At 49.8% G+C, this 57,671-nt stretch carries 46 protein-coding genes, 2 tRNA genes and 2 pseudogenes (1 of these 50 running past the window's edge); 32 read left to right on the forward strand and 18 right to left on the reverse strand.

What is annotated here, in order from left to right:
• Positions 1-61, forward strand: a 61-nt coding sequence (locus tag FC814_RS23450; RefSeq protein WP_071528444.1) for an IS1 family transposase, incomplete at its 5' end; no start/stop codon positions are given.
• A gap of 16 nt (positions 62-77) precedes the next feature.
• A pseudogene (locus FC814_RS06940) lies at positions 78-1,574 on the forward strand (sigma-54 interaction domain-containing protein); the annotation flags it as partial.
• A gap of 39 nt (positions 1,575-1,613) precedes the next feature.
• Here FC814_RS06940 and xdhC read toward each other — a convergent pair.
• Genes xdhC through xdhA form a run of 3 tightly spaced genes read right to left on the reverse strand, consistent with a single transcriptional unit; the run spans position 1,614 to position 5,276 of the window.
• On the reverse strand, positions 1,614-2,093 hold the full coding sequence (xdhC, locus tag FC814_RS06945; protein ID WP_137325707.1) for a xanthine dehydrogenase iron sulfur-binding subunit XdhC: 480 nt from the start codon (positions 2,091-2,093) through the stop codon (positions 1,614-1,616).
• Complete coding sequence (gene xdhB, locus FC814_RS06950; RefSeq protein ID WP_137325708.1) at positions 2,090-2,968, reverse strand: xanthine dehydrogenase FAD-binding subunit XdhB; 879 nt, start codon at positions 2,966-2,968, stop codon at positions 2,090-2,092. Before xdhB ends, xdhC begins: the two co-directional genes overlap by 4 nt.
• Before the next feature lie 10 nt (positions 2,969-2,978).
• Positions 2,979-5,276, reverse strand: coding sequence for a xanthine dehydrogenase molybdenum-binding subunit XdhA (gene xdhA, locus FC814_RS06955; RefSeq protein ID WP_137325709.1), 2,298 nt, complete (start codon positions 5,274-5,276; stop codon positions 2,979-2,981).
• A gap of 389 nt (positions 5,277-5,665) precedes the next feature.
• Between xdhA and actS the strand changes: the two genes are divergently transcribed.
• Together actS and FC814_RS06965 are read left to right on the forward strand one after the other, a co-directional pair.
• Complete coding sequence (gene actS / locus FC814_RS06960) at positions 5,666-6,421, forward strand: amidase activator ActS (RefSeq protein ID WP_137325710.1); 756 nt, start codon at positions 5,666-5,668, stop codon at positions 6,419-6,421.
• A 78-nt stretch (positions 6,422-6,499) separates the two neighbouring features.
• Positions 6,500-6,573, forward strand: a tRNA-Gly gene (locus FC814_RS06965).
• Positions 6,574-6,754: 181 nt separating this feature from the next.
• Here FC814_RS06965 and FC814_RS06970 read toward each other — a convergent pair.
• From FC814_RS06970 to FC814_RS06990, 5 genes and pseudogenes are all read right to left on the reverse strand, one after another.
• Positions 6,755-8,160 (reverse strand): annotated as a pseudogene (locus FC814_RS06970) (winged helix-turn-helix domain-containing protein).
• Between the two features lie 611 nt (positions 8,161-8,771).
• Positions 8,772-9,254, reverse strand: coding sequence for a hypothetical protein (locus FC814_RS06975; protein ID WP_085461117.1), 483 nt, complete (start codon positions 9,252-9,254; stop codon positions 8,772-8,774).
• The gene (locus tag FC814_RS06980) at positions 9,241-10,056 is read right to left on the reverse strand and encodes a transcriptional regulator (protein ID WP_137325711.1); all 816 of its coding nucleotides are present in this window, start codon (positions 10,054-10,056) and stop codon (positions 9,241-9,243) included. The genes FC814_RS06975 and FC814_RS06980 overlap by 14 nt, the downstream gene beginning before the upstream one ends.
• 332 nt (positions 10,057-10,388) lie before the next feature.
• The gene (locus FC814_RS06985; RefSeq protein WP_137325712.1) at positions 10,389-11,021 is read right to left on the reverse strand and encodes a helix-turn-helix transcriptional regulator; all 633 of its coding nucleotides are present in this window, start codon (positions 11,019-11,021) and stop codon (positions 10,389-10,391) included.
• A 458-nt stretch (positions 11,022-11,479) separates the two neighbouring features.
• Positions 11,480-12,709: an amino acid permease gene (locus FC814_RS06990; RefSeq protein WP_137325713.1), complete on the reverse strand. Its 1,230-nt coding sequence runs from the start codon at positions 12,707-12,709 to the stop codon at positions 11,480-11,482.
• Positions 12,710-12,965: 256 nt separating this feature from the next.
• Between FC814_RS06990 and FC814_RS06995 the strand changes: the two genes are divergently transcribed.
• The 5 genes from FC814_RS06995 (at position 12,966) to FC814_RS07020 (ending at position 18,614) form a co-directional block, all read left to right on the forward strand.
• Positions 12,966-14,147, forward strand: coding sequence for an acetyl-CoA C-acetyltransferase (locus FC814_RS06995; protein ID WP_000656049.1), 1,182 nt, complete (start codon positions 12,966-12,968; stop codon positions 14,145-14,147).
• Between the two features lie 284 nt (positions 14,148-14,431).
• On the forward strand, positions 14,432-15,268 hold the full coding sequence (kduI, locus tag FC814_RS07005) for a 5-dehydro-4-deoxy-D-glucuronate isomerase (protein ID WP_000383255.1): 837 nt from the start codon (positions 14,432-14,434) through the stop codon (positions 15,266-15,268).
• Positions 15,269-15,297: 29 nt separating this feature from the next.
• On the forward strand, positions 15,298-16,059 hold the full coding sequence (kduD, locus tag FC814_RS07010) for a 2-dehydro-3-deoxy-D-gluconate 5-dehydrogenase KduD (protein ID WP_000602499.1): 762 nt from the start codon (positions 15,298-15,300) through the stop codon (positions 16,057-16,059).
• A gap of 315 nt (positions 16,060-16,374) precedes the next feature.
• The gene (gene araE / locus FC814_RS07015) at positions 16,375-17,793 is read left to right on the forward strand and encodes an arabinose-proton symporter AraE (protein ID WP_000256430.1); all 1,419 of its coding nucleotides are present in this window, start codon (positions 16,375-16,377) and stop codon (positions 17,791-17,793) included.
• Between the two features lie 128 nt (positions 17,794-17,921).
• Positions 17,922-18,614 (forward strand): aspartate/glutamate racemase, encoded by a 693-nt coding sequence (locus FC814_RS07020; RefSeq protein WP_000848678.1) that lies wholly within the window; start codon positions 17,922-17,924, stop codon positions 18,612-18,614.
• A gap of 4 nt (positions 18,615-18,618) precedes the next feature.
• On the opposite strand, the gene lysR is transcribed toward FC814_RS07020, so the two are convergent.
• Positions 18,619-19,536 (reverse strand): DNA-binding transcriptional regulator LysR, encoded by a 918-nt coding sequence (lysR, locus tag FC814_RS07025; protein ID WP_000741845.1) that lies wholly within the window; start codon positions 19,534-19,536, stop codon positions 18,619-18,621.
• Between the two features lie 121 nt (positions 19,537-19,657).
• On the opposite strand from lysR, the gene lysA reads away from it, so the two are divergent.
• Positions 19,658-20,920, forward strand: coding sequence for a diaminopimelate decarboxylase (lysA, locus tag FC814_RS07030; protein ID WP_137325715.1), 1,263 nt, complete (start codon positions 19,658-19,660; stop codon positions 20,918-20,920).
• 6 nt (positions 20,921-20,926) lie between these two features.
• Here the strand turns inward: lysA and galR are convergent, their stop codons facing one another.
• The gene (galR, locus tag FC814_RS07035) at positions 20,927-21,958 is read right to left on the reverse strand and encodes an HTH-type transcriptional regulator GalR (RefSeq protein WP_137325716.1); all 1,032 of its coding nucleotides are present in this window, start codon (positions 21,956-21,958) and stop codon (positions 20,927-20,929) included.
• Positions 21,959-22,544: 586 nt separating this feature from the next.
• Between galR and aas the strand changes: the two genes are divergently transcribed.
• Positions 22,545-24,704, forward strand: a complete 2,160-nt coding sequence (gene aas, locus FC814_RS07040; protein ID WP_000899017.1) for a bifunctional acyl-ACP--phospholipid O-acyltransferase/long-chain-fatty-acid--ACP ligase — start codon at positions 22,545-22,547, stop codon at positions 24,702-24,704.
• Positions 24,697-25,890 (forward strand): lysophospholipid transporter LplT, encoded by a 1,194-nt coding sequence (lplT, locus tag FC814_RS07045; protein WP_137325743.1) that lies wholly within the window; start codon positions 24,697-24,699, stop codon positions 25,888-25,890. Before aas ends, lplT begins: the two co-directional genes overlap by 8 nt.
• Positions 25,891-25,922: 32 nt before the next feature.
• Here lplT and FC814_RS07050 read toward each other — a convergent pair whose 3' ends face one another.
• From FC814_RS07050 to mutH, 4 genes are all read right to left on the reverse strand, one after another.
• Positions 25,923-26,963, reverse strand: coding sequence for an NADP(H)-dependent aldo-keto reductase (locus FC814_RS07050; protein WP_001199281.1), 1,041 nt, complete (start codon positions 26,961-26,963; stop codon positions 25,923-25,925).
• A 107-nt stretch (positions 26,964-27,070) separates the two neighbouring features.
• The gene (gene ygdR / locus FC814_RS07055; protein WP_000758660.1) at positions 27,071-27,289 is read right to left on the reverse strand and encodes a lipoprotein YgdR; all 219 of its coding nucleotides are present in this window, start codon (positions 27,287-27,289) and stop codon (positions 27,071-27,073) included.
• Positions 27,290-27,426: 137 nt separating this feature from the next.
• Positions 27,427-28,140 (reverse strand): TerC family protein, encoded by a 714-nt coding sequence (locus FC814_RS07060; RefSeq protein ID WP_000895631.1) that lies wholly within the window; start codon positions 28,138-28,140, stop codon positions 27,427-27,429.
• Between the two features lie 68 nt (positions 28,141-28,208).
• Positions 28,209-28,898, reverse strand: coding sequence for a DNA mismatch repair endonuclease MutH (mutH, locus tag FC814_RS07065; protein ID WP_000082203.1), 690 nt, complete (start codon positions 28,896-28,898; stop codon positions 28,209-28,211).
• A 185-nt stretch (positions 28,899-29,083) separates the two neighbouring features.
• On the opposite strand from mutH, the gene FC814_RS23080 reads away from it, so the two are divergent.
• The 13 genes from FC814_RS23080 (at position 29,084) to recD (ending at position 47,927) form a co-directional block, all read left to right on the forward strand.
• Positions 29,084-29,230 (forward strand): hypothetical protein, encoded by a 147-nt coding sequence (locus tag FC814_RS23080; protein WP_274541214.1) that lies wholly within the window; start codon positions 29,084-29,086, stop codon positions 29,228-29,230.
• Positions 29,231-29,582: 352 nt separating this feature from the next.
• A complete protein-coding gene (gene rppH, locus FC814_RS07075; protein ID WP_000564488.1) occupies positions 29,583-30,113 on the forward strand; it encodes an RNA pyrophosphohydrolase in 531 nt (176 codons plus the stop codon).
• Positions 30,114-30,125: 12 nt separating this feature from the next.
• Entirely contained in the window at positions 30,126-32,372 is a 2,247-nt protein-coding gene (gene ptsP, locus FC814_RS07080; RefSeq protein ID WP_137325717.1) for a phosphoenolpyruvate--protein phosphotransferase, read from the forward strand.
• A 150-nt stretch (positions 32,373-32,522) separates the two neighbouring features.
• Positions 32,523-33,398, forward strand: a complete 876-nt coding sequence (gene lgt / locus FC814_RS07085) for a prolipoprotein diacylglyceryl transferase (RefSeq protein WP_000204651.1) — start codon at positions 32,523-32,525, stop codon at positions 33,396-33,398.
• Between the two features lie 6 nt (positions 33,399-33,404).
• The gene (gene thyA, locus FC814_RS07090) at positions 33,405-34,199 is read left to right on the forward strand and encodes a thymidylate synthase (RefSeq protein WP_000816232.1); all 795 of its coding nucleotides are present in this window, start codon (positions 33,405-33,407) and stop codon (positions 34,197-34,199) included.
• Positions 34,200-34,384: 185 nt separating this feature from the next.
• A complete protein-coding gene (locus tag FC814_RS07095; protein WP_000857047.1) occupies positions 34,385-34,855 on the forward strand; it encodes a prepilin peptidase-dependent protein in 471 nt (156 codons plus the stop codon).
• Entirely contained in the window at positions 34,846-35,409 is a 564-nt protein-coding gene (locus tag FC814_RS07100) for a prepilin peptidase-dependent protein (RefSeq protein ID WP_000111602.1), read from the forward strand. Before FC814_RS07095 ends, FC814_RS07100 begins: the two co-directional genes overlap by 10 nt.
• The gene (locus tag FC814_RS07105) at positions 35,406-35,813 is read left to right on the forward strand and encodes a DUF2509 family protein (RefSeq protein WP_001083702.1); all 408 of its coding nucleotides are present in this window, start codon (positions 35,406-35,408) and stop codon (positions 35,811-35,813) included. Before FC814_RS07100 ends, FC814_RS07105 begins: the two co-directional genes overlap by 4 nt.
• Positions 35,798-36,121, forward strand: coding sequence for a prepilin-type N-terminal cleavage/methylation domain-containing protein (locus tag FC814_RS07110; RefSeq protein ID WP_001276466.1), 324 nt, complete (start codon positions 35,798-35,800; stop codon positions 36,119-36,121). Before FC814_RS07105 ends, FC814_RS07110 begins: the two co-directional genes overlap by 16 nt.
• Positions 36,122-36,133: 12 nt before the next feature.
• On the forward strand, positions 36,134-39,502 hold the full coding sequence (recC, locus tag FC814_RS07115; RefSeq protein ID WP_137325718.1) for an exodeoxyribonuclease V subunit gamma: 3,369 nt from the start codon (positions 36,134-36,136) through the stop codon (positions 39,500-39,502).
• Between the two features lie 175 nt (positions 39,503-39,677).
• On the forward strand, positions 39,678-42,566 hold the full coding sequence (ptrA, locus tag FC814_RS07120; RefSeq protein WP_137325719.1) for a pitrilysin: 2,889 nt from the start codon (positions 39,678-39,680) through the stop codon (positions 42,564-42,566).
• Entirely contained in the window at positions 42,559-46,101 is a 3,543-nt protein-coding gene (recB, locus tag FC814_RS07125; RefSeq protein ID WP_137325720.1) for an exodeoxyribonuclease V subunit beta, read from the forward strand. Before ptrA ends, recB begins: the two co-directional genes overlap by 8 nt.
• Positions 46,101-47,927, forward strand: a complete 1,827-nt coding sequence (gene recD, locus FC814_RS07130; RefSeq protein WP_000775944.1) for an exodeoxyribonuclease V subunit alpha — start codon at positions 46,101-46,103, stop codon at positions 47,925-47,927. The genes recB and recD overlap by 1 nt, the downstream gene beginning before the upstream one ends.
• 174 nt (positions 47,928-48,101) lie before the next feature.
• On the opposite strand, the gene argA is transcribed toward recD, so the two are convergent.
• A complete protein-coding gene (gene argA, locus FC814_RS07135) occupies positions 48,102-49,433 on the reverse strand; it encodes an amino-acid N-acetyltransferase (RefSeq protein WP_137325721.1) in 1,332 nt (443 codons plus the stop codon).
• Positions 49,434-49,663: 230 nt separating this feature from the next.
• Between argA and amiC the strand changes: the two genes are divergently transcribed.
• Positions 49,664-50,917 (forward strand): N-acetylmuramoyl-L-alanine amidase AmiC, encoded by a 1,254-nt coding sequence (gene amiC, locus FC814_RS07140; RefSeq protein WP_000016908.1) that lies wholly within the window; start codon positions 49,664-49,666, stop codon positions 50,915-50,917.
• A gap of 74 nt (positions 50,918-50,991) precedes the next feature.
• Here amiC and FC814_RS07145 read toward each other — a convergent pair.
• Positions 50,992-51,068: transfer RNA gene (locus tag FC814_RS07145), tRNA-Met, on the reverse strand.
• 208 nt (positions 51,069-51,276) lie between these two features.
• On the opposite strand from FC814_RS07145, the gene mltA reads away from it, so the two are divergent.
• Both mltA and tcdA read left to right on the forward strand, forming a co-directional pair.
• Positions 51,277-52,374 carry a murein transglycosylase A gene (mltA, locus tag FC814_RS07150; protein WP_000678631.1) on the forward strand — a complete coding sequence of 366 codons (1,098 nt, stop codon included), beginning with the start codon at positions 51,277-51,279 and terminating at the stop codon, positions 52,372-52,374.
• A gap of 238 nt (positions 52,375-52,612) precedes the next feature.
• The gene (tcdA, locus tag FC814_RS07155; protein ID WP_000117715.1) at positions 52,613-53,419 is read left to right on the forward strand and encodes a tRNA cyclic N6-threonylcarbamoyladenosine(37) synthase TcdA; all 807 of its coding nucleotides are present in this window, start codon (positions 52,613-52,615) and stop codon (positions 53,417-53,419) included.
• A 49-nt stretch (positions 53,420-53,468) separates the two neighbouring features.
• Here tcdA and csdE read toward each other — a convergent pair whose 3' ends face one another.
• Positions 53,469-53,912 (reverse strand): cysteine desulfurase sulfur acceptor subunit CsdE, encoded by a 444-nt coding sequence (gene csdE, locus FC814_RS07160; RefSeq protein WP_137325722.1) that lies wholly within the window; start codon positions 53,910-53,912, stop codon positions 53,469-53,471.
• Positions 53,912-55,117, reverse strand: a complete 1,206-nt coding sequence (gene csdA, locus FC814_RS07165; protein ID WP_137325723.1) for a cysteine desulfurase CsdA — start codon at positions 55,115-55,117, stop codon at positions 53,912-53,914. The genes csdE and csdA overlap by 1 nt, the downstream gene beginning before the upstream one ends.
• A 191-nt stretch (positions 55,118-55,308) precedes the next feature.
• Here csdA and FC814_RS07170 point away from each other — a divergent pair, with 191 nt between their 5' ends.
• From FC814_RS07170 to rlmM, 4 genes are all read left to right on the forward strand, one after another.
• Positions 55,309-55,536, forward strand: a complete 228-nt coding sequence (locus tag FC814_RS07170) for a YgdI/YgdR family lipoprotein (RefSeq protein WP_000750399.1) — start codon at positions 55,309-55,311, stop codon at positions 55,534-55,536.
• Positions 55,537-55,886: 350 nt separating this feature from the next.
• Positions 55,887-56,804, forward strand: a complete 918-nt coding sequence (gene gcvA / locus FC814_RS07175) for a glycine cleavage system transcriptional regulator GcvA (protein ID WP_000044401.1) — start codon at positions 55,887-55,889, stop codon at positions 56,802-56,804.
• Positions 56,805-56,822: 18 nt separating this feature from the next.
• Positions 56,823-57,218, forward strand: coding sequence for a DUF423 domain-containing protein (locus tag FC814_RS07180; protein ID WP_000203904.1), 396 nt, complete (start codon positions 56,823-56,825; stop codon positions 57,216-57,218).
• Positions 57,211-57,671 carry the beginning of a 23S rRNA (cytidine(2498)-2'-O)-methyltransferase RlmM gene (rlmM, locus tag FC814_RS07185; RefSeq protein ID WP_001045515.1) on the forward strand. The gene runs 640 nt beyond the window's last position, so the window shows 461 of its 1,101 coding nt (coding positions 1-461); its start codon is at positions 57,211-57,213; its stop codon lies off the right edge, out of view. The genes FC814_RS07180 and rlmM overlap by 8 nt, the downstream gene beginning before the upstream one ends.

The raw sequence follows: 57,671 nt of genomic DNA on the forward strand, positions 1-57,671 counted from the left end.
ATCGGTGGAGCTGCATGACAAAGTCATCGGGCATTATCTGAACATAAAACACTATCAATAAGTTGGAGTCATTACCTGAAAAGGCATTCCTGGGCACGCCCGTTATTCTGCAGGATCGTTGTGTCGGAGTGATAAGTTTGATTGCTGTTACTCATGAGCAACAAGAACATATCAGTGATAATTTACGCGAATTTTCAGATTACGTTCGCCATATATCTACTATTTTTGTCTCGAAACTTCTGGAAGATCAGGGGCCAGGAGATAATATAAGTAAAATATTCGCTACCATGATCGATAATATGGATCAGGGAGTGTTAGTTATTGATGAAGACAATCGTATTCAGTTTGTTAACCAGACTGCATTAAAAACTCTTGGTGTTGCTCAAAATAATATGGTTGGGAAACCTATTCGTTTCAGACCATTAACATTTGAGAGTAATTTTACTCATGGACATATGCAACATATCGTTTCGTGGGATGATAAAAGTGAATTAATCATTGGTCAGTTGCATAACATCCAGGGACGACAGTTATTTTTGATGGCGTTTCACCAGTCACATACCAGTTTTTCTGTGGCGAACGTTTCTGATGAACCGCATATTGAACAATTAGTGGGTGAATGCCGGGTTATGCGGCAATTAAAACGACTCATTAGCCGTATCGCGCCCAGCCCATCCAGCGTAATGGTGGTCGGGGAAAGTGGCACCGGTAAAGAAGTTGTCGCTCGTGCAATCCATAAGTTGAGTGGAAGACGGAATAAACCCTTTATTGCTATCAACTGTGCCGCGATCCCGGAGCAGCTTCTGGAAAGTGAGCTGTTCGGTTATGTCAAAGGCGCTTTTACGGGGGCTTCTGCCAACGGAAAAACAGGGCTGATTCAGGCGGCGAATACGGGCACGCTGTTTCTCGATGAAATTGGCGATATGCCATTAATGTTGCAGGCAAAATTGTTACGAGCTATTGAGGCGCGTGAAATTCTGCCGATTGGTGCCAGCAGCCCAATACAGGTCGACATTCGCATCATTTCTGCAACTAACCAGAATTTGGCTCAGTTTATTGCTGAAGGTAAGTTTCGTGAGGATCTCTTCTATCGCCTGAATGTTATTCCGATAACGTTGCCGCCTTTGCGTGAACGTCAGGAAGATATTGAACTGCTGGTGCATTACTTTTTACATCTGCATACCCGTCGTCTGGGGTCGGTTTATCCTGGCATTGCTCCTGATGTTGTTGAGTTGCTGCGTAAGCATTATTGGCCTGGAAACCTGCGAGAGCTAAGCAATTTGATGGAATATCTGGTCAACGTTGTTCCTTCAGGTGAAGTCATTGACAGCACACTCCTGCCGCCCAATCTGGTAAATAACGGCGTGACAGAGCAAAGTGAGAGCCCAGAAGCCAGCGAAGCACATTTGGCACTTGATGATGCTGGTGGTACGGCGCTGGAGGAGATGGAAAAACAGATGATCCGCGAGGCGCTTTCACGTCATAACAGCAAGAAGCAAGTCGCTGATGAACTGGGCATCGGCATTGCTACGCTCTATCGTAAGATTAAAAAATATGAATTGTTAAGCGCGTAATCGCCGTAAATCCGGCCAGCATTCAGGCCGGATTTCGTTTTACTTCGTTTCCTCGCAGTCCAGCACTGTATTCACAACCATCTGATAACCGGTGCAGCGACAAAGATTTCCCGCCAGGACGCGACGAATTTCCGTAATAGTTAATGGTTTCTCGCGTGGTTTTGCCAGCATTGCCGTGGTGGCCATAATCAACCCGGGCGTACAAAAGCCACACTGTACCGCGCCTGATTTCGCATAAGCCTGTTGTACATGAGAAAGTTTGCCGCCTTTTGCTTCGCCTTCCAGTGTGCGGATCTCTTTTCCTTCAGCCCAGGTGGCAAGGTATAAGCAGCTATCTATCGCGGTGCCATCAACCAGCACAGTACACGCGCCGCATTCTCCAACGCAGCATCCTTGTTTGACGCTAAGTAATCCTTGTTCACGGAGCAGTTCTGAAAGCGGCATACCCGGCGCGGCGCGGAGCTGAAAAGGCATTCCGTTAATGACGCATTCAATGGTAATTGTTTCGCTGTGGTTCATTGCAGTTTTCCCCCTGCCGCAGCGACGGCTTCGCTAATGACTTTTTTGGTCATCGTCTGGATAAGATGCAGACGAAACTCTTTACTCGCACGCCATGAGGAACGCGGGGCGACGTCTTGCAGGACAGACTCGCTGATGGCTTCCAGCGTTTGCAGGTTCAGTGGCGCGTTTTGTGCAGCCTGTTCAGCATGTTGGCAGCGAATCGGCGTTGGAGCGGCAACACCAAATGCCAGGCGTAATTCACTGAAACTTCCATTATCCAGCCGACAATGTGCGGCGCAGCCAATCGTTGAAATATCCATCGCGTCGCGCATGGCATATTTAAAATGCGCGCTACCAGCATGTTCTTTCGGTTGCGGCGGAAAATGAAAGGCGACAAGGATTTCGTCATGCTCAAGAGATACTTTGCCCGGCCCGGTGTGAAAGCCATTTATCGGGACAAAACGAACTCCTCGCGGTGAGTGGATCTCCAGCTTCGCGTCATAAATCAGCGTTGGCGTGGCGGAATCTGCGCTGGTGGCACCGTTGCAAATATTTCCACCGTAGGTAGCGACATTACGGATCTGTGGCCCGGCAATTGACGAAGCCGCAGCACATAACGCCGGAAGATGACGCTGGGTTAACGGATCTTCAATGAGCTGAGTAAATGTCGTCGCGGAGCCGATTCGCAGCGCGCCGTTTTCCTCCAGCGTAATCCCCCGAAGCTCCGCCAGATTGTGGATATCAACAATATGGCGATAACGGTCATTGTGATGGTGGAGCTGAATCAGTACGTCAGTGCCACCGGCGAGCAGTTTTGCCTGCGGATTGTGGGTCAGCAGGTTGATGGCATCGGCAATGGTGGTCGCGCGATGGTAAGAAGCAAAATCAAACATGATGTTATCCTCAAATCAATCCTGCCAGATGGAACTCTTCGTATAACCGTTTTGGCGTCAGCGGCAGTGTATTGATTGCAACACCGGTAGCCATCTTCACCGCGTTACGAATAGCTGCGGCAACAGGAATGATCGGAGGCTCACCCAGTGACTTATGTCCGTATGCGGATTGCGGTTCATTGATTTCGACGAATGCGCTTTCCAGTTGTGGCAGATCTGGCATGGTCGGCATTTTGTAATCCAGCAGATTTGGGTTACGTACCACACCGCTTTTCGCGTCGATGATCATCTCTTCAAATAGCGCCCAGCCAATGCCCATTCCCATCCCGCCGTGTACCTGGCCTTCTGCCAGCAGCGGATTAAGAATATGCCCCGAATCATGAACATTGAGGATGCGGTTGATAGTGACTTTGCACAGCGCGATATCGACCGTCAGATCAACAAAGGTACAGCCAAACGCTGGTGGGTTCGTGGTGGTTTTGATGGAGCTTTCTGCAGAAAGCTGTCCGCCACGCTCGGGATGATAAAACGCATCCATTGCCAGATCTTTTAATGACAACAATGGCTCTTCCGGTCTTTCAACCAGCACGATATGGCCTTTTATCAAGGTTAGATTCATCGCTGACTGATGTAGCATGACTGCGGCGTGAGCGATGATTTTCTCTTTCAACAGCAACGCCGCACTGCGCAACGCTGGCGCGGCAACATAGCTCTGCCGTGACGCAAACGCACCGGGGTCGAAGGGGGTAACGTCGGTGTCTTGTGTCGAAATTACGCGGACATCGCTGACCGGGACACCCACGGTTTCCGCCACCATTTGCGAGAACACGGTGTCGGCACCCTGACCGATTTCCGTCGCACCGCTTTGTACGTTGATGGTTCCATCCTGATTCATCAACAGGCGTGCGCCAGCGATTTCTACACCAACAGGCCAGGTGTTAGAGGTGTAGCTAAAACAGGCAACGCCAACGCCTCGCCGTAAATTGCCTTGCTGGTTCTGGCACTCTGCACGGCGTTTTTCCCATTCAAAGATTTCTCGTCCTTTTTCCAGACACTCTGGTAATCCGGCGCTGTAAATACGCTTGCCCGTGAGTGGATTTGCATCGCCTTCACGAGCGGCATTACGTAAACGAATTTCTACTGGGTCTAGTTCCAGCGCGATAGCGGCGTCATCCAGCATTGATTTGACAGCAAAAACGACTTGCGGTGCACCATAACCGCGCATCGCGCCAGCCGAGGGCAGATTGGTATAGCAGGTCTTTGAACTGTAAGCGTAAGCACAACGAGGATAAAGGTAAGCGACTTTATTACCGCCTGCGGAAGCGATGGAGTGACCGTGAGAGGCGTAAGCGCCGGTGTTGGACAGAACATCCAGACTATAACCTTTCAACGTACCATCACGGTTCACGCCCATTTGCCCATCAATGGTAAAGGCGTGGCGGGTTCGGGTTGCGAGAAAACACTCTTCACGGCTAAGGGAAACTTTCACCGGAATACCACCGAGTTTGCTGGTCAGGAATGCCGCCATTGGCTCTTCCAGCACATCCTGTTTATTACCAAAACCGCCACCGACAAACGGTTTGATGACTCGCACACATGACCAGGGAATATCCAGCGCCTGACCGACAACGCGGCGAACAATGTGCGGGATCTGCGTACTGGAGACGATGGTAATTCGCGAGTCATCCTCCATCCATGCCAGTGAGGTCACACTTTCCATATGGCAATGCTGAATGACCGGTGTCTGATAATGCCCCTCGATCTGGTAATCTGCCGCATCGATTGTTTGCTGGACATTGCCTGTCGACATCATGCTTTGTTTAAGTAAATTGCCGCCGTTATGGATTGGTGCTGCGTCTTCTGCCAGTGCCGCTTCTGGCGTGGTGATAACGGGTAATTCTTGCCACTCAATGCTGACTAGTTGCGCCGCTTTTTCTGCCGTGAGCTCATCGCGGGCTACGACGATGGCAACAGCATCACCATGATGACGAACATGGCGGGTTAACAGTGCGCGATCAGCGGTATCGCGTTTATTTTCGTCAAGCGTCCATGCATGTCCTGCCGTCGCGAATGGGATATTCGGTACATCTTCCCAGGTAAAAATCGCCAGTACGCCCGGCAGGCTTCTGGCTTTTTCATCGTTAATATTTACGGCATAACCATGTGCGATAGGGCTACGTACATATTTTGCGTAACACATGCCTGCCATAACATAATCATCTGTATATCGTGCCCGCCCGGTAACCTTAGCAATGGCATCTACGCGCATACATGATTCACCTGTAGCGGTTGCTTCCCGCGCTTCCATAGAAATCCCCTTGATTTGAACATTTGGTTCTTATGGCAATGATTTAGTCTTTGCAGGCAAGAATTACGCCAGAAACGACTATAAACATGGTGGGAGGAGGGAAGTGTGATGTTGTTAATAAAACGCCAGGGATGATGCGTTTTTATCAGCAAAGAAAGAGAGGGCAGTGTATCAATATGAGTGTGATAAAAATCATTGTGATAAATGAATATTAGGCGACACTCAGGGGGCTCTCTTTTTCGTTATGACGATGTGCAAATGGGGGATCGCTATCCTAATGGATTCATTCACAATTCTTGATTTGTACATCCATTTTCCGAGCAATGGATTGGGTATCTGACAGGTGGCTGCTATGATATAGCGTCTTGTTTTTTGAGCGAGGAAAGATTTTGAGCGCAGGACGCCCGAATAAAAAAACGCTGGGTATCGTGATGCTGTTATCGGCAGGGCTGCTTCTGGCGGGCTGTTCTGGTAGCAAATCATCAGACACAGGAACGTATTCCGGCTCCGTTTACACCGTGAAACGGGGGGATACGCTTTATCGTATTTCACGCACCACGGGAACAAGCGTAAAAGAACTTGCCCGACTCAACGGCATTTCTCCACCCTATACCATCGAAGTTGGTCAAAAGTTGAAGCTTGGTGGGGCGAAAAGTAACCGCAGTTCGCGAAAATATACAGCCAAATCAACGACGAAAACAGCGTCAGTCACTCCACCGCCAGTGGTTCCGAAATCTTCATGGCCACCCGTCGGACAACGCTGCTGGATATGGCCAGCGAGTGGAAAAGTTATCATGCCTTACTCAATGGCGGATGGCGGCAATAAAGGGATTGATATTGCTGCAGTGCGCGGGACACCAATATATGCAGCTGGCGCCGGCAAGGTTGTGTATGTCGGTAACCAATTACGTGGCTACGGTAATCTCATCATGATTAAACACAGTGAAGATTACATCACTGCCTACGCTCATAACGACACGATGCTGGTAAACAATGGGCAAAATGTTAAGGCTGGGCAAAAGATAGCGACGATGGGCAGTACGGATGCTGAATCCGTGCGGTTACATTTCCAGATTCGTTACCGTGCTACGGCGATTGATCCTTTGCGCTACTTGCCGCCACAGGGCAGCAAACCAAAGTGCTGATGGTGAATTAATCAGCAGTCAGTAGCAAGGCACTTGCTAAGAAGAGCGTAAGGTTTATAATGCCTTACGCATCTCAAAGCGGGCGTAGTTCAATGGTAGAACGAGAGCTTCCCAAGCTCTATACGAGGGTTCGATTCCCTTCGCCCGCTCCAGTTTTTATATCCTCATTTATTTTTCTTTTTTATCGAAACGTTCCATTCTTTTAATGTACTCACATCAGGTATGGCTGAATCAAATAACAACAATCAAAGATAAGTAGAACTTGAGTGCTCCTCGACATCGGCAGTCATAAACGAGTTTGCATTCGTTATACCAGTCGAGGATTATCACGACTCAAGCTACTGCATATTGACTGTTAAAATCGATACTATTGTTCGTTTTTGTCAATTGCTTTAACTTTTGGATGTTATTAATAATAACCAAATGACATTCGTTCTCTGTTCCTTGATAAACGTGTGTACATTTTTTATTCTGCGTTGCAGAAATATATGCATTAATACATTTTTTTATTACTACAGCTTTATGTATATTAGGCTCAAGTAACAGTGCTTGATCTATACAAGCAATTGCATCATCAATTCTATCGTTATATATATTTACCAGTGTTCGATAATAGTATAAGGCGGCGATATCTAATATTTGTGTCTGCGCATATTCAAAAAAAATACGTGATGTCGTTGCTTGTCCGGAAAGGCCGGTTATCAATCCCATGATCCCTAAAATCTTTCCATCACAAATAGTTTTATCTGACACCTTATCTATAAATGCTAATGCTTTTTGAGTTGCATCTTTATGCTCGTTCATACCATGAAGAGCCAGGGATATATAGCATTCAGCCAACAGGCAATGACACTCATTTATTAGAGACGGAATATTGTATTTTTTTTCAGGTGTTCAAATATTGTTATTGCTTTGACAATACTTTCAGGTGTGAACTCATTCAGTGCGTTTTTTCCGTTAGACATTTCTTTTGATAAAATATTGTCATTAAAAGAATCGCGTTGACTGATCATTTCCTGCGCGGCTTTAGGTTTCTTCATAGCCAGATTCAAGTTACTGATTATAAATTGTGATACTTTTTGTATATCATCCGCTTGCAGATGTGTGCTGGCAACAAGATAAAAGCTTTTTGCATCGATCACCTCTACATATAAGCTATTTGATGCTCCATGTTGGCTAATTCTTCCAGTTATAAAATAATCTGGTTTGAATCTGGCCAGAAAAGCTGTTTGAGATTTATTATCTATACAATACTGGGTTGCCGCCAGTGGGTATATGTAAAGGGCATCATCTTTTTGGTTTGAAATAAGTTGTACAAGATCCTGATTTAGTTTTAATGGATCATGATGACTGTGGGATGTTATAAATGGAAATAAAGCAACAGCACTACCTGCTTTATTATTTTGGTTCCCTTTTATCTTGAAAACTTGCCCACTGAATCGATACCCTTTTCTGTATATAGTTTCTATACAGCGAGTATAGCCGATGCGTTCAAAAATACATCTTAATGAATATATACACCGTGTAAGGGATTCGTCACTTACAATTACATTTTTCCACACGGACTCGATGATCATATCTTTTGATACAACGTTGCCAGATGATTCAAGCAATACAAATAATACGCCAAGCTCTTTCGGAGGTATGTAAGACTGCTCATTCCCTTTTGTAAGAATACCATCTTCTGTAAGTATTATTCCATCAGAAAAATGATATGAAAACTTAATTTCTAAATCCATTAGCTAACCCCTGTGAAATTTATGGTTATTTGCGTCCTGAATGAGTAATAAATATAACTAATATTCATATATGTTTTATTAAACTGTATATGATTTTGTATATATAAAATTCCATGACTGTTTGAATTAATTTATCCAGGATTGTTTCGAATGTAACCTGAAATATCCTTAATTAATGCTTTTTAATCATGTTTATACATAACTTGTTGAAAGACAACAATAAACTTACACGTCTTTCATTCCTTAACTGAGTGCTAATTTTGATTTAAGATAAGAGAAAATACCCAAGTGATAGCTATGTATCGAGTTCGAACCTTGTTTGTGAACGTTATAGTAACAATAGCTTTCTCTGCAGTTTATTATGTATAAAATATATATTTGTTGCTTTTTACACAATCATGTATATCACTTCTACAATGGAGTATTCTCGCTGAGGATATTTCTTCAAATTAATACCGGCAATGTATTAATTTGAAGAGTGAGCATTATAATGAGAGAAGGGGGATGCATTGCTAATATTTTTAGAGAGTGGAAGGTTGCTGTATAGATGGCATAGTTATAAAATTATAGAAATATTACATGTGTTATTTTTATTTCAACCGTATCAGGGGTTATCTTGCACAGTACATGATGGCTCTGTTACTAATGTTAAAAAGAAAACCGCGATTACCTTGTGTTTGTATATTATAGCTTATCATTTTTCCTGAAAAGACATAGAAGTCAGGAAGAAGTAGTGCCAGTTTATCATCCTCAACTTGATCAATAATATCGAATTTATTTATTTTATTGGAGGTGAGATGCAAGGTGTTATAATTTTCAGTCCATGTGTATTCAATATCACGTCGAATTGCTTTATAAGCCTTTGTATTTTGTTTCCATGTGCCGCTCAGTGCAACAATACCTGTCTTTTTGTTTTGGTTATACATAAAGTCAAGGGTGAGATTGGCTTGTCCCTGGTCATTAAAAATAACCCAGTTAGCTGTACATTTTTCATTGTATGCGATTTTCTCTTTAGAATAATTATAGGTAATAAAAAACACAAATCCACTAATAAAACATAAAATAAGTATCAGGCTTTTTTTATAACGAGTCACGATTAACCCCACGATAAGACAAAGTTAAACAGCCTGTAACTTCGTTATTTCTATGGCTTTTTTTGCAGGCCATAACAATCAAACCCGGAAACGACCTGGCAAGGGGAAAATATAACCATGGATATTTTTTGCAGTCAATTCCTGTCTCTAATATATGGTTTTTATATTTATCGAAATCTTTCAGACCATCGATGCTATCTTCTGTAACATTAAAATGACAACCATTTATTTCTGCAACAGTCCGGTAATCTCTAAAGAATGGTTTGGGTTGGTTATTATTCCATAGTAAAAATGCGGTAAGCAAACCCACACCAAATGCACTTAACATTGGTAAATAAAATTTAGAGCGCGAGAGTCTGTTCCTGACATGATTATCTGGAGCAGCATTTATCTCTTTAACCTCATCTGTAACGTTCAAATTGAGAGGAGAGTTATGCTTTTGAACATCTATTGAAGAGGGTGGGGTATGATTTTCTATGTTGATATCGTTATTGAGCTTGAACCCTTTTCTCGGCACGGTTGCAATAAGCGAATGAGTCGTATCACCAACCGCGCGAAACCCACGCCTGATAATCGATATGTTTTGGTATAACGTGTTGACCGGTACACGCATACCTTCTTCTTCCCAGACTCTGGAGAAAAAGTTCTGCTGGGCGACCACATCTGGAAAAGCTTCGAGTAGCAACGATAAACACCTGCTTGCGGGCGTTGTCAGAACAACGTTCAATTCGGCGTCATGTACCGAAATTAATTTCTTGTGTTCCGGCCAGAACTCAATATTATTGTTAATAATCCAGTACATAGGTCAATAAAACACAGCATTAAGAAAATTGAAATGAGATAGTTTGGTAAGTATATTAGTATTTACCTAATAAATATATATTAATTTTATATTCACTACGACAATTATAATTGCAATATATTAATGCAACTTAAAACACCATGTGTATTAACATATTTAACGCTTATAACGTCTACTTCCCGGGCTTTTTCGCTCATGAATTTTTGAAATGGCACACAAAATTCACATAATTAAACTAAAAATTAACAAGCGGAATTGGAAGCTCATCTTATAAAACACGGGCATCATTATAAATGCCCGTATATATAATTATTATTGTCGATAGTTACGTTTCAATGCTGAACTGAGTTCGAACGTATAAATAATTCGTTTATTTTACCACCCATCCTTTTTTCAATTCTTTGCTTGTAGGCGTAGATGCTACGGATATCCATGTCGAGAGTGTCTGCAATTTGATATGGATTATAGCCAGATACCATATGCCCCATTATGGTGAACTCCATTTGAGTCAATGTATTGCCTCTGGTAAATGACAGGTAACGACCAATAAACAGCTGCCTGATCTTCTCGTTAGCAACATCCAGTCCATCATCATTATATATAATAGCTGATATTGCGGGATTGTGTTTTCTCCAGTAATTAGCAAGAGATTGCATATTCCTGTCGCTTATCAACACAATTCCCATTTCCGTACTTGCAAGATACTCAATCCAGCCTTTATCCAGAAAAAGACGTAAAAAACTTACTGAAAAATCTACAAAAATATATCCACTTAATCGAGCATTGTGATTTTTACTTAATATGCCTTCAACCACACCACGATTAAAATACGAACTATCTTCGGGCCACATACAAAAACAGGCGTTTGCACAATACTGCAAGCGCGGTGACTTTTCTGGCATTATTTGGCAATGCATTGAGCAACTATTGCATGTAAGACTTTTATATCTACTACAAAGTCTCATGTTAATAACCTCCCTATTCATAGATAATCGCATAATTTCATTGGTTATTGATGATGTCAATACGCTCTGATTTAATAAGCTTTTAATGGGGATTTGCGTTTAATCTGTATTTGATATTATTCTCAATAAGATATTTAAGAATACATCATTAAGTTTTAAATATGGCTGGATTTCACTCGGTTAACCATGTTGGGCTTATTGCAAATCAGATAAGTGCCTAACGCATTAGGAATATCTATACTGCAAATTGTTTTCGAATAACCAGACGATATCGTGTAAATCTAAGTGATGCATCTTAAATAGTCTTATTTAAGATGTTCAGATTTTTACTGAGGATAACAGCTTGATATTGTTTGTTTATGCTATAGATGGTCAGGAGGGTGATTAATGGTGGAGAGGCATTGTAAGAACTGGAATGGTTCAAAATAAGGACTATTTTGAACCATTCACATCAGCGATTAACTAAAGAACATTACCGATACGCACAGGATACCCACGATCAACGTAATTAGATTTCCGATGGAACGCCAGGGTTTAAGGGCAGGAATGAGATACGTAGACAGTGTTGGCATGATAAAAAGAATCATGGCAATGAGCGGACCACTGATCGCGTAAATCATCGAAATTGCGTTAGGGTTGATGCAGCAGACAATGAAAGTAATCAGCGATACCAACATAATTGACAGCGCGCGGTTAAATGCTCGGCTTTTTTTAACTCCCGCCTGCTGTAACGTGGTTTTGACTAATTCCGTCGCACCTTCAATAACGCCAAAGTAGGTGCCTAAAAATGATTTAGACATGGCAACTACCGCGACAATAATCCCGGAAATTGACAACCACGCAGGGGCATTTGGCAGCATAGATAGTGCCGATAAAATGGTGACGCCTTCCTCTTTTGCCGCCTCAATATATGAAGGTGGAATTGATAACAGGCAGCTAAAGACGAAGAACAGCACGCTCACGCAGATGATGAGATAAGCGACCTTCATAATTTTTTTGCATTTATCCATAGCGTGTTCGCCGTATTTTTCTCGTCTGTCGATAGCAAACGTAGAAATAATCGGAGTATGGCTAAAGGCGAAAACCATCACGGGAATCGATATCCATATCTGGTGAAGGGTATTCTGATTGAACTCTACCTGGGTTGTTAATAAAGAAGGCTGCCAGCTACCGATCAGGTAGATGGAAAGAAATAAGAAGTAGGCAATCAGCGGGAAAACCAAAAATCCCATTACCCGAATTGTGGCGTGACGCCCCATCAGAAAAATAAGATTCAGGATTAACACAACGCCAAGACTCACCAGCATACGGATGCGTAGATCAATGACCATATGCTTCGCCAGCTGTTCAGTGAGTGAGTTGGTGATTGCCACTGCGTATATCAACACCACGACAAAAAAGGCAATGAAGTACAGAGTGGTAATCAGATTACCGATCTTTTTGCCATAGTAGTGAGTTACCGCGCCAGTGATCCCTTCGCCTGCCGATGTTTTTGAAGAAAGGATGAACTGGCATAAGGCTTTATGTGGCCAATATGTTAAAGGCCAGGCGACCAGTGCAGTAATAAACAGAACCACCGCTCCTGCTGAACCTAATTGAATAGGAAGGAAGAGCGTGCCTGCGCCAACGGCTGTGCCGTAGAGTGCGAAGCTCCAGAGAGTTTCTTCTTTTGACCAAATTTTAGACATTATTTGAACGTATCATCTACAAATTAAACAAAATGGAGGGCAATTTACCATAAACCAGGCCAGTCATGGGAGATTAACGCTATATCAACCTCTGGATTGGTGTGTAAGTAGATGCAAACCTTGCGTGCCAGCCAGATATCACCCTTCCTCCTTCCGGTAAATTTCCTTTGTGATAAAAATCACTTTTTTTAAACATTTTGGATAATTGGAATTAACAATCATTTACTATTGCGCTGTTAATTCGTGCGAGGTTGTGATGAAAGATGTTGTGATTGTCGGTGCGTTACGGACACCTATTGGCTGCTTTCGTGGAGCGTTGGCTGGTCATTCTGCGGTGGAACTAGGCAGCCTGGTCGTGAAAGCATTATTAGAGCGCACCGGCGTTGCTGCACATGCGGTGGATGAAGTGATTCTTGGACAGGTTCTGACTGCCGGGGCAGGGCAGAATCCAGCACGGCAATCGGCTATTAAAGGTGGTCTTCCCAACAGCGTTTCGGCAATTACCATTAATGATGTTTGTGGTTCCGGGCTAAAAGCTCTGCATCTTGCTACTCAGGCGATTCAGTGTGGTGAGGCTGATATTGTTATTGCCGGTGGTCAGGAAAATATGAGTCGTGCGCCACATGTTTTGACTGATAGCCGCACCGGAGCACAGCTTGGCGATAGCCAATTGGTTGATAGCCTGGTGCATGATGGCTTGTGGGATGCATTCAATGATTACCATATTGGTGTCACTGCCGAAAATCTGGCGCGCGAATATGGTATCAGTCGTCAATTACAAGATGCCTACGCACTTAGCTCACAACAGAAAGCGCGGGCGGCCATTGATGCCGGACGATTCAAAGATGAGATCGTCCCGGTCAGAACGCAAAGCAATGGGCAGTTACTGATTGTTGATACCGATGAGCAGCCGCGTACCGATGCCAGTGCCGAAGGGCTGGCTAGTTTAAATCCGTCATTTGATAGTCACGGTTCTGTTACCGCAGGAAATGCCTCATCCATCAATGATGGCGCGGCTGCGGTAATGATGATGAGCGAAGCCAAAGCACATGCGTTGAATTTACCCGTACTGGCACGTATTCGCGCCTTTGCCAGCGTTGGTGTTGATCCTGCGCTGATGGGCATTGCTCCTGTGTATGCGACTCGCCGTTGCCTGGAGCGTGTAGGCTGGCAGTTGGCTGATGTCGATCTTATTGAGGCTAATGAAGCATTTGCCGCGCAGGCGCTTTCTGTTGGCAAGATGCTTGAATGGGATGAACGCCGGGTCAATGTCAATGGCGGCGCGATTGCATTGGGTCATCCGATTGGCGCCTCTGGCTGTCGCATTTTGGTTTCTTTGGTTCATGAAATGGTGAAACGCAACGCTCGTAAAGGATTGGCTACACTCTGTATTGGTGGTGGTCAGGGCGTGGCATTAACTATTGAGCGTGACGATTAGATCTGTATTTCTTCCTTATCCGTTAAACCTCTACCGCCATCAAGCTGCTTTATAATGATGGCTGGCACGTCTATGCATGTCCCATATAGAACCTGACTTTTTCCTTTCCCCTGCTTATTCGTGATCGATACTACACTTTTTACAATCGTCACCTTAAAAATGAAACAATGTTTTATTTTTAATTGAAAAGAGCACATCACGGGCTTATCATCCTTCAATAGAAAAACGAAACGATGTTTCATAATCGTTCTGGTTTCACACTTCAATGATTATCGGAGGTTGATGTGGACGTAAGACAAAGCATCCATAGCGCGCACGCGAAAACACTGGATACCCAAGGGCTGCGCAATGAATTTTTGGTTGAAAAGGTATTCGTCGCGGATGAGTACACCATGGTTTACAGCCACATTGACCGTATTATTGTTGGCGGCATTATGCCGGTAACTAAAACGGTTTCCGTTGGCGGGGAGGTTGGTAAGCAACTGGGCGTAAGCTACTTCCTTGAACGTCGCGAGCTAGGGGTTATCAATATTGGCGGAACCGGTACGATTACCGTCGATGGTCAATGCTACGAAATCGGTCACCGCGACGCCCTCTATGTTGGTAAAGGTGCAAAAGAAGTTGTTTTTGCCAGCATTGATAGTGCCACTCCGGCGAAGTTTTATTACAACTGCGCACCTGCTCACACGACGTATCCCACGAAAAAAGTCACGCCATCTGAAGTGTCTCCGGTTACGCTGGGCGATAATCTCACCAGTAACCGCCGCACGATTAACAAATACTTTGTGCCGGATGTGCTGGAAACCTGCCAGTTGAGTATGGGGCTGACAGAACTGGCACCGGGAAACCTGTGGAATACCATGCCGTGCCACACCCACGAGCGCCGGATGGAAGTTTACTTCTATTTCAACATGGACGATGACGCCTGCGTTTTCCACATGATGGGGCAGCCGCAAGAAACGCGTCACATTGTGATGCATAACGAACAGGCGGTGATTTCCCCAAGCTGGTCTATCCATTCAGGTGTAGGAACCAGGGCTTATACCTTTATCTGGGGCATGGTCGGTGAAAACCAGGTCTTTGATGATATGGACCACGTTGCCATTAAAGATCTGCGCTAGCCGCGGATATAAATTAATAAGGTATTATCATGATTTTAAATGCATTTTCTCTTGAAGGTAAAGTTGCAGTTGTCACCGGTTGTGACACTGGGCTGGGGCAGGGAATGGCGTTGGGTCTGGCGCAAGCGGGCTGTGACATTGTGGGTATCAACATTGTTGAGCCAACTGAGACCATTGAACAGGTCACTGCGCTGGGGCGCCGTTTTTTAAGTCTGACCGCCGATCTGCGTAAGATTGATGGTATTCCAGCACTGCTGGATCGTGCGGTGGCAGAATTTGGGCATATTGATATCCTGGTGAATAACGCCGGATTAATTCGCCGCGAAGATGCTCTCGATTTCAGCGAAAAAGACTGGGACGATGTGATGAATCTGAATATCAAAAGCGTGTTCTTCATGTCCCAGGCGGCGGCGAAGCACTTTATCGCGCAGGGTAATGGCGGCAAGATTATTAATATCGCGTCAATGCTTTCATTCCAGGGCGGGATCCGTGTGCCCTCATATACCGCATCAAAAAGCGGCGTGATGGGTGTGACGCGCCTGATGGCGAACGAATGGGCAAAACACAACATCAACGTTAATGCGATTGCTCCGGGTTATATGGCGACCAACAATACTCAGCAACTGCGGGCTGATGAACAGCGTAGTGCGGAAATTTTGGATCGCATTCCTGCAGGGCGTTGGGGGTTGCCGAGCGATCTGATGGGGCCGGTGGTGTTTCTGGCATCCAGTGCTTCTGACTATGTTAATGGCTACACCATTGCCGTGGATGGCGGCTGGTTAGCACGTTAATTCATCTTGCTTACATTTATGACCCTGTCACATTGGCAGGGTTTTTTATTTCTGATAATCAACATAATCCATATCATGGCTATTAAATAATCCATATTAATTATCAATTGATGAGTTTTGTTAGTTTTAACTGCTTTAAAATTAGTTGCTTAATTATAATGTCATTAATTTTACTTAATTTTAAAAGTGTAATGTCCATCACATAACTGCATGTGGCAGCAATTTAATCCATATTTATGCTATTTCCGACCTGACACCTGAGTTAATTGTTCACGTATTTTTTCACTATGTCTTACTCTGTGCTGGCAGGAAAAAATGGTTACTATCAATACGGAATCTGCTTTAACGCCGCGCCCTCTGCGTGATACGCGGCGTATGAATATGTTTGTTTCGGTAGCTGCTGCGGTCGCGGGATTGTTATTCGGTCTTGATATCGGGGTTATCGCAGGTGCATTACCGTTTATCACCGATCACTTTGTGCTGACCAGTCGTTTGCAGGAATGGGTGGTCAGTAGCATGATGCTTGGCGCAGCAATCGGTGCGCTGTTTAACGGCTGGCTGTCGTTCCGTTTGGGACGTAAATACAGCCTGATGGCTGGTGCTGTGCTGTTCGTATTGGGCTCAATAGGATCAGCGTTTGCCACCAGTGTCGAAATGTTAATCGCGGCCCGTGTGGTTCTGGGGATTGCGGTGGGGATTGCCTCTTACACTGCGCCACTGTATCTCTCTGAAATGGCGAGTGAAAACGTGCGTGGCAAGATGATCAGTATGTACCAGTTAATGGTCACGCTTGGCATCGTTCTGGCGTTTTTATCCGACACGGCATTCAGCTATAGCGGTAACTGGCGTGCGATGTTAGGTGTTCTTGCCTTACCGGCAGTTCTGTTGATTATTCTGGTGGTATTTCTGCCGAATAGCCCGCGCTGGCTGGCGGAAAAGGGGCGTCATATTGAGGCGGAAGAAGTGCTGCGTATGCTGCGCGATACGTCGGAAAAAGCGCGAGAAGAACTCAATGAAATTCGTGAAAGCCTGAAATTAAAACAGGGCGGTTGGGCGCTGTTTAAGATCAACCGTAATGTCCGTCGAGCAGTGTTCCTCGGTATGTTGTTGCAGGCGATGCAGCAGTTTACTGGTATGAACATCATCATGTACTACGCGCCGCGCATCTTCAAAATGGCGGGCTTTACGACCACAGAGCAACAGATGATTGCGACTCTGGTGGTGGGGCTGACATTTATGTTCGCCACCTTTATTGCTGTTTTTACGGTAGATAAAGCGGGGCGTAAACCGGCACTGAAAATTGGTTTTAGCGTGATGGCGCTGGGCACGTTGGTGTTGGGCTATTGCCTGATGCAGTTTGATAACGGTACGGCTTCCAGTGGTTTGTCCTGGCTCTCTGTTGGCATGACGATGATGTGTATTGCCGGTTATGCGATGAGCGCCGCGCCAGTGGTGTGGATCCTGTGCTCCGAAATTCAGCCGCTGAAATGCCGCGATTTTGGTATTACCTGTTCGACCACTACGAACTGGGTGTCGAACATGATTATCGGCGCGACCTTCCTGACTCTGCTCGATAGCATCGGCGCGGCAGGTACGTTCTGGCTCTACACTGCGCTGAACATTGCGTTTGTTGGCATCACCTTCTGGCTTATTCCGGAAACCAAGAATGTCACGCTGGAACATATCGAACGTAGACTGATGGCTGGTGAGAAATTGAGAAATATCGGTGTCTGATTTCACAGGCCGGATGTGCTGTACATCCGGCCTTTTTTTCGCTAATAGAGATCTGGCACCAGGCCGTTGAGGCGTTTGTTTCGTTCCTTAATCAGCTCTGTTGCGGTAACTCACATCAGGAGAGAGGAATGAAAACAATTGGTTTGCTGGGAGGAATGAGCTGGGAATCCACCATTCCTTACTATCGCCTGATAAATGAAGGCATTAAACAGCGACTTGGCGGGCTTCACTCTGCGCAAGTGCTGCTACATAGCGTCGATTTTCATGAAATAGAAGAGTGCCAACGTCGCGGTGAGTGGGACAAAACAGGAGAGATTCTTGCCAGTGCGGCGCTTGGATTACAGCGGGCAGGAGCAGAAGGCATTGTGTTATGTACCAATACGATGCACAAAGTAGCAGATGTCATCGAGTCTCGTTGCTCACTGCCTTTCTTACATATTGCGGATGCCACCGGGCGTGCCATCACCCGTGTTGGAATGACGCGCGTGGCGCTGCTGGGAACGCGCTACACCATGGAACAGGATTTTTATCGTGGACGGCTGGCAGAGCAATTTTCTATCGATTGTCTGGTGCCTGAAGCGGATGAGCGGGCGAAAATTAATCAGATTATTTTTGAAGAGCTGTGTCTGGGGCAATTTACCGAAACGTCACGCGCTTATTATGCGCAAGTCATTACTCGTCTCGCAGAACAGGGGGCGCAGGGCGTCATTTTTGGCTGTACTGAAATTGGTTTACTGGTGCCAGAAGAGCGCAGTGTCCTGCCCGTGTTCGATACCACCGCTCTTCATGCCGAGGATGCCGTCGCTTTTATGCTGTCGTAATTCGCTACAAAATAGCGTTAAGTGAGGCAACCAGATTCGGTAAACCTGCCTGTAAGTGCTCACTAAATGCCTGCACCAGTGCTGATGACGGACGGTGCAGGGGGCGAATCAGGCTAACGGTGAACGGAACTGCAATACTAAATCGCCGCACCACTAAACCGCTTGCCGCATAATCCAGTGCGGTGAGCGGGTTAACCACGGAAACTCCCGCCCCCGCCCGTACCATCGCGCAGACTGACGCGGCGCTATGGGTTTCCACAATCATGCGGCGTTTAACCTGATGTTCATTAAATAGTTGATCCAACAACTGGCGATAGCTATCAGTACGGGAAAGGCTGATGTAATTCTCACCCTGAAAATCTTCCGGCGTTAATACCTCTTTTGCCGCCAGCGAATGCCCCTGTGGTAAAACACAGACTTCATCTAAAGACAGTAATTCAGTACGTTCCGTACCCGCAGGCGTATGCAGCGTCTCGGTGAGGCCTAAATCATGGCGCTGGGCTGAGAGCCACTCTTCAAGTAGCGGCGATTCCTGCGGCACAATGTTTAAGCTGACTTCAGGATAGCGGGCCAGAAACGGTTGCATCAGTGGCGGCAAAAAAGACTGCGAAAAGACCGGCAAGCAGGCAATAGACAGTTCGCCCTGGCGAAATTCGCGCAAACTTTCTGCGGCACTGACAATGCGATCCAGGCCGTACCAGGATCGCTGCACCTCTTCAAACAACCGCAGCCCTTGCACGGTAGGATGTAATCGTCCGCGTACGCGCTCAAACAATTTCATCCCAATTACTTTTTCAAAGCGCGCCAGTTCGCGGCTGACGGTGGGTTGTGAAGTATGTAGCAGTTGTGCTGCTTCAGTCAGGCTTCCGGCGGTCATTACCGCATGAAAAATTTCAATATGACGTAAGTTAACGGCGGCCATCTGCTTAATCTCATTCTCCGGTAATCCATATCATTTTTGCATAGACCTGGCATAAATCGATATTTTTTATTCTTTTTATGATGTGGCGTAATCATAAAAAAGCACTTATTCGGAGTTTGTTATGCCACATTCACTGTTCAGCACCGATACCGATCTCACCGCCGAAAATCTGCTGCGCTTGCCTGCAGAATTTGGCTGCCCGGTTTGGGTCTACGATGCACAAATCATTCGTCGGCAGATTGCGGCTCTGAAGCAGTTTGATGTGGTGCGCTTCGCACAGAAAGCCTGTTCCAATATTCATATTTTGCGCTTAATGCGAGAGCAGGGCGTGAAAGTAGATTCCGTCTCGTTGGGCGAAATCGAGCGCGCGCTGGCGGCGGGTTACAATCCACAAACGCATCCCGATGACATCGTCTTTACCGCTGATGTTATCGACCAGGCGACGCTCGAGCGTGTCAGTGAATTGCAAATTCCGGTGAATGCGGGTTCTGTCGGTATGCTCGACCAACTAGGCCAGGTTTCGCCAGGGCATCGGGTATGGCTGCGCGTTAACCCGGGGTTTGGTCATGGGCATAGCCAAAAAACCAATACCGGCGGCGAAAACAGCAAGCACGGTATCTGGTACACCGATCTTCCCGCCGCACTGGAAGTGATACAGCGGCATCAATTGCAGCTGGTCGGCATTCACATGCACATTGGTTCCGGTGTTGACTATGCACATCTGGAACAGGTGTGTGGTGCGATGGTGCGGCAGGTTATCGACTTTGGTCAGGATTTACAGGCGATTTCTGCTGGCGGTGGGCTTTCTGTGCCTTATCAGCAGGGAGAAGAAGCGGTTGATACCGAACATTATTATGGCCTGTGGAATGCGGCACGTGAGCAGATTGCTCATCATCTGGGTCACCCTGTGAAACTGGAAATTGAACCAGGTCGTTTCCTGGTGGCGCAGTCTGGTGTGTTGATTACCCAGGTGCGAAGCGTCAAACAGATGGGGAGCCGCCACTTTGTGCTGGTTGACGCCGGATTTAACGATCTGATGCGCCCGGCAATGTACGGCAGTTACCATCACATTAGCGCACTGGCGGCTGATGGTCATTCCCTTGAGCACGCACTAATGGTGGAAACCGTTGTCGCCGGGCCGCTATGTGAATCGGGGGATGTTTTTACCCAGCAGGAGGGGGGGAATGTCGAAACCCGTGCTTTGCCGGAAGTGAAGGCGGGGGATTATCTGGTACTGCATGATACTGGCGCATATGGTGCGTCAATGTCATCAAACTACAATAGTCGCCCACTGCTGCCAGAAGTTCTGTTTGATAATGGTCAGGCGCGGTTGATTCGCCGTCGCCAGACCATTGAAGAATTACTGGCGCTTGAGTTGCTTTAATCGCGGCTAGTTGCTGGAGGCGTTATGACTTGCCTCCAGTGACGGTGTTGAAACTGAATGGCGACGTACCAGCGTTGGACTAAAGACGTTGGTAATTTCAGGAAGCGGGTGATTGTTCGCCAGTGCCAAAGCCAGTTCGGCAGCCTGAGTCGCCATCGTTACAATTGGATAGCGTACTGTCGTCAAACGCGGACGAACATAGCGCGATACCAGCACATCATCAAAGCCAATCAATGAAATCTCACCCGGTACATCAATACCATTATCATTGAGTACACCCATCGCGCCCGCCGCCATTGAGTCGTTATAACAGGCCACGGCAGTGAAATTTCGCCCCCTTCCCAGCAGTTCAGTCATTGCCTGTTCGCCGCCGCTTTCATCCGGTTCGCCAAAAGTTACCAGCCGATCATTGGCCGGAATACCGCTTTCGGCAAGGGCATCGTAATAACCCTGCAGACGATCTTCGGCGTCAGAAATAGAGTGGTTAGAGCAGAGATAACCAATGCGAGTATGGCCTTGTTGAATCAAATGACGCGTCGCCAGCGAGGCGCCATAACGATCGTCCAGTGCGATGCAACGATTCTCAAACCCCGGAAGGATCCGGTTGATCAGCACCATGCCGGGCATTTGTTTCATCAATGCTGTCAAATCGGCATCGGGAATCATTTTGGCATGAACGACCAGTGCGGCGCAGCGATGGCGGATCAACTGCTCAATGGCCTGACGTTCTTTTTGCTCGTTGTGGTAACCATTACCAATCAATAAAAAATTACCCGTGTGATAAGCCACCTGTTCAACCGCTTTCACCATTGCGCCGAAAAAAGGATCGGAGACATCACCAACAATCAACCCAACGGTTTCGGTGGCCTGTTGTGCCAGCGCCCGGGCGTTGGCGTTCGGGTGATAGCTAAGAGACTCCATTGCACTATGTACAGCCAGCCGGGAAGCTTCGCTGGCTTTGGGAGAATTATTAATGACGCGGGAAACTGTGGCGACTGAAACGCCTGCCAGTCGGGCTACATCCTTTATGGTCGCCATGAAAATACCTTTGTGGGTAAACGCTTACATTCTGTCAGTGTTACGGAAAACGTCCGTTGGTTCAAGGGGCGTGGTACTTTCAGCGCGGGGATTGTGAGCGAAACGCAAATAAGTAAGACAAAAAAAGAGATTGCAAACCTTTGGTTACACTTTGCGAAACGCTGTTGCGATTGACCGCTGGTGGCGTTTGGCTTCAGATTGATAAAGTGGTGATCCCAGAGGTATTGATAGGTGAAGTCAACTTCGGGTTGATCACATGAATTACACCAACCTGCGCAGATGCGCAGGTTTTTTTTGTCTGTCATCAATCTGTAACAGTAACCGATAATTTACACACCTGGTTGCATTTCCCTTCACTCCTTTGCGTTTTCTCGCTGGCGAACAGTCTGTGTACAGACCACAATCAAGATCCCAGAGGTATTGATTGGTGAGATTATTCGGTACGCTCTTCGTACCCTGTCTCTTGCACCAGCCTGCGCGGATGCGCAGGTTTTTTTTCGCCCCCATTTTACTGTCGCTCGTGTTCTCCTTCTGGTGTAATCTCGCACCATTCGCTTTTACTGAAGATTGAGCAAAGGGAGTTGGAATGCTTTTTAGCTTTTTTCGTAATTTGTGCCGTGTCCTGTACCGTGTTCGCGTGACAGGCGACACCAAGGCACTGAAGGGCGAGCGTGTTCTTATCACGCCCAATCACGTCTCATTTATTGATGGCATATTGCTGGCGCTGTTTTTACCCGTTCGCCCTGTTTTTGCCGTTTACACCTCTATCAGCCAGCAGTGGTATATGCGTTGGCTGAAATCATTTATCGACTTCGTTCCTCTCGACCCGACGCAACCCATGGCAATTAAACATTTGGTACGTCTGGTTGAACAGGGGCGACCGGTGGTTATTTTCCCTGAAGGACGAATTACGACAACCGGCTCGCTGATGAAAATCTACGATGGCGCGGGTTTTGTCGCTGCGAAGTCAGGTGCGACAGTCATTCCAGTGCGTATTGAAGGGGCGGAACTTACGCACTTCAGCCGCCTGAAAGGTCTGGTTAAACGTCGCTTGTTCCCGCAAATTCATCTGCATATTTTGCCACCAACGCAAGTGCAGATGCCGGATGCGCCGCGTGCCCGTGACCGTCGCAAAATCGCTGGCGAAATGCTGCATCAAATTATGATGGAAGCGCGTATGGCTGTGCGCCCGCGTGAAACGCTGTACGAATCCTTTTTGAGTGCAATGTACCGCTTCGGTGCGGGTAAAAAGTGTGTCGAAGATGTCAATTTTACCCCTGATACCTATCGCAAATTACTTACCAAAACGCTGTTTGTTGGTCGCATCCTCGAAAAATACAGTGTTGAAGGAGAGCGCATCGGCTTAATGCTGCCCAATGCGGGCATCAGTGCGGCAGTGATTTTCGGGGCTATCGCTCGTCGTCGTATTCCGGCCATGATGAACTACACCGCCGGGGTAAAAGGGCTGACCAGCGCCATTACGGCGGCTGAAATAAAAACCATCTTCACTTCCCGTCAGTTTCTCGATAAAGGCAAACTCTGGCATCTGCCGGAACAGCTTACTCAGGTGCGTTGGGTTTATCTGGAAGATTTAAAAGCGGACGTCACCACTGCCGACAAAGTGTGGATCTTCGCGCATTTGCTGGTGCCGCGCCTGGCACAGGTAAAACAGCAGCCAGAAGAAGAGGCGCTGATCCTCTTTACCTCCGGTTCTGAAGGCCATCCGAAAGGCGTGGTCCATAGCCATAAAAGTATTCTGGCGAACGTCGAGCAGATTAAAACTATTGCCGACTTCACCACCAATGACCGCTTTATGTCGGCATTGCCACTGTTCCACTCTTTTGGTCTGACTGTTGGCCTGTTTACGCCACTGCTGACGGGGGCGGAAGTGTTCCTTTATCCAAGTCCGCTGCACTACCGCATTGTGCCGGAACTGGTGTACGACCGCAGTTGTACCGTGCTTTTTGGCACCTCGACCTTCCTCGGTCACTACGCGCGCTTTGCCAACCCGTATGACTTCTATCGTCTACGCTATGTGGTGGCAGGTGCGGAGAAATTGCAAGAAAGCACCAAACAGCTTTGGCAGGATAAATTTGGCCTGCGCATTCTTGAAGGTTACGGTGTGACGGAATGTGCGCCGGTGGTGTCCATCAACGTACCGATGGCGGCGAAACCAGGTACGGTAGGGCGTATTTTGCCTGGTATGGATGCTCGACTGCTGGCGGTTCCGGGTATCGAAGACGGTGGTCGCCTGCAACTAAAAGGGCCGAACATTATGAACGGCTACCTGCGCGTGGAGAAACCGGGCGTGCTGGAAGTGCCCACCGCCGAGAATGTTCGCGGCGAGATGGAGCGCGGCTGGTATGACACGGGTGATATCGTGCGTTTCGACGAACAGGGCTTTGTGCAGATTCAGGGGCGCGCGAAACGCTTTGCCAAAATTGCAGGCGAAATGGTGTCGCTGGAAATGGTGGAACAACTGGCCATTGGCGTTTCTCCAGACAAGATGCATGCCACTGCGATTAAGAGCGATGCCAGCAAAGGTGAGGCGCTGGTGCTTTTCACCACGGACAGTGAACTGGCGCGCGATAAACTGCAACAGTATGCCCGCGAGCACGGCGTGCCGGAACTTGCCGTACCGCGCGACATTCGCTATCTGAAACAGATGCCATTACTGGGCAGCGGTAAACCTGACTTTGTCACGTTGAAAAGCTGGGTAGACGAAGCGGAACAACATGATGAGTGAGTCAGTGCACACTAACACTTCGCTGTGGTCGAAGGGGATGAAAGCAGTTATCGTCGCGCAGTTTCTTTCTGCGTTTGGTGATAACGCGCTGCTGTTTGCTACTCTGGCGTTACTGAAAGCGCAGTTCTATCCGGAGTGGAGTCAGCCTGTCCTGCAAATGGTGTTTGTAGGTGCTTACATTCTTTTTGCGCCGTTTGTCGGGCAGGTGGCGGATAGCTTTGCCAAAGGCCGGGTAATGATGTTTGCTAACGGCCTTAAGCTGTTGGGCGCTGCCAGTATCTGCTTTGGCATCAATCCCTTTCTCGGCTATACGCTGGTGGGAATTGGTGCGGCAGCGTATTCACCGGCGAAATACGGGATTCTTGGTGAATTAACCACGGGTAGTAAGTTAGTGAAAGCTAACGGTTTAATGGAAGCATCCACCATTGCGGCGATTTTGCTCGGTTCCGTAGCCGGTGGTGTACTGGCAGACTGGCATATTCTGGTTGCCCTGGCGGCATGTGCGCTGGCCTACGGCGGGGCGGTCGTCGCCAATATCTATATTCCAAAACTGGCGGCGGCGCGTCCGGGGCAGTCGTGGAATCTCATCAACATGACCCGCAGTTTCCTGAATGCCTGCACCTCGCTATGGCGCAATGGTGAAACGCGTTTTTCGCTGGTAGGCACCAGTTTGTTCTGGGGAGCGGGCGTCACGCTGCGTTTCCTGCTGGTGCTATGGGTGCCGGTGGCGCTGGGCATTACCGATAACGCTACGCCGACCTATCTCAACGCCATGGTGGCGATTGGCATCGTGGTTGGCGCAGGTGCGGCAGCGAAGCTGGTCACGCTGGAAACCGTTTCACGCTGTATGCCTGCCGGGATTTTAATTGGCGTGGTAGTGCTGATTTTCTCCCTGCAACACGATCTACTTCCTGCCTATGCCTTGCTGATGTTGATTGGCGTACTTGGCGGCTTTTTTGTCGTTCCGCTCAATGCGTTGTTACAGGAGCGGGGTAAAAAAAGCGTCGGGGCGGGGAATGCGATTGCAGTACAGAACCTGGGCGAAAACAGTGCCATGTTGCTGATGTTGGGGATTTATTCACTGGCGGTCATGGTAGGCATCCCGGTCGTGCCCATTGGCATTGGCTTCGGTACGCTGTTTGCGCTGGCAATAACGGCGCTGTGGGTCTGGCAACGCCGTCATTAATATTTAACGCCGGTTTTAACCGGCGTTAATCCTTAAGGTGCCGGATAAGTATAAACCTGATGCACCGCTTCAATTTCAGCCAATACGTCTTCGCTTAACTCCAGATGCAAACTTTCGATGTTGGTTTTCAACTGTTCCATCGTCGTTGCGCCCAGCAGCGTGCTGGCAACAAACGGTTGGCGGCGTACAAAAGCGAGCGCCATCTGAGCAGGATCCAGGCCATGACGTCTGGCAATATCAACATACGCCGCGACGGCTTTTTGCGTTTGCTCACCACTATAACGGGTGAACCGACTAAAGAGCGTATTACGCGCACCAGCCGGTTTTGCACCATTGAGATATTTACCGGTCAGCGTGCCGAAACCCAGGCACGAATAGGCCAGCAACTCGACGCCTTCATACTGGCTGACTTCCGCCAGACCCACTTCAAAGCTGCGGTTTAACAGACTATAGGGGTTCTGAATAGTGACGATGCGCGGCAGATCGTGTTTGTCCGCCAGATGTAGATAACGCATTACGCCAAATGCGGTTTCATTCGACACGCCGATATAACGAATTTTCCCTGCGCGTTGGTATTCTGCCAGTGCATCCAGCGTATCCAGCAGCGAAACCGCAGGCGCGGAATCCGTCCAACTATAACCGAGTTTGCCGAAGCAGTTGGTCGGGCGCTGCGGCCAGTGTACCTGATAAAGATCGAGGTAATCAGTCTGTAGGCGCTTGAGGCTGTCATGCAGAGCTTCGCGGATATTCTTCCTGTCCAGCGCCTGATCCGGGCGAATTCCCTTGTCATTATTGCGCGACGGTCCGCTCACTTTGGAGGCGATAATTAACTTTTCGCGGTTGCCATGTTTTGCCAGCCAGTTACCGACATAGGTTTCAGTCAATCCCTGCGTTTCGGGGCGCGGCGGTACAGGGTACATCTCGGCAACGTCAATAAGATTAATGCCCTGAGCGACGGCATAGTCGAGTTGTGCGTGGGCGTCGGCTTCGCTGTTCTGTTCACCAAACGTCATCGTGCCAAGCCCCAGCGTGCTGACTTCCAGCGAGCTGTGGGGTATACGGTGATATTGCATAGCCGTTTCCTTTTTATAATCACGACATAAGGAATATAAAAATGGCAGAGGGAAGGGAAAAGGGAAAGCGAAAAATCTTAAGGTCAGCCGGATGCTGACCTTATTTTTTAACGTTCAATAATTTGCGAGACATCATCGCGGTTAATTTGCATCGCGTTACCTTGTTGATCGTGATAACTCACAAGCCCGGTATCATCGTCAATTTCCGGTTTTCCATCAGTCAGGATCATTCGACCATCTTTAGTGGCCATCACATAATCACTACTACAACCGGAAACAGCAAATGCCAGTCCGACTGCGGAAATTAATACTGCCCATTTTTTCATCCGGTTATCCTCATTAAGCCCATCAATGATAATAGTCTGTTTATAATCTGACGTTATACATCTTGAAAGCAGGAAAGTCTTAAACTGTGAGAATAAAGGGAAGACGTTCGCTCTCCCACTGGAGAGCGAACGGAATATCAGAGCGGATTCTTTTTATTGCGAATCAGGTTGAGGCTTTCTACTGCAATGGAGAAGAACATTGCGAAGTAGATGTAACCTTTCGGTACGTGGATATCGAAACTTTCCAGTATCAGGGTAAAGCCCACCAGAATCAGGAAAGAGAGCGCCAGCATTTTTACCGAAGGGTGGCGTTCAACAAAATCACCAATCGAACGCGCGGCGAACATCATCACACCTACTGCAATGACGACGGCCGCCATCATAATAAACAGATGATCCGACAGACCCACGGCGGTAATCACTGAATCGAGGCTGAAAATAATATCCAGCAGCATAATCTGTACGATAGCACCGAGGAATGATGAAACGCGTGTTTTCAGCCCTTCTTCTTCACCTTCGATAGATTCGTGGATCTCCTTACTGGCTTTCCAGATAAGGAACAGACCACCCAGCAGCAGAATCAAATCACGAGCGGAAATTTCCTGACTGAAAATTGTAAAAAGCGGATTCGTCAGGCGCGTAACCCAGGCAATCGACGCCAGCAGCGCCAGACGCATAACCATGGCTCCAGCCAGTCCCAGACGCCGCGCGTGACCACGCTGTGCGGTGGGCAACTTTGCGACCACCAGAGAAAGGAAAATAATATTATCGATCCCAAGAACGATCTCCAGCAGCGTCAGCGTACCGAGCGCAAGCCAGGCGTTAGGATCGGTTATCCATGCAAATAACATCTAAAAAGCCCTGCCAAAAAAATGAAGCGGTAATTATATGCCCGGAATGCAGCAGGTCAAAGCGATGGCTACTGGATCAAAAAATGACGGGCCAGCAGTGCGCTGGTGAACTTCTTCTTCAGATAAAATCCGCGCGGCAATGTCAGAATTCGTTCGCCCCGGGCGCCAATGGCTTCGGTGAGAGCTTTCGCATTCGCCGCTTTCGGTCGTATTTGCAAATATTCCCCGTGACGAGCGGTGATTCGCTCAACCTGACCGAGGACAATCATATCCATCAATTCTTCCCAGTCTTCGCGTAGCTGTCGGTCTTCCTCTTCGTTCGGACTCCACAACAACGGTGCTCCTACGCGACGCTGCGCCAGCGGGATGCTGCGCTCGCCTTCAACCGGTATCCATAACACCCGTTTAAGTTTGTGGCGGACGTGACTGGTTTCCCAGGTCACACCGCTATTGCCGGTTAATGGTGCAACACAAACGAATGTCGTTTCCAGCGGACGACCAAGACTATCCACAGGGATAGTTTTGAGTTCCACGCCTAATGCGGCAAAATCTTGTTCAGGTTTGCTCCCTGCGCTGGCGCCAAGCCAGATCTCCAGTAACACACCGATCCAACCTTTATCGCGTTTTAAATTCTCCGGCGCAACCAACCCGGCAAGTGCTGCCAGTTCACCCAGGGTATAGCCAGAAAGTTGCTGTGCTTGTGCTAATAACTGCGCTTCAGTTTCGGGAGGAGAGGACAATGGGCGAGGTTGAGACATGGTATTACACCTTGGTTAAAAAATAAGCAGCTATTTTGTACCGAATATTCAGAGTGTAACTTTTTCCACAAGCGTTATTCAATTCTATGATTTATCTTGTTTTTTAATCCACAGATGACGGTGTTGCGCAACGTCCTGGTGGGTTTTCCAATTCTGGTCACTGAAAATAAACAGGATCTTACACCATGTTATCCACAGAAAGCTGGGATAACTGTGAAAAACCCTCACTACTGTTTCCATTTACAGCCTTGACGTGCGACGAAACTCTAATTTTTAGTGGTGCGGTGCTTAACTTAGTGGCACATTCTGTGGATAAATACGACGTTGGTTGATCTTTCACCAATGCGAAAATGAGTGGTGTGACATGGGTCACGAATTTCTCTGTTTTATCAATATTTATGTGTTTAATATATTGATTAATAACGAATATTTTAAATTGTATTTTAGCGACTGATTCAGAATGCTCTGGGTTTTCCCGTGGTAATTCCGTAGTTCTTCACAACTCTATCCACAGAAAAGGTGAATAAAAACGGCTATCCACCCCGTCCTCTGTTTATAACTCTGCACTTAACTGTGAGTTATTCAATTGTTATTAGTGTGTAATGCCCTGCAGAGAGTGGTTTACCGTCTTCCTGGAGTATGAAACAATCATTCGTATATAAAGCTTTATTTTGAGGTAGTCCGGTGATTGATGACGATGGCTACCGCCCAAACGTAGGTATCGTGATTTGTAATCGTCAGGGGCAAGTGATGTGGGCCCGGCGATTTGGTCAGCACTCCTGGCAATTTCCGCAAGGCGGAATTAATCCCGGAGAATCCGCAGAACAGGCGATGTACCGTGAATTGTTTGAAGAAGTAGGATTAAGCCGTAAAGACGTTCGAATCCTTGCTTCAACGCGTAACTGGTTGCGCTACAAATTACCGAAACGTTTGGTGCGTTGGGACACGAAGCCGGTTTGTATCGGCCAAAAACAAAAATGGTTTCTCTTGCAGCTGGTGAGCGGCGATGCGGAAATCAATATGCAAACCAGCAGTACACCAGAGTTTGACGGCTGGCGATGGGTAAGTTACTGGTATCCGGTCAGACAGGTGGTGTCATTTAAACGTGATGTCTACCGTAGGGTAATGAAAGAGTTCGCAAGTGTTGTGATGGCGCTGCAAGAAAATACGCCTAAACCACAAAACGTATCTGCTTATCGACGTAAAAGAGGTTAAGTCACGCCCATTATGCTCACTCGCCTGCGCGAAATAGTCGAAAAGGTAGCCAGCGCACCACACCTGAATGAGGCGTTAAATATTCTGGTTACCGACATCTGTCTTGCGATGGATACCGAGGTCTGTTCGGTCTACCTGGCCGATCACGACCGACGTTGTTACTACCTGATGGCGACCCGAGGATTAAAAAAGCCACGTGGTCGCACCGTAACGCTCGCGTTTGATGAAGGGATCGTCGGCCTGGTTGGCAGGCTGGCGGAACCGATAAACCTTGCGGATGCGCAAAAACACCCCAGCTTCAAATATATCCCCTCCGTAAAAGAAGAACGTTTCCGCGCGTTTTTAGGCGTGCCAATTATTCAACGTCGCCAGTTACTTGGTGTACTGGTGGTACAGCAACGAGAGTTGCGGCAGTACAACGAAAGTGAAGAATCTTTCCTGGTGACGCTTGCCACCCAGATGGCAGCTATTCTTTCTCAGTCGCAGTTGACTGCCTTGTTTGGGCAATATCGCCAGACGCGAATCCGCGCATTACCGGCAGCGCCCGGCGTGGCGATTGCTGAAGGCTGGCAGGATGCCACGTTACCTTTAATGGAACAGGTATATCAGGCATCAACGCTGGATCCGGCTCTGGAACGCGAGCGACTGACCGGGGCGCTGGAAGAAGCGGCTAACGAGTTTCGTCGCTACAGCAAACGCTTTGCTGCCGGTGCACAAAAAGAAACAGCGGCTATTTTCGATCTTTACTCACACCTGCTTTCTGACACGCGTCTGCGTCGCGAATTATTTGACGAGGTGGATAAAGGCTCAGTTGCAGAGTGGGCGGTGAAAACGGTCATTGAAAAATTCGCCGAACAGTTTGCTGCGCTAAGTGATAGCTATCTCAAAGAGCGAGCCGGTGATTTACGTGCGCTGGGCCAGCGATTGTTGTTTCACCTTGATGATGCCAACCAGGGGGCGAACGCCTGGCCGGAACGTTTCATTCTGGTGGCAGATGAACTGTCAGCGACAACCCTTGCAGAGCTGCCTCAGGATCGCTTAGTCGGCGTTGTCGTGCGCGATGGCGCAGCCAACTCCCATGCTGCGATTATGGTACGTGCGCTGGGGATCCCTACCGTGATGGGCGCGGACATTCAGCCTTCGGTGCTGCATCGTCGCACACTGATCGTTGATGGTTATCGCGGTGAATTGCTGGTCGACCCGGAGCCGGTACTGCTGCAAGAATATCAGCGGCTGATTAGCGAAGAGATTGAGCTTAGCCGTCTGGCAGAAGATGACGTCAATTTACCTGCGCAGTTAAAAAGCGGCGAGCGCATAAAAGTTATGCTCAATGCGGGATTAAGCCCGGAACATGAAGAAAAACTGGGCAGTCGCATTGATGGTATCGGTCTTTATCGCACCGAAATCCCTTTCATGCTGCAAAGTGGTTTCCCGTCGGAAGAAGAACAGGTGGCGCAGTATCAGGGGATGCTGCAAATGTTCAATGATAAACCTGTCACCCTGCGTACGCTGGATGTCGGTGCTGACAAACAATTGCCCTACATGCCGATCAGCGAAGAGAATCCATGCCTGGGGTGGCGTGGGATTCGCATTACGCTCGATCAGCCGGAGATCTTTTTGATCCAGGTGCGGGCGATGTTGCGCGCCAATGCTGCAACGGGCAACCTGCACATTCTGTTGCCAATGGTCACAAGCCTGGATGAAGTTGACGAAGCACGCCGCCTGATTGAACGTGCCGGACGTGAAGTCGAGGAGATGATCGGTTACGCAATTCCCAAACCACGCATCGGTATCATGCTGGAAGTACCTTCAATGGTATTTATGCTGCCGCATCTGGCAAACCGGATCGATTTTATCTCTGTTGGCACCAACGACCTGACTCAATACATCCTGGCCGTTGATCGCAACAACACCAGAGTAGCGAACATTTATGACAGTCTTCATCCTGGAATGTTACGTGCTCTGGCGATGATCGCCCGTGAGGCGGAAACGCAGGGAATCGATCTGCGTTTATGCGGTGAAATGGCGGGCGATCCCATGTGCGTGGCAATCCTCATTGGGCTGGGGTATCGCCATCTGTCTATGAACGGACGTTCTGTCGCGCGCGTAAAATACCTGCTGCGGCGCATTGATTTTGCCGAAGCAGAAAATCTTGCGCAGCGCAGTCTGGAAGCGCAACTGGCGACCGAAGTTCGTCATCAGGTAGCGGCATTTATGGAGCGTCGCGGTATGGGCGGGCTGATTCGCGGGGGGTTATAGCGCGGATCATATACATATCTTTTAACGGTATCCGGCAACCAGCCAGGTTCCCTTGTGCTATTATTCGCACCTTTGGAGCGCCTGAAACCTGCGGCGCGCATTTCAATCGCTGTTCTCTTTCAGCGAAATAACAAGAACTTGTGGTGACAGATGACCAGTAGCTATCTGCATTTTCCGGAATTTGATCCGGTCATTTTCTCAATAGGACCCGTGGCGCTTCACTGGTACGGCCTGATGTATCTGGTGGGTTTCATTTTTGCAATGTGGCTGGCTGGGCGTCGGGCTAGCCGTCCAGGCAGCGGCTGGACCAAAAATGAAGTTGAAAACTTACTCTATGCGGGCTTCCTCGGCGTCTTCCTTGGCGGACGTATTGGTTATGTTCTGTTCTACAACTTCCCGCAGTTTATGGCCGATCCGCTGTATCTGTTCCGTGTCTGGGACGGCGGCATGTCCTTCCACGGCGGTCTGATTGGCGTCATTGTGGTGATGATTATCTTCGCCCGCCGCACCAAACGTTCCTTCTTCCAGGTCTCTGATTTTATCGCACCGCTCATTCCATTTGGCCTTGGAGCCGGGCGTCTGGGCAACTTTATTAACGGTGAATTATGGGGGCGCGTTGACCCGAACTTCCCGTTTGCCATGCTGTTCCCTGGCTCCCGTACCGAAGACATTCTGTTGCTGCAAAACAACCCACAGTGGCAATCCATTTTCGACACCTACGGCGTACTACCGCGCCACCCGTCGCAACTTTACGAGATGCTGCTGGAAGGTGTGGTGCTGTTTATTATCCTCAACCTGTATATCCGTAAACCGCGCCCGATGGGGGCTGTCTCAGGCTTGTTCCTGATTGGCTATGGCGCGTTTCGCATCATTGTTGAGTTTTTCCGCCAGCCCGATGCGCAGTTCACCGGTGCATGGGTGCAGTACATCAGCATGGGGCAAATTCTTTCCATCCCGATGATTGTCGCGGGTGTTTTCATGATGGTCTGGGCATATCGTCGCAGCCCACAGCAACACGTTTCCTGAGGAACCATGAAACAGTATTTAGAACTGATGCAAAAAGTGCTCGACGAAGGCACACAGAAAAACGACCGTACCGGAACCGGAACGCTTTCCATTTTTGGTCATCAGATGCGTTTTAACCTGCAGGATGGATTCCCGTTAGTGACAACCAAACGTTGCCACCTGCGTTCCATTATCCATGAACTGCTGTGGTTCCTGCAGGGCGACACTAACATTGCTTACCTGCACGAAAACAATGTCACCATTTGGGACGAGTGGGCCGATGAAAACGGCGATCTCGGTCCGGTTTATGGTAAACAGTGGCGCGCCTGGCCAACGCCAGATGGTCGTCATATTGACCAGATCACTACGGTACTGAACCAGCTGAAAAACGATCCGGATTCCCGCCGTATTATTGTTTCGGCGTGGAACGTAGGCGAACTGGATAAAATGGCGCTGGCGCCGTGCCATGCGTTCTTCCAGTTCTATGTGGCAGACGGCAAACTCTCTTGCCAGCTTTATCAGCGTTCCTGTGACGTTTTCCTCGGCCTGCCGTTTAACATTGCCAGCTACGCGTTACTGGTGCATATGATGGCGCAGCAGTGCGATCTGGAAGTGGGTGATTTTGTCTGGACCGGTGGCGATACGCACCTGTACAGCAATCATATGGATCAAACCCATTTGCAATTAAGTCGTGAACCGCGTCCGCTGCCGAAGCTGATTATCAAACGTAAACCTGAATCCATCTTCGACTACCGTTTCGAAGACTTTGAGATTGAAGGCTACGATCCGCATCCGGGCATTAAAGCGCCGGTTGCTATCTAAATTACGCAACATCCTGCCAGAGCCGACGCCAGTGTGCGTCGGTTTTTTTTATCCTTCGCTAAATTCTTCGAGACGCCTTCCCGAAATTTTGCAACGCCCTGCAACAGCGTAAATAGTCCGGAAGACGCGCCGAAGAATGAGAAACTGACCCTCGTCTTTTTTTCTCCTCGTCGCATACTGCCGGCATGAAAACACAACGTGGTTATACGCTGATTGAAACGCTGGTTGCGATGCTGATTTTGGTCATGCTAAGCGCAAGTGGACTTTATGGCTGGCAATACTGGCAGCAGTCGCAACGGCTATGGCAAACCGCCAGCCAGGCGCGGGACTATTTGCTCTATTTACGTGAGGATGCCAACTGGCATAACCGCGACCACAGTATCAGCGTCATCAGGGAGGGGAAGTTATGGTGTCTTGTGAGTTCTGCCGCAGGGGCGAATGCCTGTCATGGCAGTTCACCGCTGCTCTTCGTGCCACGCTGGCCCGACGTAGAAATGAGCGACCTGACGCCTTCGCTCACTTTATTTGGCATGCGCAATACCGCATGGGCAGGGCATATTCGCTTCAAAAACTCAACGGGCGAGTGGTGGCTGGTGGTTTCGCCGTGGGGAAGGCTCCGGCTTTGCCAGCAAGGAGAAACAGAAGGATGTCTGTAAAAGAGCAAGGATTTTCTCTGCTGGAAGTTTTGATTGCTATGGCGATCAGTAGCGTACTGTTGCTGGGGGCTGCACGATTTCTGCCTGCATTACAGCGTGAAAGTTTGACGAGCGCCCGTAAGCTGGCGCTGGAAGATGAAATCTGGCTGCGGATATTTACAGTCGCGAAGCATCTCCAGAGAGCGGGTTATTGTCATGGTAGCTGCACTGGCAAGGGGCTGGTCATTGTCGGGCAGGGTGACTGCATCATTGTTCAGTGGGATGCGAACAGTAACGGTATCTGGGAGAGCGAACCGGTAAAAGAGTCCGACCAGATTGGATTTCGTCTGAAGGAGCATGTGCTGGAAACGCTACGTGGTGCGACATCTTGTGAAGGTAAGGGCTGGGATAAAGTCACTAATCCGGATGCCATCATTATCGACACTTTTCAGGTCGTGCGTCAGGATGTCAGCGGTTTCTCGCCGGTGTTGACGGTTAATATGCGGGGCGCCAGTAAGGCTGAACCACAAACCGTGGTGGATGCCAGCTATAGCGTAACAGGATTCAACCTGTGAATAGTGAACGGGGAGTTTCATCGCTGGCACTGGTTCTGATGTTGCTGGTTTTGGGCAGCTTGCTGCTACAGGGAATGAGCCAACAGGATCGCAGTTTTGCCTCTCGGGTGACTATGGAAAGCCAGTCATTGCGTCGCCAGGCTATCGTACAGTCGGCGCTGGAATGGGGCAGAATGCACTCCTGGCAGACGCAGCCCGCAGTTCAGTGCTCACAGTACGCTGCAACCGGTGCCCGGGTTTGTCTGCGTTTACTGGCAGATAATGAAATCTTGCTGATTGCCGGTTATGAAGGCGTTTTGTTGTGGCGAACAGGCGAAGTCATCGATGGAAACATTGTTTTTTCGCCACGCGGCTGGAGTGATTTCTGCCCGCAGAAAGAGGGAGCGTTATGTCAGCTTCCCTGAAGAATCAACAAGGCTTTAGCCTGCCGGAAGTGATGTTGGCGATGGTGCTGATGGTAATGATTGTCACTGCATTATCGGGGTATCAGAGAACATTAATAAACAGTTTTGCCAGCAGAAACCAGTATCTGCAACTCTGGCGGCATGGCTGGCAGCAAACGCAACTGCGCGCGATTTCGCCACCTGCCAACTGGCAGGTTAACCGAATGCAGACATCGCAGGCGGGATGTGTCAGCATCAGCGTTACGTTAGTTTCACCCGAGGGCAGAGAAGGCGAGATGACCCGCCTGCATTGCCCGAATCGTCAGTAGTCAGGAGCCGCTATGTTAAGGGTCTACCATTCCAATCGTCTGGACGTGCTGGAAGCGTTGATGGAGTTTATCGTCGAACGCGAACGGCTGGACGATCCTTTCGAACCAGAAATGATTCTGGTGCAAAGTACCGGTATGGCGCAGTGGCTGCAAATGACGCTGTCGCAGAAGTTCGGCATTGCGGCAAACATTGATTTCCCGCTGCCGGCGAGCTTTATCTGGGATATGTTCGTCCGCGTATTGCCGGAGATCCCCAAAGAGAGCGCCTTCAACAAACAGAGCATGAGCTGGAAACTGATGACTCTGCTGCCGCAACTGCTGGATCGCGAAGATTTTACCCTGTTGCGTCATTACCTGACTGACGATAGCGACAAGCGCAAGCTGTTTCAGCTTTCCTCAAAAGCGGCGGATCTGTTTGACCAGTATCTGGTCTATCGCCCGGACTGGCTGGCACAGTGGGAAGCGGGGCGCCTGGTTGAAGGGCTGGGAGAAGCGCAGGCCTGGCAAGCTCCTTTGTGGAAGGCGCTGGTGGAATATACCCATGAACTGGGGCAACCGCGCTGGCACCGTGCCAATCTCTATCAACGCTTTATCGAAACGCTGGAGTCCGCGACGACCTGCCCGCCGGGGTTACCTTCGCGTGTCTTTATATGCGGTATTTCCGCGTTACCGCCTGTTTATCTACAGGCGCTACAGGCGCTGGGTAAACATATTGAAATCCATCTTCTGTTTACCAACCCTTGCCGTTATTACTGGGGTGATATTAAAGATCCGGCTTATCTGGCAAAGCTTCTGGCTCGCCAGCGGCGACACAGTTTTGAAGATCGCGAATTGCCGCTATTCCGCGATAGCGAAAACGCCGGACAGTTGTTTAACAACGACGGCGAACAGGATGTTGGTAACCCGCTACTGGCCTCGTGGGGCAAACTGGGGCGCGACTACATCTATCTGCTTGCCGATCTCCAGAGCAGTCAGGAGCTGGACGCATTCGTTGATGTTACGCCAGACAGCCTGTTGCATAACATCCAGTCCGACATTCTCGAACTGGAAAATCGTGCCGTTGCGGGCGTGAATCTGGCAGAGTTTTCCCGTAGCGATAACAAACGTCTGCTTGATCCACAAGATAACAGCGTCACCTTCCACGTATGCCACAGCCCGCAGCGCGAAGTGGAAGTTTTGCACGATCGCCTGCTGGCGATGCTGGAAGAAGATCCGACACTTACTCCACGCGACATCATCGTGATGGTGGCCGACATCGATAGCTACAGTCCGTTTATTCAGGCTGTATTTGGTAGCGCACCTGCGGATCGTTACCTGCCTTATGCCATTTCCGACCGTCGGGCGCGTCAGTCGCATCCGGTGCTGGAAGCGTTTATCAGCCTGTTATCACTGCCAGACAGCCGCTTTGTGTCAGAGGACGTGCTGGCGCTGCTGGACGTGCCGGTACTGGCGGCGCGGTTTGATATCACCGAAGAAGGGCTACGTTATTTACGTCTGTGGGTTAATGAATCCGGCATTCGCTGGGGGATTGATGACGACAACGTTCGCGAGCTGGAACTCCCCGCCACCGGGCAACACACCTGGCGATTTGGCCTGACGCGCATGTTGCTGGGCTATGCAATGGAGAGCGCGCAGGGCGAGTGGCAATCGGTTCTACCTTATGATGAATCGAGCGGCTTAATTGCAGAACTGGTAGGGCATCTGGCGTCACTGCTAATGCAACTGAATATCTGGCGTCGAGGGTTAGCGCAGGAGCGCCCGCTTGAGGAGTGGCTGCCGGTTTGTCGTGATATGCTCAACGCCTTCTTCCTGCCGGATGCGGAAACCGAAGCGGCGATGACGCTTATTGAGCAGCAGTGGCAGGCGATTATCGCCGAAGGTTTAGGTGCGCAGTATGGCGACGCGGTGCCGCTGTCACTGTTACGTGATGAACTGGCACAACGCCTCGATCAAGAACGTATCAGCCAGCGTTTTCTTGCGGGTCCGGTTAACATTTGTACGCTGATGCCAATGCGTTCAATCCCGTTCAAAGTGGTTTGCCTGCTGGGGATGAACGATGGCGTTTACCCACGCCAGCTTGCACCATTGGGCTTTGATTTAATGAGCCAGAAACCGAAGCGTGGCGACCGTAGCCGTCGCGATGACGACCGCTATCTGTTCCTGGAAGCGTTAATTTCCGCGCAGCAAAAACTCTATATCAGCTATATCGGGCGTTCCATCCAGGATAACAGTGAACGTTTCCCGTCGGTGCTGGTGCAGGAACTGATCGACTACATCGGACAAAGTCATTATCTGCCGGGTGATGAAGAGCTTAACTGTGATGAAAGCGAGGCAAGAGTAAAAGAGCATCTTACGTGCCTCCATACCCGGATGCCGTTTGATCCGCAAAACTACCAGCCTGGCGAGTTACAAAGCTATGCGCGTGAGTGGCTACCGGCAGCCAGCCAGGCAGGCAAGGCGCATTCTGAATTTGTCCAGCCTTTACCGTTTACCTTGCCAGAAACCGTGCCGCTGGAAACGCTACAACGATTCTGGGCGCATCCGGTGCGAGCGTTTTTCCAGATGCGTTTACAGGTGCATTTTCGTACCGAAGACAGCGAAATTCCCGATACCGAGCCATTTATTCTCGAAGGGCTTAGCCGTTATCAAATCAATCAGCAGTTATTAAATGCGTTGGTGGATCAGGATGATGCAGAACGTTTGTTCCGCCGCTTCCGGGCGGCAGGGGATTTACCGTACGGTGCTTTTGGTGAAATTTTCTGGGAAACGCAGTGTCAGGAGATGCAGCAGCTTGCCGACAGAGTCATTGCCTGTCGCCAGCCGGGGCAGAGTATGGAAATCGATCTCGCGTGCAACGGTGTGCAGATTACTGGGTGGTTGCCGCAGGTTCAGCCGGATGGCCTGCTGCGCTGGCGTCCCTCTTTGCTCAGTGTGGCACAGGGAATGCAACTTTGGTTAGAACACCTTGTCTACTGTGCCAGTGGTGGTAACGGTGAAAGCCGCCTTTTTCTACGCAAAGACGGCGAGTGGCGTTTCCCGCCGCTTGCAGCCGAACAGGCTTTACATTACCTCTCACAACTGATTGAGGGGTATCGTGAAGGAATGTCCGCGCCGTTGCTGGTGTTACCTGAAAGTGGCGGCGCATGGCTAAAAACCTGTTATGACGCGGCAAACGATGCCATGCTGGATGACGATTCCACGTTGCAAAAAGCTCGAACGAAATTCCTTCAGGCTTACGAGGGCAACATGATGGTGCGTGGTGAAGGTGATGATATCTGGTATCAACGGCTCTGGCGGCAATTAACGCCAGAGACAATGGAAGCCATCGTTGATCAGTCGCAACGTTTCTTGTTACCGCTATTTCGTTTTAATCAATCATGAGTTCTGTATAAAAATTGCGCAATCCATCTGCTTACTTTATGATGCGCACCAGTCACGGACTGATGGTTATATAGACACAGGCTGACTCGTTCAGCACAAGATTATATTCTGCCGGATGATTTTCTTTAAGTTATTGAATCTGGTTGAAAAATAAAGTTGATAATGAGGTTCGTGAATGCCCCGCAGCACCTGGTTCAAAGCATTACTGTTGTTTGTTGCCCTTTGGGCACCCTTAAGTCAGGCAGAAACGGGATGGCAGCCGATTCAGGAAACCATCCGTAAAAGTGATAAAGATAACCGCCAGTATCAGGCTATACGTCTGGATAACGGTATGGTGGTCTTGCTGGTTTCTGATCCGCAGGCGGTTAAATCGCTTTCGGCGCTGGTAGTGCCCGTTGGGTCGCTGGAAGATCCTGAAGCGTATCAGGGGCTGGCACATTACCTTGAACATATGAGTCTGATGGGTTCGAAAAAGTACCCTCAAGCAGATAGCCTCGCTGAATATCTCAAAATGCACGGCGGCAGTCACAATGCCAGCACGGCACCATATCGCACCGCTTTCTATCTGGAAGTTGAGAACGATGCCTTGCCCGGTGCGGTAGATCGCCTGGCTGATGCTATTGCAGAACCCTTGCTCGACAAGAAATATGCCGAACGTGAACGTAATGCAGTGAACGCTGAATTAACCATGGCGCGCACGCGTGACGGGATGCGCATGGCGCAGGTCAGCGCAGAAACCATTAACCCGGCGCACCCAGGTTCAAAGTTTTCTGGCGGTAACCTGGAAACCTTAAGCGACAAACCCGGTAATCCTGTGCAGCAGGCGCTGAAAGATTTCCATGAGAAATATTACTCTGCCAATCTGATGAAGGCGGTTATCTACAGCAACAAGCCATTGCCGGAACTGGCAAAAATGGCGGCGGACACCTTCGGTCGCGTGCCTAACAAAGAGAGCCAGAAACCGGAAATCACCGTGCCGGTAGTCACCGACGCGCAAAAGGGCATTATCATTCATTACGTCCCGGCGCTGCCGCGTAAAGTGCTGCGCGTCGAGTTTCGCATCGATAACAACTCGGAGAAGTTCCGTAGTAAAACGGATGAGTTGATTACCTATCTGATTGGTAATCGCAGCCCAGGTACACTTTCTGACTGGCTGCAAAAGCAGGGATTAGTTGAGGGCATTAGCGCCAACTCCGATCCTATCGTCAACGGTAACAGCGGCGTATTAGCGATTTCTGCGTCCTTAACCGATAAAGGTCTGGCGAATCGCGATCAGGTTGTGGCGGCCATTTTCAGCTACCTCAATCTGTTACGCGAAAAAGGGATTGATAAACAGTATTTCGATGAGCTGGCGAATGTGCTGGATATCGACTTCCGTTATCCGTCAATCACCCGTGATATGGATTACGTCGAATGGCTGGCGGATACCATGATTCGCGTTCCCGTTGAGCATACGCTGGATGCAGTCAATATTGCCGATCGGTACGATGCTAAAGCAGTAAAAGAACGTCTGGCGATGATGACGCCGCAGAACGCGCGTATCTGGTATATCAGCCCGAAAGAGCCGCACAATAAAACGGCTTACTTTGTCGATGCGCCGTATCAGGTCGATAAAATCAGCGCACAAACCTTCGCTGACTGGCAGAAAAAAGCCGCCGACATTGCACTCTCCTTGCCGGAGCTTAACCCCTATATTCCTGACGATTTCTCGCTGATTAAGTCAGAGAAGAAATACGACCATCCAGAGCTGATTGTTGATGAGTCGAATCTGCGTGTGGTGTATGCGCCGAGTCGCTATTTTACCAGCGAACCCAAAGCAGATGTCAGCCTGATTTTGCGTAACCCGAAAGCCATGGACAGCGCCCGTAATCAGGTAATGTTTGCGCTCAATGATTATCTCGCAGGGCTGGCGCTTGATCAGTTAAGCAACCAGGCGTCGGTTGGTGGCATTAGTTTTTCTACTAACGCTAACAACGGTCTTATGGTTAATGCTAATGGTTACACCCAGCGTCTGCCGCAGCTTTTCCAGGCTCTGCTCGATGGGTACTTTAGCTATACCGCTACGAAAGATCAGCTTGAGCAGGCAAAATCCTGGTATACCCAGATGATGGATTCCGCAGAAAAGGGCAAAGCGTTTGAGCAGGCGATTATGCCCGCGCAAATGCTCTCGCAGGTGCCGTACTTCTCGCGAGATGAGCGACGTAAAATTTTGCCCTCCATCACTCTGAAAGAGGTGCTGGCTTACCGCGACGCCTTAAAAACGGGGGCACGACCAGAGTTTATGGTTATCGGCAACATGACCGAAGCCCAGGCAACAACGCTGGCACGCGATGTGCAAAAACAGTTGGGCGCTGATGGTTCAGAGTGGTGTCGTAACAAAGATGTCGTGGTTGAGAAAAAACAGTCCGTCATCTTTGAAAAAGCCGGTAACAGTACCGACTCTGCCCTGGCAGCGGTTTTCGTACCGACTGGCTACGATGAATACACCAGTTCAGCCTACAGTTCTCTGCTGGCGCAGATTGTTCAGCCGTGGTTCTACAATCAGTTGCGTACCGAAGAACAGTTGGGCTATGCCGTGTTCGCGTTTCCTATGAGTGTGGGTCGCCAGTGGGGCATGGGCTTCTTGCTGCAAAGCAATGATAAACAGCCCTCATACCTGTGGGAGCGATACAAAGCCTTTTTCCCAACCGCAGAGGCAAAATTGCGGGCGATGAAGCCAGAAGAGTTCGCGCAAATTCAGCAGGCGGTCATTACCCAGATGCTGCAAGCTCCACAAACGCTCGGCGAAGAAGCATCGAAGTTAAGTAAAGATTTCGATCGCGGCAATATGCGCTTCGATTCGCGTGATAAAATCGTGGCTCAGATAAAACTGCTGACGCCGCAAAAACTGGCCGATTTCTTCCATCAGGCGGTGGTCGAGCCGCAAGGCATGGCTATCCTGTCGCAGATTTCCGGCAGCCAGAACGGGAAAGCCGAATATGTACATCCTGAAGGCTGGAAAGTGTGGGAGAACGTCAGCGCGTTGCAGCAAACAATGCCCCTGATGAGTGAAAAGAATGAGTGATGTCGCCGAGACACTAGATCCTTTGCGCTTGCCCTTACAGGGCGAGCGCCTGATTGAAGCCTCTGCCGGCACAGGCAAAACCTTTACGATTGCGGCGCTCTATTTGCGCCTGTTACTTGGACTAGGCGGTTCCTCCGCCTTTCCCCGCCCATTGACCGTTGAAGAACTGCTGGTAGTAACCTTTACCGAGGCTGCCACTGCAGAATTGCGCGGTCGTATCCGTAGCAATATTCATGAATTACGCATCGCCTGTCTGCGTGAAACCACCGACAATCCGCTGTATGCACGCCTGCTGGAAGAGATCGACGATAAAGCGCAAGCCGCGCAGTGGTTGCTGTTAGCTGAGCGACAGATGGATGAAGCAGCAGTCTTTACCATCCACGGTTTTTGCCAGCGAATGCTCAACCTGAATGCCTTTGAATCCGGCATGTTGTTTGAGCAGCAGCTGATTGAAGACGAGTCTCTACTGCGCTACCAGGCCTGCGCCGATTTCTGGCGTCGCCATTGCTACCCGTTACCGCGTGAAATTGCCCAGGTCGTCTTTGAAACCTGGAAAGGGCCGCAGGCGTTACTGCGAGATATTAACCGTTATCTGCAAGGGGAAGCGCCGGTTATCAAAGCGCCGCCGCCCGATGATGAAACTCTGGCTTCCCGCCATGCGCAAATTGTGGCGCGTATCGATGCCGTAAAACAGCAGTGGCGTGACGCAGTAGGTGAACTGGATGCGCTGATCGAATCTTCCGGTATTGATCGCCGCAAGTTTAACCGTAGCAATCAGGCTAAATGGATAGACAAGATCAGCGCCTGGGCAGAAGAAGAGACCAACAGCTATCAGTTGCCGGAGTCGCTGGAAAAATTCTCTCAGCGTTTCTTAGAAGATCGCACGAAAGCCGGGGGGGAAACCCCGCGACATCCACTGTTTGAGGCGATCGAACAACTGCTTGCAGAACCATTGTCGATCCGTGATGTGGTGATCACCCGCGCATTGGCTGAGATCCGCGAAACAGTAGCGCGCGAAAAACGCCGCCGTGGCGAACTGGGCTTTGATGACATGCTAAGTCGGCTCGATTCCGCGCTGCGTAGCGAAAGCGGAGAGGCGCTGGCAACGGCGATCCGTACGCGCTTTCCGGTGGCAATGATCGACGAATTTCAGGATACCGACCCCCAGCAGTACCGGATTTTCCGCCGTATCTGGCACCATCAGCCGGAAACGGCATTATTGCTGATTGGTGACCCGAAACAGGCCATTTACGCATTCCGTGGCGCAGACATCTTCACCTACATGAAGGCGCGTAGCGAAGTTCACGCTCACTACACCTTAGATACCAACTGGCGTTCTGCGCCGGGAATGGTGAACAGTGTGAACAAACTTTTCAGCCAGACTGATGACGCGTTCATGTTTCGCGAAATTCCGTTTATTCCAGTGAAATCAGCCGGGAAAAATCAGGCGTTACGTTTTGTATTTAAAGGTGAAACGCAGCCTGCGATGAAAATGTGGCTGATGGAAGGCGAAAGCTGCGGCGTTGGCGACTATCAAAGTACCATGGCGCAGGTATGTGCTGCGCAAATCCGCGACTGGCTACAGGCCGGGCAGCGGGGCGAAGCATTGCTGATGAATGGCGACACCGCGCGTCCTGTTCGCGCCTCGGACATCAGTGTGCTGGTACGCAGCCGCCAGGAGGCCGCCCAGGTGCGCGATGCCTTAACGCTGCTGGAAATCCCTTCCGTTTACCTTTCGAACCGCGACAGTGTTTTTGAAACACTGGAAGCGCAGGAGATGCTTTGGCTGTTGCAGGCTGTAATGACGCCTGAACGTGAGAACACTCTGCGCAGTGCGTTAGCAACGTCGATGATGGGGTTGAACGCCCTGGATATCGAAACATTGAATGATGACGAAAATGCGTGGGATGCAGTCGTCGAAGAATTTGATGGATATCGACAAATCTGGCGCAAACGCGGCGTTATGCCGATGCTGCGGGCGCTGATGTCGGCGCGCAACATTGCAGAAAACCTGCTGGCCACGGCAGGTGGCGAGCGGCGTCTTACCGATATCTTGCATATCAGCGAACTGCTACAAGAAGCCGGAACGCAGCTGGAAAGTGAACATGCGCTGGTACGCTGGTTATCGCAACATATCCTCGAACCCGACAGTAATGCCTCCAGCCAGCAAATGCGCCTCGAAAGTGACAAACATCTGGTGCAGATCGTCACGATCCATAAATCAAAAGGGCTGGAATATCCGCTGGTCTGGTTGCCGTTTATTACCAATTTTCGCGTCCAGGATCAGGCGTTCTATCACGATCGTCATTCATTTGAGGCTGTACTTGATCTTAACGCTGCGCCAGAAAGCGTCGATCTCGCCGAGGCAGAGCGTCTGGCGGAAGATCTGCGTTTGCTTTACGTGGCGCTGACGCGTTCGGTCTGGCATTGCAGTCTCGGCGTTGCGCCGCTGGTGCGCCGTCGTGGTGATAAAAAAGGTGACACCGACGTCCACCAAAGTGCGCTCGGGCGTTTGCTGCAAAAAGGGGAACCGCAAGATGCGGCAGGGCTTCGCGCCTGTATTGAGGCACTATGCGATGAGGATATTGCGTGGCAAACGGCGCAAACGGGTGATAATCAACCGTGGCAGGTTAATGATGTTTCTACAGCTGAACTGAATGCGAAGACGCTACAACGATTGCCCGGCGATAACTGGCGCGTCACCAGTTATTCAGGTTTGCAGCAGCGTGGTCATGGTATCGCTCAGGATCTGATGCCACGGCTGGATGTTGATGCCGCAGGCGTGGTCAGCGTCGTTGAAGAACCGACGTTAACACCGCATCAGTTCCCGCGTGGCGCCTCACCGGGGACGTTCTTGCACAGCTTGTTTGAAGACCTCGATTTTACCCAGCCGGTTGACCCGAACTGGGTGCGGGAAAAACTGGAACTTGGCGGCTTTGAACCGCAGTGGGAACCGGTGTTGACTGAGTGGATCACCGCTATTCTTCAGGCGCCGCTCAATGAAACTGGCGTCACTCTGAGTCAGCTTTCCGCCCGCGATAAACAGGTGGAGATGGAGTTTTACCTGCCGATTAGCGAGCCGCTTATTGCCAACCAGCTTGATGCACTAATTCGCCAGTTTGACCCGCTATCGGCTGGCTGCCCGCCGCTGGAGTTCATGCAGGTACGCGGCATGTTAAAAGGCTTTATCGACCTGGTGTTCCGCCACGAAGGGCGTTATTACCTGCTCGACTATAAATCCAACTGGTTGGGTGAAGACAGTTCGGCTTACACCCAACAGGCTATGGCAGCGGCGATGCAGGCACACCGCTATGATCTGCAATATCAGCTTTATACCCTGGCGCTGCATCGTTATCTGCGCCATCGAATTGCTGATTACGACTATGAGCGTCACTTTGGTGGCGTTATTTATCTGTTCCTGCGTGGCGTTGATAAAGAACATCCGCAACAAGGGATTTACGCAACCCGACCCAACGCCGGGTTGATTGACCTGATGGATGAGATGTTTGCCGGTATGATCCTGGAGGAGGCGTAATGAAATTGCAAAAGCAATTACTGGAAGCTGTGGAGCACAAACAGCTACGCCCGCTGGATGTGCAATTTGCCCTGACTGTGGCGGGTGATGAACATCCTGCCGTCACCCTCGCGGCGGCACTGTTAAGTCATGATGCCGGAGAGGGACACGTCTGTTTGCCGCTTTCACGACTGGAAAATAACGAGGCGTCGCATCCGCTGTTGGCGACCTGTGTCAGTGAAATCGGTGAGCTACAAAATTGGGAAGAGTGCTTGCTGGCTTCACAAGCGGTCAGCCGGGGAGATGAACCAACGCCAATGATCCTCTGTGGCGATCGTCTCTACCTGAATCGCATGTGGTGTAATGAGCGCACAGTGGCGCGATTTTTCAACGAAGTGAATCATGCCATTGAGGTGGATGAAGCTCTACTGGCGCAAACCCTGGACAAACTTTTTCCAGTAAGCGATGAAATTAACTGGCAAAAAGTGGCGGCAGCGGTGGCGCTGACGCGGCGGATCTCGGTGATTTCCGGCGGCCCTGGCACCGGTAAAACGACCACCGTGGCGAAGTTGTTGGCTGCGTTAATTCAGATGGCAGACGGCGAACGCTGCCGTATCCGTCTGGCTGCACCAACGGGGAAAGCTGCTGCGCGCTTAACCGAATCGCTTGGCAAGGCTTTGCGCCAGTTACCGCTGACCGATGAACAAAAGAAACGCATTCCGGAAGATGCCAGCACTTTGCACCGATTGCTGGGTGCGCAGCCAGGTAGCCAGCGTTTACGTCATCATGCCGGTAACCCGCTGCATCTTGATGTGCTGGTGGTAGATGAAGCGTCAATGATCGATCTCCCCATGATGTCGAGACTGATCGACGCCTTGCCCGATCATGCGCGAGTTATCTTTCTTGGCGATCGCGATCAACTGGCCTCGGTTGAGGCAGGGGCTGTGCTGGGCGATATCTGCGCTTATGCCAACGCCGGCTTTACCGCCGAGCGTGCCGGGCAGCTAAGCCGCCTGACGGGAACTCACGTTCCGGCAGGAACTGGCACAGAAGCGGCATCTTTGCGTGACAGTCTCTGCCTGCTGCAAAAAAGCTATCGTTTCGGCAGCGATTCTGGCATTGGTCAGTTAGCTGCGGCGATTAACCGTGGTGATAAAACGGCAGTGAAAACGGTTTTTCAGCAGGATTTTACTGACATCGAAAAACGGCTTTTGCAGAACGGCGAAGACTATATTGCGATGCTTGAGGAAGCTCTTGCGGGTTACGGACGTTATCTGGATCTGCTGCAAGCGCGTGCCGAGCCGGATTTAATCATTCAGGCGTTCAATGAGTACCAGCTTTTGTGCGCCCTGCGGGAAGGGCCGTTTGGCGTGGCTGGACTGAATGAGCGAATTGAACAGTTTATGCAACAGAAGCGCAAAATTCATCGTCATCTGCACTCTCGTTGGTACGAAGGCCGACCGGTGATGATTGCCCGTAATGACAGCGCGCTTGGGTTGTTTAATGGCGATATCGGTATTGCGCTGGATCGCGGGCAGGGGACGCGCGTCTGGTTTGCGATGCCGGACGGCAATATCAAGTCAGTACAACCGAGCCGCCTGCCAGAGCACGAAACCACATGGGCGATGACGGTACATAAATCGCAGGGATCGGAGTTCGACCATGCGGCGTTGATTTTACCGAGCCAGCGTACACCGGTAGTAACACGAGAACTGGTTTACACTGCGGTAACCCGCGCGCGTCGACGTTTGTCTCTGTATGCCGATGAGCGTATTTTGAGTGCGGCAATCGCCACTCGTACCGAGCGACGTAGCGGGCTGGCAGCGTTGTTTGGTGCGCGGGAGTGAACGTGAATGCCTGATGCGACGCTGGCGCGTCTTATCATGCCTACGGAGTGCTGCGTAGGTCGGATAAGGCGTTCACGCCGCATCCGACGATGAGTGCCAATGCCTGATGCGACGGATGCGCGTCTTATCATACCTGGAAGTATTGCGTATGCCGCATCCGGCTATATTCATCGCTTACCCTAAATCCGCCATCAACACTTTGGATTTACGCTGGTAGTTGTACAACTGCTTTTTACTCTCCGGCAGTAAATCAATATCCACCGGGGTAAATCCGCGCTCCTGGAACCAGTGAATACTGCGCGTGGTCAGCACAAACAATTTGCTTAACCCGCTCTGCTTCGCCTGAGCGGCAATGCGTTCCAGTAAAACCTCGCCCCGTGATGAACTACGGTAATCCGGGTGTACTGCCACACAGGCCATTTCGCCAATCTTCTCTTCCGGGAACGGATAAAGCGCGGCGCAGGCAATAGTTGTGTTATCGCGCTGAATAATAGTGAATTTGTCGATTTCCATCTCCAGTTGTTCGCGAGAACGACGTACCAGAATGCCTTGCTGCTCCAGCGGGCGAATCAACTCCAGAATGCCGCCAATATCGTTGATTGTTGCGCGACGAATCTGCTCCGCGCTTTCCATCACAATTTGCGTACCGATACCGTCACGTGAGAACAACTCTTGCAACAGCGCGCCATCTTCCTGATAACTGATTAAATGACAGCGACGAACACCACTGCGGCAGGCTTTCACCGCACCACGCAAAAAGCGCACCGTACCGGAGTTGTAATCGCCTTTCTCTTCCTGGGCTTCTACCCGCGCCTGCGCCTCGTTAGGGAAAAGTTCGGAGACAATATCGCCATCATCATTGGTGACGCCCTGTGAAGAGCAAAAACCAATCATCTTCTCGGCTTTCAGTTTGATGGCAAGTTGTGTGGCAATCTCTTCCGAGGTCAGGTTAAAGCTCTCGCCAGTGACCGAAACCGCCACCGGGCCCATCAGCACAATGGCACCGCTATCCAGTTGGCGATGAATTGCTTCTTCGTCAATCCGCCGGATGCGTCCGCTATGGCAGTAATCCACGCCATCATCCACGCCCAGCGGTTGTGCAATAATAAAATTGCCACTGACGACGTTGATATGAGCGCCCTGCAACGGCGTGTTGTTGAGGCTCATCGACAGGCGAGCAGTGATGTCCAGTTGCAATGTCCCCGCAGCCTGCTTCACCAGCTCCAGCGTTTTGCCGTCAGTCACGCGTATATTCTTGTGGTACAGCGGTTCGTGATGATGCGCCGCCAGATTCGCGTCGATCTGTGGACGCGCGCCATAGACGACGACCAGACGGATGCCGAGGCTGTGCAACAACCCGATATCACTAACGATACTGGAGAAATTCTCATGCTCAATGGCTTCGCCGCCGAGCATGATGACAAACGTTTTTCCCCGGTGGGTATTGATATAAGGAACCGAATGGCGGAATCCCTCGACCAGCTCGGTTTTACGTTCCTTCACCACGGCACACCTCTTTGCATGATTATTCGAAATTAATGTATTTTTATTCTGTTTTTTCGCCGTGTGCAAGTGCGAATTTTACGCATGAGCAACTTTTTTATCAGTAATGCCGTGAATATAAAAAGAATGTTTACCGTTTTATAGATGACAGATTATGCGTCTTTCGCTAAAGTTTCCGGTCAAATTGGTCGTTTACTTGTTACACAGCTTAGATTTTTTTGCTCGGGAGAGGCATGTCAGGATCCAATACTGCAATCAGCCGTCGTCGTTTACTGCAAGGCGCGGGTGCCATGTGGCTATTGAGCGTAAGTCAGGTCAGCCTGGCTGCGGTCAGCCAGGTCGTGGCGGTGCGCGTCTGGCCTGCGTCCAGCTATACCCGTGTGACGGTTGAATCAAACCGTCAGCTGAAATATAAGCAGTTCGCGTTGAGTAATCCTGAGCGCGTGGTGGTGGATATTGAAGATGTAAACCTGAACTCGGTGCTCAAGGGGATGGCGGCACAAATTCGTGCTGACGACCCGTTCATCAAGTCAGCACGCGTCGGGCAATTTGATCCGCAAACCGTGCGGATGGTTTTTGAATTAAAGCAAAACGTAAAACCACAGATGTTTGCCCTCGCGCCGGTTGCCGGATTTAAAGAGCGTCTGGTGATGGATCTCTATCCGGTCAATGCGCAGGATATGCAAGACCCGCTGCTGGCGCTGCTGGAGGATTACAACAAAGGCGATCTCGAAAAACAGGTGCCGCCTGCGCAAAGTGGTCCGCAGCCAGGTAAGGCAGGGCGCGATCGCCCAATTGTCATCATGCTTGACCCTGGCCACGGTGGCGAAGACTCTGGCGCGGTGGGGAAATACAAAACGCGTGAAAAAGATGTGGTATTACAGATTGCCCGCCGTCTGCGCTCTCTGATCGAGAAAGAGGGCAATATGAAGGTGTACATGACGCGTAATGAAGACATCTTCATTCCATTGCAGGTGCGCGTAGCAAAAGCACAGAAACAACGTGCTGACCTGTTTGTCTCTATCCATGCAGATGCCTTTACCAGCCGCCAGCCGAGCGGCTCCTCGGTGTTTGCGCTTTCGACCAAAGGCGCAACCAGTACTGCGGCAAAATATCTGGCGCAAACCCAGAACGCCTCGGACTTAATTGGTGGTGTGAGCAAAAGTGGCGACCGCTATGTCGACCACACCATGTTTGATATGGTTCAGTCGCTGACCATTGCCGACAGCCTGAAGTTTGGTAGAGCAGTACTGAATAAACTAGGGAAAATCAATAAGTTGCATAAAAATCAGGTCGAGCAGGCCGGGTTTGCCGTGCTGAAAGCGCCTGATATTCCCTCCATTCTGGTCGAAACGGCGTTTATTAGTAACGTTGAGGAAGAGCGCAAACTGAAAACGGCGACTTTCCAGCAGGAAGTTGCAGAGTCCATTCTTGCGGGAATTAAAGCGTATTTTGCCGATGGAGCGACGCTGGCGAGAAGGGGATGATAAAAAGGCGCTGAATGGCGCCTTTTTTATGGGAGAGCAGAAACAAAAAAACACCCGTCAGGGTGTTTAAGTATTGGTTGCGGGGGCCGGATTTGAACCGACGACCTTCGGGTTATGAGCCCGACGAGCTACCAGGCTGCTCCACCCCGCGTCCGTGGATGCGCACTATACTCCGCTCGCGTTTTCATGCAACCTTTTTTTTACCCGGATCACGGATTTGGCATGATTTTGAACAAAAACAAAACGCTACCGTCTATTTTTTGTGCAAAATTTGCGTCAGGGAGAGTCTGCTCATTTCATTAAACGCGACGGTTTGTTATCTTCGTTGTGCCTTATTTTTTAACCTGAAGAAGAGAACAATGAAAGGACGTTGGGTAAAGTACCTTCTTATGGGCGCTGTTGTGGCGATGCTTGCCGCCTGCTCCTCCAAACCAACCGATCGCGGACAGCAATATAAAGACGGGAAATTTACCCAGCCTTTCTCTCTGGTGAACCAGCCAGATGCCGTTGGCGCACCAATTAACGCCGGTGATTTTGCCGAGCAAATTAACCATATTCGTAACTCGTCACCGCGTCTGTATGGCAACCAGAGTAATGTTTATAACGCGGTGCAAGAGTGGCTGCGCGCAGGCGGTGATACCCGCAATATGCGCCAGTTCGGCATTGACGCCTGGCAGATGGAAGGCGCGGACAACTATGGCAACGTGCAGTTTACAGGCTATTACACGCCGGTAATTCAGGCGCGCCATACCCGCCAGGGCGAGTTCCAGTATCCTATTTACCGTATGCCGCCAAAACGCGGCCGTCTGCCGTCTCGTGCGGAGATCTACGCGGGGGCACTGAGCGATAAATATATCCTCGCTTACAGCAACTCCCTGATGGATAACTTCATTATGGATGTACAGGGTAGCGGGTATATCGATTTTGGCGACGGCAGTCCGCTTAACTTCTTCAGCTATGCCGGAAAGAACGGTCATGCCTATCGCAGTATTGGTAAGGTGCTGATCGATCGTGGCGAAGTGAAAAAAGAAGATATGTCGATGCAGGCGATTCGTCACTGGGGGGAAACGCACAGTGAAGCCGAAGTTCGCGAACTGCTGGAACAGAATCCGTCTTTCGTCTTCTTTAAGCCGCAATCTTTTGCACCGGTGAAAGGAGCAAGTGCTGTGCCGCTGGTTGGTCGTGCTTCTGTTGCCTCCGATCGCTCGCTCATCCCGCCAGGCACTACCTTGCTGGCAGAAGTACCGTTGTTGGATAATAACGGTAAATTTAACGGTCAGTACGAACTGCGTCTGATGGTGGCGCTGGATGTCGGTGGCGCAATCAAAGGCCAACATTTCGATATCTATCAAGGGATCGGGCCGGAAGCCGGACACCGCGCAGGTTGGTACAACCACTATGGACGTGTCTGGGTGCTGAAAACGGCACCGGGTGCAGGTAACGTCTTTAGCGGCTGATGTGTTATTCTGTACGCCGTTTTTACGGATAAGACAGGATGAGGGATAACCTCATCTCCTGATTGTTGACTAAGTGCGCATTGTTCATGCCGGATGCGGCGTGAACGCCTTATCAGGCCTACAAATCATGCAAATTCAATATATTGCAGGAGTTATGTAGGCCCGATAAGCGTAGCGCATCAGGCATTTATGCGTTTAGGGTGGGGGATAACCTCACCCTTTTTAATTCTGAGGTGCTATGTCTGTGGTAATTAGTGATGCCTGGCGTCAGCGTTTTGGCGGCACTGCGCGTCTGTATGGTGAGAAAGCCTTGCAACTATTTGCCGATGCACATATCTGTGTGGTCGGCATCGGTGGTGTCGGTTCCTGGGCGGCGGAAGCTCTGGCGCGCACGGGGATTGGCGCAATCACGCTTATCGATATGGATGATGTGTGTGTCACCAATACCAATCGGCAAATTCACGCGCTGCGTGATAACGTCGGGCTGGCAAAAGCGGAAGTGATGGCGGAGCGTATTCGCCAGATTAACCCGGAGTGTCGGGTGACAGTGGTGGACGATTTCGTGACGCCGGATAACGTAGCGCAATATATGAATGCCGGTTATTCGTATGTTATTGATGCCATTGACAGTGTGCGCCCCAAAGCGGCACTAATCGCATACTGTCGTCGCAATAAAATCCCATTGGTAACGACGGGGGGGGCCGGCGGGCAGATTGATCCGACGCAGATTCAGGTTACTGACCTGGCGAAGACTATTCAGGACCCGCTGGCGGCGAAGCTGCGTGAGCGCCTGAAAAGCGATTTTGGCGTGGTGAAAAACAGCAAAGGTAAGCTCGGCGTGGATTGCGTGTTTTCTACCGAGGCGTTGGTATATCCGCAGTCAGACGGTACGGTCTGTGCGATGAAAGCCACGGCGGAAGGACCAAAGCGAATGGATTGCGCATCAGGATTTGGTGCGGCAACGATGGTGACCGCCACCTTTGGTTTTGTTGCGGTTTCTCATGCGCTGAAGAAGATGATGGCGAAAGCGGCGCGCAAGGAATAACCATTATGTCGGATGCGACGTGAGCGTCTTATCCGACCTGGATCTGTGCTTAAACCTGTTTCGCCGCCGCGATAATCGCCTCGCTTAATGCATTCAGCCCCTGACTGCGTGAGGCACTAAGTTGCGCACGCAATCCCAGCTCATCAAACAACGCCAGCGGCGACTGCGTTTGTAACTCGGCGGCGGTTTTGCCCTCCACGGCGGTCAACAACACTGCCAGCAGACCGCGCACAATGCGTCCTTCGCTGTCGCCAAAGAAATGCATCTTGCCGTTTTCAGCCACGGTATATCCCAGCCAGACGCGGTTTTCGCATCCGGCAATCTCTTTGGCCTGTGCTTTTAATTCGTCTGGCAAAGTAGGAAGCTGTTTCCCCAGCATGATCAACTGGCGATATTTATCTTCCCACTGCGTCAACGGCGCGAAAGTATCGCGTAACGTCTCTGCGGTAACGGTTGTGCCGAACGGATGTCCGGCGAATTGCGGGTTTGTCATTAATCCACCAATAATTCCAGCGCGCGGTCAACGGCGTTCACCAGCGCATCCACATCACTCTTTGTATTATATGGCGCAAAAGAGGCGCGCAGTGTGCCGGTTACGCCTAATTCTGCCAGTAGCGGCTGAGCGCAATGCTGCCCGGCGCGCAGGGCAATACCGTACTCTGCCAGCAAAGTCACCATATCGCTGTGATGAACCCCCGCGAAATCAAAGGCCAGCAGGCTGGAATCCTGGCAGCGGAATGAACGAAAGCCTGGACGTTTTGCCAGCGAATCTTCTGCAAGCGTCGCCAGGCTACGACTCCAGCTTTCTGCCTGGTTAATATCATAATCTGCCAGCCATTCCAGCGCCGCGCTTAACCCAATGACGCCTGCGACGTTGGGCGTTCCGGCTTCCAGTTTCCACGGGGCAGATTGTGTGGTGAAGCCGTCAAAACTGACTTCGTGAATCATTTTGCCACCGCCGAGCCAGGGCGACATTGCTTCCAGCTGTTCTGGTTTGCCATACAGCACGCCGATACCCGTCGGGCCGTAAAGTTTGTGACCTGAAAAAGCGTAGAAATCGATATCCAGTTGCTGAACATCTGCAGGGAAATGCACCGCCCCCTGAGCACCATCAACCATCACCACCATCCCGGCTGAATGGGCAAAGGTAATCGCTCGCGCCAGATCCGGGCAGCCGCCAGTGACGTTCGACATCTGGCCCAACGCCAGAATCCGGCTACGGGGAGTAATCAGCTCTGGTAACAAATCGACATCTGGCAGCCGCTGCGCATTAAGCGGCAACTTCACCACTTTGGCTCCGGTTTGTTGGGCGACCATCAGCCAGGGGACGAGGTTGGCGTGGTGCTCTGCCACGCTGACAATAATTTCATCGCCCGGTTGCAGACGCGGACGCGCATAGCATTGCGCCACCATGTTGATGGATTCGGTGGTGCCGCGCGTCCAGACAATGGTTTTGTCATCTGGAGCATTGAGCAATTGCGCCACTTTCTCCCGCGCAGCCTCATAACGTGCGGTCAGACGTTGGGCTTCGGCAAACTGGCTGCGATGGACGTTTCCGGCGCTAAGGCTATAGAACTGTCGGGTAGCCTCAACCACGGCTTCGGGCTTGAGCGCGGTTGCGGCACTGTCGAGATAGACGCCCGCATCCTGTAATGCGGGAAACTGCGCACGGAACTGCGCGGGATTAAAAACGTTCATGGTACTCCTCGGCTTGATTCACCGATCGTGACGCAAAATTCACTTTGATACAAGGAGAGTGCTAACCATCGGAATTATCTGGATATCCTGGCGAAGCCGCGTCAGTAACATATGCTGAATAGTGTTAGGCGTTAATTTTAGCCTGTTAATCAATACTATTAAGATTTATTAATCGCTTTAAGGAGAAGAAGATGAAAAAGACTGCCGCAATTATCTCTGCCTGTATGCTGACTTTTGCCCTGAGCGCCTGTTCCGGTTCGAACTATGTGATGCACACCAATGACGGACGTACCATCGTCTCTGACGGTAAACCACAAACTGATAATGAAACCGGTATGATTTCGTATAAAGACGCTAATGGCAACAAACAGCAGATCAACCGTACCGACGTGAAAGAGATGGTCGAGCTGGATCAGTAATTCGCGATCGCAAGGTAAAAAAAAGCACCGCAATTAGGCGGTGCTACATTAATCACTATGGACAGACAGGGTAAATGTACAGGAAGTGAAAAAAGGTAGCTTAGCTACCATGGTCTGAATCGCAGACCAATTGCAAACACAACAACACAACATCACAACCGTAAGCCAAAAGTTCACCAGAACACGCATTCCGATAAAACTTTTCGTTCCGGCTCAGGAAGTGCCGCCACTATAGGTATTTGCTGGTAGAAGCTCAACGGACAATTTATAATGGCTCAGATAAAAAAAACTAATAGGTTACATAGTGTGATCTAATTGTTAAATTCATTTAACATCAAAGTTTAAAAGCCATGTCAAAACGATTACCACCGCTAAATGCCTTACGAGTTTTTGATGCCGCCGCACGCCATTTAAGCTTCACGCGCGCAGCAGAAGAGCTTTTTGTGACCCAGGCCGCAGTAAGTCATCAAATCAAGTCACTTGAGGATTTTTTGGGACTGAAACTGTTCCGTCGCCGTAATCGTTCACTCCTGCTGACCGAAGAAGGGCAAAGCTATTTCCTCGATATCAAAGAGATATTTTCGCAATTAACCGAAGCGACGCGTAAACTCCAGGCTCGTAGCGCCAAGGGGGCGTTGACGGTCAGTTTACTCCCCAGTTTTGCCATCCACTGGCTGGTGCCGCGACTTTCCAGCTTTAATTCAGCTTATCCGGGAATCGACGTTCGAATCCAGGCGGTCGATCGCCAGGAAGATAAACTGGCGGATGATGTTGATGTGGCGATATTTTATGGTCGGGGCAACTGGCCGGGGCTGCGGGTCGAAAAACTGTATGCCGAATATTTGTTGCCGGTGTGTTCCCCGCTACTGTTAACCGGCGAAAAACCCTTGAAGACGCCAGAAGATCTGGCTAAACATACGTTATTACACGATGCGTCCCGGCGTGACTGGCAGACATATACTCGCCAGTTGGGGTTAAATCATATCAACGTTCAACAAGGGCCGATCTTCAGTCACAGCGCGATGGTGCTGCAAGCGGCTATCCACGGGCAGGGAGTCGCATTGGCGAATAATGTGATGGCGCAATCGGAAATCGAGGCCGGACGCCTTGTCTGCCCGTTTAATGATGTTCTGGTCAGTAAAAATGCTTTTTATCTGGTATGTCATGACAGCCAGGCAGAACTGGGTAAAATAGCCGCCTTTCGCCAATGGATCCTGGCGAAAGCCGCTGCTGAACAAGAAAAATTCCGCTTTCGTTATGAACAATAATTTACGTAGGGTACGACCATGACCAGCCGTTTTATGCTGATTTTCGCCGCCATTAGCGGCTTCATTTTTGTGGCTCTCGGCGCTTTTGGCGCGCATGTGTTAAGTAAAACCATGGGAGCCGTTGAGATGGGCTGGATCCAGACCGGCCTCGAATACCAGGCGTTCCATACGCTGGCGATTTTAGGTCTGGCGGTGGCGATGCAGCGTCGCATCAGTATCTGGTTTTACTGGAGTAGCGTTTTCCTCGCGTTAGGCACGGTGCTGTTCAGCGGCAGCCTTTATTGCCTGGCGCTGTCCCATCTGCGTTTGTGGGCGTTTGTCACACCGGTTGGCGGCGTGAGCTTCCTCGCGGGCTGGGCGTTAATGTTAGTCGGAGCTATCCGTTTAAAGCGCAAGGGCGTAAATCATGAATAAGGTTGTATTGTTGTGCCGTCCTGGCTTTGAAAAAGAGTGTGCTGCGGAAATTACCGATAAAGCCGGCCAGCGGGAAATTTTCGGTTTTGCCCGCGTGAAAGAGAATGCGGGTTATGTCATTTATGAATGTTATCAACCTGATGATGGCGATAAGTTAATCCGTGAGCTGCCGTTCAGTTCATTAATTTTTGCCCGCCAGTGGTTTGTAGTGGGGGAGCTCCTGCAGCATTTGCCGCCAGAAGATCGTATTACCCCCATTGTCGGCATGTTACAGGGCGTAGTAGAGAAGGGCGGTGAACTGCGTGTTGAAGTTGCCGATACCAACGAAAGCAAAGAGTTGCTGAAATTCTGCCGTAAATTCACCGTGCCGCTACGCGCTGCCTTGCGCGATGCGGGTGTGCTGGCGAACTATGAAACGCCGAAGCGTCCGGTTGTGCATGTATTCTTTATTGC

This window comes from Escherichia sp. MR (assembly GCF_005280595.1).
GTDB classification, from domain to species: domain Bacteria; phylum Pseudomonadota; class Gammaproteobacteria; order Enterobacterales; family Enterobacteriaceae; genus Escherichia; species Escherichia ruysiae.

Excerpts from the sequence above, each read along its gene's own strand:
- FC814_RS07095 (WP_000857047.1), top strand. The coding sequence starts at position 34,385 with ATGAAAACACAACGTGGTTATACGCTGATTGAAACGCTGGTTGCGATG.
- recC (WP_137325718.1), top strand. The coding sequence starts at position 36,134 with ATGTTAAGGGTCTACCATTCCAATCGTCTGGACGTGCTGGAAGCGTTG.
- xdhC (WP_137325707.1), bottom strand. The coding sequence starts at position 2,093 with ATGAACCACAGCGAAACAATTACCATTGAATGCGTCATTAACGGAATG.
- FC814_RS07170 (WP_000750399.1), top strand. The coding sequence starts at position 55,309 with ATGAAAAAGACTGCCGCAATTATCTCTGCCTGTATGCTGACTTTTGCC.
- tcdA (WP_000117715.1), top strand. The coding sequence starts at position 52,613 with ATGTCTGTGGTAATTAGTGATGCCTGGCGTCAGCGTTTTGGCGGCACT.
- aas (WP_000899017.1), top strand. The coding sequence starts at position 22,545 with ATGCTTTTTAGCTTTTTTCGTAATTTGTGCCGTGTCCTGTACCGTGTT.
- mltA (WP_000678631.1), top strand. The coding sequence starts at position 51,277 with ATGAAAGGACGTTGGGTAAAGTACCTTCTTATGGGCGCTGTTGTGGCG.
- FC814_RS23080 (WP_274541214.1), top strand. The coding sequence starts at position 29,084 with ATGTTATCCACAGAAAGCTGGGATAACTGTGAAAAACCCTCACTACTG.
- FC814_RS07060 (WP_000895631.1), bottom strand. The coding sequence starts at position 28,140 with ATGTTATTTGCATGGATAACCGATCCTAACGCCTGGCTTGCGCTCGGT.
- ygdR (WP_000758660.1), bottom strand. The coding sequence starts at position 27,289 with ATGAAAAAATGGGCAGTATTAATTTCCGCAGTCGGACTGGCATTTGCT.
- thyA (WP_000816232.1), top strand. The coding sequence starts at position 33,405 with ATGAAACAGTATTTAGAACTGATGCAAAAAGTGCTCGACGAAGGCACA.
- FC814_RS07180 (WP_000203904.1), top strand. The coding sequence starts at position 56,823 with ATGACCAGCCGTTTTATGCTGATTTTCGCCGCCATTAGCGGCTTCATT.
- kduD (WP_000602499.1), top strand. The coding sequence starts at position 15,298 with ATGATTTTAAATGCATTTTCTCTTGAAGGTAAAGTTGCAGTTGTCACC.
- lysR (WP_000741845.1), bottom strand. The coding sequence starts at position 19,536 with ATGGCCGCCGTTAACTTACGTCATATTGAAATTTTTCATGCGGTAATG.
- araE (WP_000256430.1), top strand. The coding sequence starts at position 16,375 with ATGGTTACTATCAATACGGAATCTGCTTTAACGCCGCGCCCTCTGCGT.
- FC814_RS07050 (WP_001199281.1), bottom strand. The coding sequence starts at position 26,963 with ATGCAATATCACCGTATACCCCACAGCTCGCTGGAAGTCAGCACGCTG.
- ptsP (WP_137325717.1), top strand. The coding sequence starts at position 30,126 with ATGCTCACTCGCCTGCGCGAAATAGTCGAAAAGGTAGCCAGCGCACCA.
- lysA (WP_137325715.1), top strand. The coding sequence starts at position 19,658 with ATGCCACATTCACTGTTCAGCACCGATACCGATCTCACCGCCGAAAAT.
- mutH (WP_000082203.1), bottom strand. The coding sequence starts at position 28,898 with ATGTCTCAACCTCGCCCATTGTCCTCTCCTCCCGAAACTGAAGCGCAG.
- FC814_RS06985 (WP_137325712.1), bottom strand. The coding sequence starts at position 11,021 with ATGAGACTTTGTAGTAGATATAAAAGTCTTACATGCAATAGTTGCTCA.
- FC814_RS06995 (WP_000656049.1), top strand. The coding sequence starts at position 12,966 with ATGAAAGATGTTGTGATTGTCGGTGCGTTACGGACACCTATTGGCTGC.
- galR (WP_137325716.1), bottom strand. The coding sequence starts at position 21,958 with ATGGCGACCATAAAGGATGTAGCCCGACTGGCAGGCGTTTCAGTCGCC.
- amiC (WP_000016908.1), top strand. The coding sequence starts at position 49,664 with ATGTCAGGATCCAATACTGCAATCAGCCGTCGTCGTTTACTGCAAGGC.
- xdhB (WP_137325708.1), bottom strand. The coding sequence starts at position 2,968 with ATGTTTGATTTTGCTTCTTACCATCGCGCGACCACCATTGCCGATGCC.
- gcvA (WP_000044401.1), top strand. The coding sequence starts at position 55,887 with ATGTCAAAACGATTACCACCGCTAAATGCCTTACGAGTTTTTGATGCC.
- recB (WP_137325720.1), top strand. The coding sequence starts at position 42,559 with ATGAGTGATGTCGCCGAGACACTAGATCCTTTGCGCTTGCCCTTACAG.
- lgt (WP_000204651.1), top strand. The coding sequence starts at position 32,523 with ATGACCAGTAGCTATCTGCATTTTCCGGAATTTGATCCGGTCATTTTC.
- FC814_RS06980 (WP_137325711.1), bottom strand. The coding sequence starts at position 10,056 with ATGTACTGGATTATTAACAATAATATTGAGTTCTGGCCGGAACACAAG.
- lplT (WP_137325743.1), top strand. The coding sequence starts at position 24,697 with ATGAGTGAGTCAGTGCACACTAACACTTCGCTGTGGTCGAAGGGGATG.
- FC814_RS07110 (WP_001276466.1), top strand. The coding sequence starts at position 35,798 with ATGTCAGCTTCCCTGAAGAATCAACAAGGCTTTAGCCTGCCGGAAGTG.
- FC814_RS07100 (WP_000111602.1), top strand. The coding sequence starts at position 34,846 with ATGTCTGTAAAAGAGCAAGGATTTTCTCTGCTGGAAGTTTTGATTGCT.
- ptrA (WP_137325719.1), top strand. The coding sequence starts at position 39,678 with ATGCCCCGCAGCACCTGGTTCAAAGCATTACTGTTGTTTGTTGCCCTT.
- FC814_RS06990 (WP_137325713.1), bottom strand. The coding sequence starts at position 12,709 with ATGTCTAAAATTTGGTCAAAAGAAGAAACTCTCTGGAGCTTCGCACTC.
- FC814_RS07020 (WP_000848678.1), top strand. The coding sequence starts at position 17,922 with ATGAAAACAATTGGTTTGCTGGGAGGAATGAGCTGGGAATCCACCATT.
- csdA (WP_137325723.1), bottom strand. The coding sequence starts at position 55,117 with ATGAACGTTTTTAATCCCGCGCAGTTCCGTGCGCAGTTTCCCGCATTA.
- xdhA (WP_137325709.1), bottom strand. The coding sequence starts at position 5,276 with ATGGAAGCGCGGGAAGCAACCGCTACAGGTGAATCATGTATGCGCGTA.
- recD (WP_000775944.1), top strand. The coding sequence starts at position 46,101 with ATGAAATTGCAAAAGCAATTACTGGAAGCTGTGGAGCACAAACAGCTA.
- csdE (WP_137325722.1), bottom strand. The coding sequence starts at position 53,912 with ATGACAAACCCGCAATTCGCCGGACATCCGTTCGGCACAACCGTTACC.